Here is a 50,561-nt window from a genome sequence, read left to right as displayed (position 1 = left end):
ACCGCGACGTCGGCGGTGCTCCAGCGTCTGACGGTGGCGCAACAGGAACGCAGTTACGTCCTCACGATCGGGTTTCGGTCGCGCGACGCGAGCAAGGCGGCGCGGATCTCCAATGCGCTGGCGCTGGCTTATATAGACAGCACCGCCGACGTTCAGGCGAGCAGCGCGACCCGCCAAACCGAGACCGGCCGGGCCGCGCTGCTTCGGCTGAGTCAGGAAGCCGAAGCGGCCGCTGCGAGTGTCGCGCGCTATCGGGCGGACAGCGGGATCGTTCAGGGCGGCGGGGTCGGCACGATCAACGATCAGCAGGTCGGGCCGATCGCGCAGCAGCTTGCGTCGGCGAAGGCGGAGGCTGCTGCGTTGCGCTCCAACGTCGCCGCGGCCGAGCGCCAGATCGCGACCGGCGGATCGGACGCGGTGTCCGCGGTGCTGTCCGCGCCCGTCATCACCGACTTGCGGCGTCAGCGGACCGAGGCCGAGCGCCAGCGCGCGCAACTCGCCGCGCGGTATGGCGAGAAGTTTCCCGCGCTGATCCAGAGCAAGCAACAGATCGAGGCGCTCGACCAGCAAATCCGTCTCGAGCAGACGCGGATCATCGAAGGATTGCGCAGCGAAGCGCGGTCCGCCACGGCCAAGGCGTCCGATCTTGCGCAGCAACTTGCGGTGCTCAAGCAGGAAATCGCGGTCAACGGGCAGGCGGCGGTGCGCGCCGAGGGACTCCAGCGCAAGGCGGATGCCGCAACCACCGCGTACAATCGGATGGCCGGAACGGTGCAGCAGGCGGCGCAGGCGCAACGCAGCACCGAGCCGCAAGCGCGGATCCTGGAAAGCGCCGTGGTGCTGGCGCGGCCGACCTATCCCAATCGTCCCGCGATCGGGGTTGCCGGGTTGCTGGTCGGCTTCGTGCTCGGGATCGGCGCAGCGGCGGCGGCGGAGGCGTTGCAAACCGCGATCCGGAGCCCGGAAGATGTGGAGACGATGCTGGGGGTGACCTTCGTCGCCGCGATCCCGCAATTGCGCGCGCGGCGGCTGCGCGATTCCGAAGGCCGACGGTGTACCCCGGCCGACACATTGCGGGATCACCCGATCTCCGCCTATTCGGAAGCGTTCCGGACGATCCGTGCGTTCATCCGGCCCGGGGGCGCGAAGATCATCGCGATCGGATCGACGCTGCCGTCCGAAGGCAAGACGACCTGCGCGCTGTCGCTGGCGCGCGTCATGGCGTTGTCGGGGGACCGTGTCCTGCTGATCGACTGCGACGTCCGTCGCGCCGGACTGGCTGACGGCTTGGGGCAGCGGCCGATCGCGGGTACGCTCGACGTGCTGCGCGGCGACATCGACCTCGCGCACGCGACGCTCCGCGACGAGATCGGCGGGTTGGAGCTGCTGTGCGTGCGGGCGCCGACCTTTACCCCGATCGACCTGTTCGACACCGGTGCGATGGCGATGCTGCTCGACCAGGCGCGGACGCGGTACGATTACATCCTGCTCGATACGCCGCCGCTGCTCGGCGTCGCGGATGCGCGCACGCTGGCGAAGCTGGCGGATGGCGTGGTGTTGCTGGTCAAATGGAATGCGACTCCGGTCTCGGCGATCGACAGCGCTTTGGCCGGGCTGGAACAGGATGGCGCGCACGTGCTGGGGGCGGTGCTCACCATGGTCGATCCGCATTCGGAGGCGTTGGGCGGGCAATATTATTCGGCGCGCTACAATCGCTATTACCAGCAATGACGCCGGGCCCCGCCCGTGACGCTATGGGGCACGCGCGACGGCGACGGGTCTCGCCGGTCGCGATCCTTGGCAGTCTTGCGTGTCTTGCCGGATGCGTGCTCGCGGCGCGCGTAACGCGGGACGAGTGGCTCGCCGCGGACCTGGTGCAAGCGGTGGCCGATCGGTCCGCGACGGTGCGCGATGCCACGCTGGAGGCGTATGGCGATCGTTCGCCCGCAGGATTGCCGATCCGCGGTGCGGCCCCCTTGGCACAGCTCGCGTTGAATGGCGCGCGGTCCGGGGCCAGTCCCGGCTTGCGCGTGATCAACGCGGCGCGCGCGAATCGCCTGATCCGCCATCTCGCGCAAACGCGCCCGGACTGGGATGCGACGCTGCTGCTGGTGACGCAGCGCGAACTGCTGGTTCACGGCGCGGCCACGCCCACGGCGCTCGCGGCGTTCGAGGCAAGCTACCGCGTGCGTCCGTTCCATAATCGCGCCGCGATCTGGCGGATCGCGTTCACGCGACTGTATTGGCGCGACCTCGATCCGGCGACCCGCCGCGCCGGGATCGCCGAGGCGGTCTGGCAGACGCGCTATGACGACGGCCAGCGTAGCGCGATCGAACGGTTGCTGGGCGATACCCCCGCCGGGGTGGCCTATCAGCTGCGGATGGCGGCGATCGGCCACGGCGCGGGGTGAGGTGCGCGGGGCGGGCGGGGTCTAGGATCGTCCCGAAGCGTGCGGCCCCAGACGATCCCCAGCAGCGCCGTGCTCAGTGCCGCAATCGCCGGGACGTTGAGCGCGATGTCGACCATGGACCCCACGACCGCGACCGCGACCGCGAACAGCATCGCGCGCGCGATCGCGTTCGATCGATCGCTGCCGATCATCGGGGTTCGCGCGACCCGCACGACCAGCGCGGCCAGGGTCGCAAGGAGCAGGACCACGCCAGGCCATCCCGCTTCGATCGCAAGCTGCAGGATTACATTATGGGCTGCCCCGAAATCGCCGACCAGGAGCACGGTTTCGGACGTTAGGTCGCGCTGGTTCACCGCATCGAACCCGCCGAGTCCGTAGCCGGACAGCGGCGCGGTGCGGGCAAGGTCGGCATAATGGCGCAAGACGGACAGGCGCCCGGACCCGTCGTCGCCAAGCGCGCCGTACCGGCTCAGCGCGCTGCCGGACGACAGCCCCAGCACGACGGCCAGGCCCAGCAGCACGATCGCCGGGAGCCAGCCGCGGCCAGCGCGCGGGATCGCGGGGAAGCCAGCGGCGTAGGCGAGTTGCGCGACCGCCACCGCTGCAAGTGCGGTCCGCGATTGCGACAGCGCCACCAGGCTGAGTGCGATCACGCTGCCTAGCGCCGCGATCGTCGCGGCGATCGGGATGTGCCCGTGGGGTTGCGTGCGCCAGGCGCGCCACCGGTCCCGCGCGATGCCGTGCAGCAGCAAGCTCATCATGCCGTAGCCGATCCCGGCGGCGTTGGCGTTTCCCATCAAACCGGCGAAGCGATGATAGCGGTGATCCACGATGACGCGTTGCATCATCTCCGGATCCCCGAACGCGCGCAACCCGAGCGTCACGGCGATCAGCACGCCGGCGAACAGGCACAGCCACGTCGCGGTTGCGTACGCGAAGCCGGGAACGCGCCCCGCGGTGGCGCATCCGACCAGCAAAGCGACAAGCGAGAAAGCGTGGCACCAGCCGAGCGCGAGCAGGTCCGGGGCCGCCGGACGCGCGATCAGATCCGGCGCGATGCCCGGGAAGAAGGGGAGCGCGGTCCAGCCGAGCAGCAGGCAGGCCGGCAGCGCGACCGGCGCCATCCGCGCGACCAGCCGGCGGTCGCTCGGCAGCGTGGCGAGCGCGAACGCGACCCAGCCAAGGTCGAGGACCGCCGTTGCGGCGTTCAGCACGGCGTTGTTGGCGCCCCCCACGGCAAACGGCAGCATGAGGATCAGCGCCAGGCTTCGCGCGCGCCACAGGAGTCCCGATGTCGGTCGGACCGGCGCGCGCGGTCGACGTGCGCGCGACGTCGGGCGACGCCGGCGGGCAACCGTCCTAACGGGCGCCACGCTGGAGGAGGACCGCGGGCACCGTCAGCATCATGATGCGTCCGTACAGGCCAAGGCTGCGGTGTCGGGCGAACACGACGTCGAGCGCGATCCGGCGGCGATAGGTCGTGTTGTTGCGGCCGCTGACTTGCCACAAGCCGGTGATCCCGGGCCGCATCGCCGTGTAATGCACGAAGCGCCGACCATATCGGGGGATTTCCGCCGCAACGATCGGACGTGGGCCGACGAGACTCATCGACCCTTGCAGGACGTTGATGAGTTGGGGAATCTCGTCGATGCTCGACCGCCTCAGGAACTTGCCGAGCGGCGTGATGCGCGGGTCTTGCTGCAGCTTGTGGTCGTACGACCATTGCATTCGGGCGAGCAGATCGTGTTGCAGCAGGAACGCCAGACGCTCGTCGGCATCGCGGCGCATCGTCCGGAACTTCAGGCAATAAAATTCGCGGCCCTGATAGCCGACGCGCCGTTGGCGATAAATGACCGGACCGTCGCTGGTCATTTTGACGAGCAGGGCGACCAGGAGCGACAGCGGTCCGAAAAAGGTCAGCAGGACAAAGCTGATCGAAATATCGAGGATGCGCGTGATATCGCGCGGAATGGTTGGCAAACCCATCGCGGTCGGGGCGACCTCTGCGAGATGAACCATAGTCTCCTCGATGTCCTCAAAGCCTGCACGGGTCCGCGGTACAGTCTTCGAAGAGTGGGGCGCGCAATACGATGCGGTACAACGTCGAAGAAGGCCATCAGGGTATCGCAACACCGGGTCAGGCACAAACAAAACATAGGGTCTATCCATCAGAAAACACAGGAATAAACCATTCGAAGTAGGTCGATTACGCCATGCTGAGTATTGGATCGAGGGAGGAGGACTTTGACCAGACGACGGGCGTCGACGCTGTCGGTCTATTGCGCCGGAATCGCCAGCGATGGCTTCGTTCGGCGGGTCGTCGGGAAGTAGACGGTCGGCGGCGTGCGCGCAGGCTGTGGGGATGGCGGTACGTTTGCCGCGCTCCCGGGGGGACCGATCGCCAAAGTCAGTGATGTCGGCACCGGTGCGGGGACAGGGCTCGCGATGGGGGTGCTGGCAGCCGGATCGCGGTCCGCGCTTGCCCCGACAGGGATTGGGGGAAGGGGCGGGGCGTCCGGTAAGGCCGTCGCCGTGCTCGGACTGGGTAGCGGCTGTTCCGACGGGGTCGATGCCACGTCATAGCCGCCATAGGGTCTGGGCGGACGGTAGAAGACGTGGTGGCCGACGATCGCGACCTTCAAAAGTTCGCCCGCCCAGCGCGGTACGATCCAAACCGTGTGGTAATGCGTGGCTTGGCCCGCCGTGGGAGAAACTCCGCCGTTCAACGCCGCATCGGCAATCGCGCGGGCGCGCGCCATGCCTGCTGCGGCCGGACGGCGGACCAGCGATCCGTCGCAGGCGAAGGTGAACTGGCATCCGGTCGGGCGGTCCGCTCCCTGATACACCACGCCGCACACCGTCTTGGGATAATGCGGGTTGCGCAAGCGGTTCAGGACGACTTGCGCGACCGCGCGCTGGCCCGATGGCGGTTCGCCGTCCGCTTCGTAATAGAGCGCGGTCGCCAGACAGGTCGACGCAGCGGCGCGATCGGGTTTGGACAGCCAGCGCGCGTCGAAGGGCGGGGGCAGCGGATTGATCCGGGTCAACGGTCGTGCGTAATTCTCCGCAAACGCCTGCATCGTGTCGAGCGCGCGCTTTTGCTGGGGGAGATAGGTTTCGAGCGGAAGATCGTCCGGAGATGCGGGCGCATCGGCCGGACCGCTGCTGCGGGTTTGCACCGGAAGATCGCCGATCGCCAGCACATCGGGACGGTCGGCGATCGCGAGATACACCAGCGCGAGGGTGACGCCGAGCAGGCACGTGATGCCGGCGCCAACGAACACGATCGACAGGCGGGCCGGGGCCATCATTGCTCCTGAATCATACCAGAGGCGTAACAATGTCAATCCGCGTGAAGCGACGGTGGGATTGGGCGCGATACCGCGCCGATCCCACCGCCCGCCGTTGCGTTACCAGTTCAAGCCGACTCGCCCATAAACGTACCGCCCGTTGAACCCGAACGGCGAGTAATAGGGGAAGCCCACCAGGCCGGTGCTGTTGAGCGCGGTCCCGCGCGACGACGCGACACGGACGTAATCCGGGTAGGTGTCGAACACATTGTTCGCCCCCACCGCGAGGTTGAGGGTGCGCATCACCTTGTAGCGTAACTCCAGGTCGAAGATCGTATGGCGCCCGGTGTGGATGTCGTCTGCGGCGAAGCCCGTGCTGCTCGGCTGGTTGACGTCGCCGTAATATGACGCGCGCGCGGTCGCGCCGAGCTGGTCGAGCGACCAGTCAATCGTGCCCACGACCTTCTCGCGCGGGGTCCCCTGTTCGAACGACACGATCCGCTGGCGGCTGAAGATCGGGAGCGTGGTGGTGCCCGTGGAGGACGTGATCGTCGCGGGCGCCGGCGCGCGGGTGACCTTGATGTCGTTGATGTTGGTGGCGGCGGTCAGGTCGAACGTGCCCGCGCCCCCGGTCGCCTTGCGGTAATGCGCGACCACGTCGATCCCCTTGGTGGTCGAACGGATGCCGTTGAGGAAATAGCGCCCCGCGGTGACCGCGGTGATCCCCTCGTCGCGCAACCGCCCAATCACGACCGCGCCGCTGAGGTTTTCGGACAGCGCGATCTGGTCGCGGATCTTGATGTGATACGCATCGACCGACAGATCGAACCCGCCCGAGCGGATCACGAACCCGGCGGACAGGTTGCGCGCGCGTTCGGGCTGTAGGGCTTGCCCGCCCAGCGCACGGCCGACCAGGCTGGTCGAGGGGAACAGGCCGGTCTCGACGATATTGCCGTTCGTCAGCACCGATGACGTGGAGGTGAAGAACTGCTGCTGGAGCGACGGCGCGCGGAAGCCGGTCGAGGCCGTGCCGCGCAGCGCGAACCAGCGCGTGAAATCATAGCGCGCGGTCAGCTTGCCCGTCGCGGTCTCGCCGAAGTCGGAATAGCTTTCCCCACGTACCGCCGCGCCGAGCGTCAGCCCGTCGATCGGCTTGGCTTCCAGATCGACATAGCCCGAGACGTTGTCGCGATGTTCGTTGACGGCGTTCGACGGCTGGAACCCGGGGAACCCCTGCGCCCCCGAGCCTAGTGCACTGCTCGCGCCGGGGGCGCGGTTGTACGAGGTCGGCTCGCCCGCGCCGATTTTGAAGCCTTCGCGGCGATATTCGAGACCCCAGGCGATGTTGATCGTGCCTTCCCCGAGCGGCTGTTCGCGCGACACGTCGATCCCGCCGACCAGCTGGTCGTAGGTCAGCTTGCCGTCGTAGAAGCGCGTCTGCGATGCCGCGCCGTACGTCGAATTGCCCGAGTTGCGCGTGTCGAAGTTCAACTGGTTGCGCCCGTAGGACACGTTGAAGTCGACCTTCCAGCCGGACAGTTCGCCGCGGATTCCGCCGGTTGCGGTCAGGTCGTTCGAGACGACGTTGATCAGCGGGGTGAACCCGTCGGGATAGAGGCTGGCGAGCGCGGCCGCGTTGGCGTTGTTGTCGGTCCCGCCGTTGATGCGCGGGGTCGCGGCGCTGGTGCTGTCGCGATACTGGTATCCGCCGAAGCCGTAGAGCGTCCAGCCGGTGTCGCCGAGCGGCTTCCCGGCGTTGATGTATCCGCTATACTGCTGGACGTCCGGATCGCCGAAGCGCGAGCGGACTCGGATCGGGGTCTTGCGCGGGTCGAAGTCGCCACGGCTGGTCGGGTTGCGGTCGAGATACTCGCCCGACACGGTCAAGAATCCGTCCGTCCCGAGCCCGATGCCCTGCCAGCCCGCGACCGTCACGGTCTCGCCGTCGCGCTCGCTGCGGTTGCCGCGCGCGGTGGTCACGTCGGTGATGTACTGGCCGTAGGTCACGGTCGCGCCGCCGCCGCTACGCGCTTCCCGCAACCGCAGGTTGACGACGCCGGCGATCGCGTCGGAGCCATATTGCGCCGCCGCGCCGTCGCGCAGCACTTCGATCCGGTCGAGCGCGACCGAGGGTATCGTGTTGAGATCGACCGCCGCCGCGCCGCGCCCGACCGACCCGTTGGTGTTGATCAGCGCCGAGGTATGCGCGCGGACGCCGTTGATGAGAACCAGCGTCTGGTCCGGCGACAGGCCGCGCAGCGTCGCGGGGCGGACCGAATCGGTGCCGTCGACGGCGGACGAGCGCGGGAAATCGATCGACGGGACCACTGCGGCGAGCGCGCTGGCGAGTTCGGTCGTGCCCTGCCGCTGGAGCGTGGCGGCGCTGAGCACGTCGACCGGCGCGGCACTGTCGAGCCGCGAGCGACCGGTCGTGCGCGTGCCGGTGACGACGATGTCGGTCGGCTCGGCGGGGGCTTCGGCGGGGCTGGCGGATGCCGCCTCGGGCGCGGCAGCGGGCGCGACTTGTGCATGCGCGCTGGTCGAGACCGCGAGCGCAAGCGTCGAAACGGCAACGGCGAACAATGGCCGAGGGGTGATCATGACAGCGGTCCCTTTTGAAGTTGCGTGCAGACGCTGTGCGTTCTGGCGCGTTTATGACGATCCCGTGACAGATCGCTGCCGACGGCGACGCAAAGAAATCCGTTATGGGTGCGGGGAAAAATTGGCCCGGCACGCGAAGTGCCAGGCCAAGGTGGACGCGGGAGCTTACCCAGCGTGTCCGTCATCGACCCATCGGATCGAAAGGCTATTGCGCGTTGCCGGCAGCATCGGCGGCATTGAGCGGGGCGGCATCGTTCGCCGCCGCAATGTCGTTGTCGAACGCGTCCGGCGCCGTGGTGTTGGCATCCGCTGCGGCCGGATCGTTCGGCACGGTTTCGTTGATGATCACCGCATTTGCCGCATCGTCATGCTTGGCGCAGGCGGAGACCGTCATCAATGTGGTGGCGAGTGTCGCCGCCGTCAGAAAAGTGCGTAGCATCCTTACCCTTTCAGAGTGGTGAACCGTCATCGCGCGGCCGCTGCGGTGCGCAGCGACTGCCCGATCAAACCAAAGAACGCGCGGCTTTCGGCGGAGCGGTCGGCATCCCATTCGGGGTGCCACTGAACCCCGAGTACGTCCGCACCGCACGGACGGGCGCGGACTGCCTCGATCAGCCCGTCGTCCGCGGCGGTGGCTTCGATTATGAGCCCCGTGCCGAGCCGGTCGATGCCCTGTTCGTGGACCGAATTGACGCGCATCCGCCGCCGCCCGGTGGTCTCGGCGAGCACGCCGCCCGCGCCGAGTTCGACATCGTGGCCATGGCCGAACAGCGCCTGGTAACAGCCGTCCCACGATCCGCGGTGATGGCGTTCCGCACAGGTCGCGGCGGACAGCGTTCCGCCGAACAGCACGTTGATCTCCTGCAAACCGCGACAGATGCCGAACACCGGCTTGCCCGCTTCGATCATGCTGCCCGCCAGCGCGAGCGCCACCGCGTCGCGGTCGGGGTCGCAGCGCTGTCCCGCGGGCAAGGGCGCGCCGCCATAGCATTCGGGCGCGACGTTCGAGCGCGAGCCCGTCAGCATCAGTCCGTCGAGCAGCAGTGTGAGCGCGGCGATGTTCGCGTCGTCGCGCACTGCGGGGACGAGCACCACCGCCGCGTCCGAGAAGCGCGTCAGCGGCGTGATGAAGCGCGTGGCGACCGCTTGCACCGGGCGATCGCGCGTTTCGTTGCAGCACAGCACGCCGATCACCGGGCGCGCCGGACCGGACGCGAGCGCAGAGCGCTGGAAGCGGGCGTGGATCATTGCGCTGCCGCCCGCTGGAGTACGTCGCGCAGGTCGAGCCCGGCGGCGTCGTCCAGGCGGATCGCCTCGGGCTGGACCACCACGCTGTCCGCCGGAACGTCCGACAACAGCCAGACATTCCCGCCGATCGTGGCGCGCGCGCCAATCGTCACGCGACCGAGGATCGTCGTTCCGGCATAGATCACGACGTCGTCGCCGATGATCGGGTGGCGCGCATGGCGTTCGCGCACGTCGTCGCGGGTCAGCCCGACCGGGCTGCGCGCGCCGAGCGTGACGTGCTGGTATAGGCGGACGCGCGCGCCGACGATCGCGGTTTCGCCGATCACCACACCGGTGCCGTGATCGATGAAGAAGCTCTCGCCGATCGTCGCGCCGGGGTGGATGTCGATCCCGGTGTGCTCGTTGGCGATCTCCGAGATGACGCGGGCGACGATCGGCGCGCCGAGATTATGGAGTTCATGCGCGATGCGGTGGTGCAGGCTGGCGATCGCGCCGGGATAGCAGACGAGGATTTCGTCGACGCTGCGCGCGGCGGGATCGCCGAGAAACGCGGCTTCGACGTCGCTGTCGACCAGGCGGCGGATGTCGCCCAGCGTCGCGGTGAACAGCCGGACGATCGTCGCGGCATGATCGGGGTCGAACGGGCCGGCCTCCTGTTGCCAATAGCCGAGTTCCGCGCCGATTTCGCGCTCCAGTTCGGTCAGCGCGGCGAGCAGCCGCGCGACGACGAACTGGTCTTCTTCAAGCGGGGATCCGCGGAAATGCCCGAGACGGCGCGGATACAGCGTGGCGGAGAGCAACCCCACGACCTGCTCCAACGCACTGCGGGACGGAAAGCTCGCGACGTCGCGCGCCTCGTCCTGACGGTTCCGCCAGGCATCGCGCGCGTTCCGCAGATCCGCGACCGCCGCGTGAACCGGGGACGGCGGGGTCGCGGGGTATGACCGCTCGGCGAATGCAGTGTGGGTCGTCATGAGAACCTCCGGCACCGATCATATCCCACCAGGTCAGTATGATATAAAAGAATTGCTTCGGTCGGTGCAAGCATGGCTTTGCGGACGTGGCGGATCGATTGGGCCAATAGCGTGCTGTCCTGCGCGCGCTCGCGCAAACGCCTGCGCAGACGGGCGACTCACGATATCGGAGCTTCTTCATGTCTTCACTCGCGCCGACTTCGCGCTCGGCCTTGCGTCTGCCGTTTGGCGCGCAAGTGTTGCTCGGCATGGCAATTGGGCTCGCGCTGGGTTTTGCCGGGCGCAGCTTCGATGGCCCTGCGGCTGCGGTGCTGGCCGAGGCGCTGCATACGCTCGGCCAGATTTTCGTGCAGTTGTTGAAGGCGCTGGTCCCGCCGTTGGTGTTCACCGCGATCGTCGCGTCGATCGCGGCGCTGCGCGATCTTGAGAATGCCGCGAAGCTGGTGGTGCAGACGCTGCTGTGGTTCGCGCTGACCGCGCTGATCGCGGTGACGATCGGGATCGTGCTGGGGCTGGTGATCGAACCGGGCCTGCACGCCGGGATCGACCGCGCAGCCGCCAAGCTGCCGTCGAGCAGCGGGTCGTGGCTCGATTTCCTCAAGGGGCTGGTTCCCGCCAACGTGTTCGGGATCGGCGCGTCGACCACGATCGAGGATGGCGTCGCCAAGACCGCGGTGTCGTTCAACGTGCTGCAGATCATCGTCGCGGCGATCGCGATCGGCGCGGCGGCGGTGCGGACCGGGGAGGGCGGGGCCGGGTTCCTCGCGTTCAACGCGTCCGCATTGATCGTCTTCCGGCGGCTGTTGCGCTGGGTCATCGCGCTCACGCCGATCGGCACCGCCGCGCTGATCGGCGATGCGGTGATCCGCTACGGCTGGAGTTCGTTGTCCGCGCTCGGTGCGTTTGCGGGCGCGGTGTATCTCGGGCTCGCGCTGGTGCTGTTCGTGGTTTACCCGCTGCTGCTGCTCGCCAACGGGCTGAGCCCGCTGCGCTTTTTCGCACGCGCCTGGCCGGCGATCCAGCTGGGGTTCGTGTCGCGCTCCTCGGTGGGCACGCTGCCGATGACCGAGCAAGTCACCGAACACGGTCTGGGCGTTCCGCGGGCCTATGCGGCGTTTGCGGTACCGCTCGGCGCGACGACCAAGATGGATGGGTGCGCGGCGATCTATCCGGCGCTGTCGGCGATCTTCGTCGCGCAATTCTTTGGCTTGCAGCTGCATGCGTCGGATTACGGGCTGATCGCCTTCGTGTCGGTGATCGGGTCCGCCGCGACCGCGGGGCTCACCGGCGCGACCGTGATGCTGACGTTGACGCTGTCGACGCTTGGCTTGCCGCTGGAGGGCGCGGGGTTGTTGCTCGCGATCGACCCGATCCTCGACATGGGGCGGACCGCCGTCAACGTCGCGGGGCAGGCGCTTGTCCCGACGGTCGTCGCGAAGCGTGCCGGGATCCTCGACATGGCGGTGTTCGGGCAGGATTCCGGTAACCGCTCGGTGCCGCGCGGTGCGGAACGCTCGGCGATCTAGCGCATCCGGTTGTTCCAAGGCATTGGTGCGCGGTGCAATTTTGGCGCTCGCTACGGTCTAAGCGAGCCTGGCGGTACGATGCTGGATCCTATGTGGCGATCGCGAGCGCGTCCGACAGGCGGACCAGTTCGGGCAAGGAGGTAGCGCCCATCTTTACCATCACCTGACGGCGGCGGACCTTGACGGTGATCTCGCTGACGCCGAGTTCGCCCGCGATCTGTTTGTTGAGCAGGCCCCGCACGACGCGCGCCATGACCGCTTTTTCGCCGTCAGAAAGCGCATCGTAGCGCCGTTTCAACGCATCTTGCCGTCGATTTTGTGCACGGTGCGTCTCGTTTACCGCGATTCCGCGATGGATTGCGTCGAGCAGCGCCTGATTGTCGAACGGCTTCGCCAAAAACTCGATCGCACCCGCTTTCATCGCGCGCACCGACATCGCTATATCGCCATGCCCGGTGATGAAAACAACCGGCAAGGGGTTCCCGCGTTCCACCAGCAGGCGATGGAACTCCATGCCGCTCTGGCCGGGCATCCGCACATCCAGCACGAGGCAGGCGGGTGCATCGGCCAAAGGGGAATCGAGAAACGCCCGGGTCGAGCCGAACAGCGTCGCCGCGAGGCCGACCGAGGCGAGCAGATCCTCCAGCGCCGCGCGAACCGAGGGATCATCGTCGATGACATAGACCATGGGAGCAGGCTGCGTATCCGCGGTCATGCGGCGGCGCTCCCATTCGCCGGGAGCCGCACATGGAAGCGCGCGCCGTGCGGCTTCATCCGGTCGACCCAGATCGCGCCGCCATGCGCCTCGACGATCGTCCGGATGATCGTCAGGCCGATCCCCGTCCCGCCGTGCTTGGTGGTCCAGAACGCATCGAACAGGCGGGGCAGATGCTCCTCGCGGATGCCCGGCCCGGTGTCGCTCACCGAAAGCTCGATATCGCCGTTCGCGTCGGACACGGCGGCGATCGCCAGCGATCGGCGGTGTGGCGGGACGGTCGCCATCGCTTCGATCGCATTCAGGATCAGGTTGCACAGCACTTGCTGCAACTGGACGCGGTCGCCCTGCACCAGCGGGAGCTGGTCGGCCATCGCCAGATCAAGCGCGATGTCCTGCCGGTCGAGCTCGGCGTGCGACAAGGCGATGGCCTCCTCGATGACGCTGTCGATCCGGATCGCCTGCCGCTGCGGCGGTGCGCTGCGCGCATGTTCGCGTACCCGTGCGATGATGGTGCTGGCGCGGTTGGCATCGGCGATCACCCGGTCGATCGCGTCACGCGCACGCCCCACGCCGGGCGGCTCCGTGCTCAGCCAGCGGAGCGCGGTGTCGCCGCTGCTGGCGATCGCCGCGAGCGGTTGGTTCACCTCATGCGCGATCGATGCGGCCAGTTCACCGAGGCTCGTCACCCGCGCCACTCGGATCAATTGCGCGCGTGCTTCATAGGCGGCGCCTTCCGCCGCAACCATCTTCAACGCGAGATAGGTGGTGATGCAGATCGTGGACAGGCTGATCGCGAGATTGACCACGCCTGCCTCACGCGAGCCCGATTTGGTCAGCAGGAAACTGACCAGCGTGAGCAGGAGGCAGATCCCGGCAAGACCGACGACATAGCGGCGCGGGAAGCGACCGACCGCGAGCAGGATGACCGCGATGTAGAAGACGGCGGTCGCGATCTCCAGATCGGTCAGCGTGTCGGAAATGAAGATGGCGGCCATCATCAGCGCCATCACGGGCGCCCGCACCGCAGGCGACTGGAATGCGCGGTGTAACCAGCGGCCCGCCGCAGACATCGGCCCTGGTTTTGCGCGCAGTGCGTCGCTCATCATGTTCTGGCCTTGATGTGTGCGATCGGCACCGGGAAGTGGCCCTGACGGGTGTGCGAGGTCCCCCTGCATAGAGCGCGGCGCGCGCGGTTCCAATCGGAAGCGCGGGCGCGCTATACCTTCGTATAGCGCGCCTTTCCGAATGGACTGTCGCACCGTCAGGCTGCGCGACCTATCAGCCCGGGGTCGGCCGATGCCCGGACGTCCGCGACGGTTCGTCGATCGGATGTTCGCCCGGCCCGATGGCGGGGACTGACCAAGGGGATTGCGATGCCGAACGGTTTCAAGGCGACGCCGTTCGCACGCGGCGGGCGCAGACTATTGCCGCGCACGATCCTCGGATCGACCGCGCTCGTGCTTACCGCCCTGATGCTGGCGGCGTGCGCGGCAAAGCCGACGCTGCCGCCCGTGGAGGCACCTTCGTTCATCGTGCACGGGAACCGGGTGGTGGTTCCGGCTGGATCCCCGCTGCGCACGCGGCTTGGCATCGCTGCGGTGACCGATGCGAACATCGCGCAGCAGATCGCCGCGCCCGCCGTGGTCGAGGCCGATCCCGCCGCGCAGAGCCGCATCCTGACGCCGCTTGCAGGGCGGATCGTCCGGCTCGGGGTACGGCTCGGCGATCGTGTGCGCGGCGGACAGATGCTCGCGGAACTCGCGTCCCCCGACTTGTCGTCGGCGCTTGCGGACGATGCGCGGGCACGGAGCCAGCTGCGGTTGACGAGCGCGGCGCGCGACCGTGCGGTGGGGGTGAAGGCGATCGGCGGGGCGGCCGACAAGGACGTGCAGCAGGCGCAAGCCGATGCTGCCGCGGCGCAGGCGGAAGCCGCCCGGACGCGCGCGCGGTTGCGCCAGCTCGGCGCGTCCGGAGCGCGGCGCGGGAATGGCCTTACGCTGACCGCGCCGTCCTCCGGGGTCGTCACCGAGCTTGCCGCCGCACCCGGCGCGTTCTGGACCGACCTGACCGCGCCACTGATGACGGTCGCCAACATCGGCACGGTCTGGGTGACCGCCAACGTCGCCGAGGGGGATCTCGCCGCGATCCGCGCGGGTCAGCCGGTCGGGATCAGTTTTGCGGCCTATCCCGGCGAGACCATTGCCGGGCGCGTACAGTCGATCGCGCCGTTGCTCGATCCCGACACCCGCCGCGCCAAGGTGCGGATCGCCATCGCCAACCCGGACGGGCGCTTCAAGCCGGGGATGTTCGCGAGCGTCCGCTTCACCGCGCCGACGACAGCGGCGCCGAGCGTGCCGACGACCGCGCTGCTGCTCAAGGACGATGCGACCACGGTCTATGTCGAGGTCGCACCGTGGACGTTCGAGCGGCGCACCGTCGACACCGGCGCGGAGCAGGGCACGCGTACCGCGATCCCGCACGGGCTCGCGGCGGGGCAGCGCGTGATCGCCACGGGCGGCGTATTGCTCGATGATTGAGCGTTTCATCCGGCTCGCCATCACGCGGCGCCAGATCGTGTTGCTGATCGCGGTCTTCATCGCTGCCTATGGCTGGTATTCGTGGCGGCAGTTGTCGATCGAAGCCTATCCCGACATCGCCGACGTCAGCTCGCAAGTGATCACCCAGGCGCCGGGGCTTGCCGCCGAGGAGGTCGAGCAACAGATCACCGTCCCGCTCGAACGCGCGCTCAACGGCACGCCGGGGCTGGCGATCATGCGCTCCAAGAGCACGTTCGGCCTGTCGCTGATCACGCTCGTGTTCCGCGACGGGTCGGAGGATTACTGGTCGCGGCAACGCATCCAGGAACGCATCACCGGGGTCACGCTGCCCGCGGGCATCACGCCGGGGCTCGATGCGCTGACCTCGCCGATCGGCGAAATCTACCGCTACACGCTCGAATCCGACACGCTCGGCCAACGCGAATTGTCCGAGCTCCAGCAATGGGAGGTCATCCCCGCGCTGTCGCAGATCCAGGGCGTGGCGGGTGTCAACAATTTCGGCGGCATCACCACGCAATATCAGGTCGAACTCGACCCCGCCCAGCTCGAGCGTTTCGGGCTTTCGCTGAAAGCGGTCGAGGGGGCGATCACCGCCAACAACCACAGCACCGGCGGCAGCGTGATCACGCGCGGCGAGCAGGGCTATGTCGTGCGCGGCGTCGGGGCATTGCATGACCTGACCGACCTCGGCAGCGTCGTCGTGACGCAGAAGGGTGGATCGCCGGTGCTGATGCGCGATCTCGGCACGGTGCGGCTGAGCCAGGTCGAGCGGCACGGGATCGTCGGCAAGGACCGGCATGGCGACACGATCGAGGGGATCGTCACGCTGTTGCGCGGCGAGAACCCGTCGCGCGTGATGGACGATGTCCATGCCAAGGTGGCCGAGCTGAATGCCGCGCTGGCGCGCAAGGGGGCGCGGATCGTGCCCTATCTCGATCGCTCCGATCTCGTCCACACGACGGTCGACAAGGTGTCGCACACGGTGTTCGAGGGCGTCGGGCTCGTGCTGATCGTGCTGATCCTGTTCCTGGGCAGCGCGCGCAGTGCGCTGATCGTGGCGATCGTGATCCCGCTCGCGATGCTGATCGCGTTCATCCTGATGAACCTGACGCATGTGCCGGCCAATTTGCTGTCGCTCGGCGCGATCGATTTCGGGATCATCGTCGACGGCGCGATCGTGATGATGGAGTCGTTGCTCCGCCGCCGCGAGGCGCGGCCCGACAAGCCGCTGACGCGCGCCGAGGCGACCGATGCCGCGGTCCAGGTCGGCCGCCCGATCTTCTTCGCGACGATCATCATCATCACCGCCTATATGCCGTTGTTCGCGTTCCAGCGGATCGAGGCCAAGCTGTTCACGCCGATGGCGTTCACCGTTGGCTATGCGCTGCTGGGCGCGCTGCTGGTGTCGCTCGCGCTGGTGCCGGGGCTTGCCTATATCGCGCTGCGCAAGCCCGCCAAGACCTTCCACAACCCGGTGCTGGCGTGGATCGATCGTGGCTATGCGGTGGTGCTGCGCCGCTGCCTCGACGTGCCGATGCTTATCTACGGTATCGCGGGCGCCGCGGCGCTGGCGGTGGTGCTGCTCGGCGCGTCGGTGGGGCGGGAGTTCCTCCCCGCGCTCGACGAGGGGTCGATCTGGCTGCAGGTCCAGCTTCCGAGCGGGATTTCGCTGGAGAAGGGCAAGGAAATGGCGAGCGAGCTGCGCCGCGTCGTGCGCAGCTTCCCCGAGACGTCGCATATCGTCACCCAGCTCGGTCGCAACGACGACGGCACCGATCCGTTCACGCCGTCGCACATCGAGGCGAGCGTGGGGCTGAACCCTTATGGCAGCTGGCCCGCCGGGGACAGCAAGGCCGATCTGATCCGCCGGATGGATGCCAGGTTCAAGACGATGCCGGGCTTCCACGTCGGGTTCAGCCAGCCGATGATCGACGGGGTGTACGACAAGATGGCCGGCGCCCACAGCGAGCTGGTCATCAAGATCTATGGCGACGATTTCCGCGAGTTGCGCCGGATCGGCGCCGCGATCGTCGATGTGCTGAACGCGACGCCCGGCGCCGCCGATGTCGCGCTCGACCAGGAGCCGCCGCTGCCGCAGCTGGTGGTGCGGGTCGATCGCGCCGCCGCAGCGCGGCTCGGGGTGAGTGCGGGGGACATCACCGATCTCATCCAGACCGGGATCGGCGGTGAGGGGATCGACCAGATGTACGTCGGGGACCGGCGTTACGATATCGCGGTGCGGTTCCCCGCTGCGGTCCGCAGCACCGTCGCCGAGATCCGCACCCTGCCGATCACGACGTCGAGCGGCGCACAGGTCCCGCTGTCGGCGGTGGCGGCGGTTTCGCTCAAGTCCGGCGAGAGCACGATCACGCGCGAGATGGGGCATCGCCATCTGACCGTGAAGCTCGGCTATCGCGATCGCGACCTGACCTCGTTCCTGCGCGACGCCAAGGCCAACATCGCCGCCAAGGTGCGGTTCGACACGGCCGCCTATCGTCTCGAATGGGGTGGGCAGTTCGAGAATCAGGCGCGCGCCGAAAGCCGGTTGGGGATGATCCTGGCGATCATGTTCGGGGCGATGGCGTTGCTGCTCTACATCCAGTTCGCGCTGTTCCGGCAAGTGTTGCTGATCCTCGGCGCGGTGCCGCTGGCGACGCTGGGGGGGCTGGTGGCGCTGCATCTGACCGGCGCGACGCTCAACGTCGCGTCTGCGGTCGGGTTCATCGCGCTGTTCGGCGTGGCGATCCAGAACGCGATCATCATGGTGTCGAACCTCAACACCCACCGCGTCGATGGCGAGGGGCTGCTGGAGGCGGTGCTGCACGGCGCGGGCGAGCGGTTGCGCCCGGTGCTGATGACCGCGACCGTCGCCACCATCGGCATGCTGCCCGCCGCGCTCAACACCGGGGTCGGCAGCGACGTCCAGCGCGGGCTGGCGACCGTGGTCGTCGGCGGGCTGATCGTCGCGACCGCGCTGACGCTGTTCGTCATCCCGACGCTCTATTTCGTGATCGAACGCGCGGTGTCGCGCAGGTCGGGACGCCGGGCACCGCAGCCAGAGACGGGAGCCTGATTTGATGCGCCTGAGTCCCGCCCTTCGCGCCACAACGTCGCTGGCGTTCCTGCTCGTCGGCGGGTGCGCGGTCGGCCCCGCGTTCCAGCGGCCGTCCGCGCCGGTGGATGCGGGCTATGCGAATGTGCCGAAGACGCAGCCTGCCCAACCCGACAGCCAGGTGGTGGTTGCCGGGGCGGACATTCCCGCCGACTGGTGGACGCTGTTCCATTCGCCGGCGCTCGACACGCTGGTGCGCCGGGCGATCGCCGCCAACCCCGATCTCGCCGCCGCCCGCGCCGCGCTCCGCCAGTCGCAGGAACTGGCGAAGGCCGATCGTGGGGCGTTGCTGCCCGGCGTCGGTCTCGGCGCTTCGACGGCGCGCGCGCGCAATCCCGGCGTGCTGGCGTCGCCGCTTCAGTCGAACAGCAACCTCTACACGCTCAGCACCGCCCAACTGAACGTCGGCTACACGGTCGATCTGTTCGGCGGGGTGCGTCGTCAGGCGGAAAGCAGCGCCGCCGCTGCCGAGGCGCAACGCTTCCAGGCCGAGGCGGCGTATGTGACGCTGACCTCGACCGTCGTCGTCGCGGCGATCACCGAGGCATCGTTGCGCGCGCAAATCGCTGCCGTCGAAAAGAGCATCGCCGCGCAGGGCCGTATTCTCGAAATCCTGCGCGCGCGCCTGCGCCTGGGCGATGTCGCGCGCGCCGACGTCGCCGCGCAACAGACGTTGCTTGCCCAGACCCAACAAGCGTTGCCGGCGCTTACCCAGCAAGTCGCGCAACAGCGCGATCTCATCGCCGTGCTGGCGGGACAAATGCCCGATCGCGCGCAGCCGCGCGTCGAGCTTGCGGAAATTGCGCTGCCGCGGGATCTGCCGTTGAGCCTTCCAGCCGCACTGGTCGATCAACGCCCCGACGTGCGCGCGGCAGAGGCGACGCTCCATGCCGCCGGTGCGCAGGTCGGGGTGGCGATCGCCGCGCGGCTCCCCGCGATCACGCTTGGTGGCAGCGCGGGCGGGTCATCGACGCGCTTCGCGACGTTGCTCGCGCCCGACAATATCCTGTGGAGCGTGGTCGGCGGGCTGACCGCGCCGCTGTTCGACGGGGGCACGCTGCGCCATCGCCAGCGCGCGGCCGAGGCGGGGTATGACCAGGCCAAGGCGCAATATCGCGGCGCGGTGCTGCGGGCGTTCCAGAACGTCTCCGACACGCTCGCCGCGATCGGTGCGGATACCGACGCGCTCCACACCGCCGAGCGGGCCGAGGCGGCGGCGGCCGACAGCCTTGCCATCGCGCGCGGACAGGCCCGGCTCGGCGCCGTTGCCCCGCTGCAGGTGCTGAGCGCGGAGCAGGCCTATTGGCAGGCCTCCGTAACGCTTCAGCAAGCGCGGGCGGCGCGCTATGTCGATACCGCCGCCTTGTTCCAGGCGCTGGGGGGCGGGTGGTGGAACCGGCGCGGTCCTTGACCGCTGCCGACTAAAGCCACTTGGTGCGTTTGAACCAGACGAACAGCGCGGTGCAGATCACGACGATCACCCCGAGCACGACGAAATAGCCGTATTGGGTCTTCAGCTCCGGCATGTGTTCGAAATTCATGCCGTAGATCCCGGCGATCGCCGTCGGCACCGCCAGGATTGCGGCCCATGCCGCAAGCTGGCGCGTGATCGCGCCGGTGCGCTGTTGTTCGAGCAGGTTGCTGAACTCGAAGACCGAGGTCAGGACCTCGCGCAGGTCGTCGACCATCGCCTGGACGCGTCGGACGTGGTCGAGGACGTCGCTGAAATAGGGTTTCGCCTCGCGGTCGATGCACGGCAGGTCGAGCCGCACGAACTTGCCCGCGACTTCGCCCATCGGCACCAGGATGCGCTGGAAGCGGATCAATTCCCGGCGGAGCGCGAAAATGCGCGTGATCTCGTCGCGGCCGAGGAAATTGTCGATGGTGTGCCGCTCCATCTCCACCACCTCTTCCTCGATTGCCTCGACCATCGGCAGATAGCCGTCGACGACGAAGTCGAGGATCGCGTGGAGGACATAGTCGACGCCGTGCATCAGCAGCGTCGGTGCAGCCTCCAGGTCGGCGCGCAATTCGGTATGCGCGCGCGCCGAACCGTGGCGGACGCTGATGATGTGGCTGTGCCCGACGAAGATCGCGGTCTCGCCATAGGCGATTTCCGCATGCTCGAGATGCGCGGTCCGGGCGACGACGAACAACTGATCGCCATAGATGTCGACCTTGGGCAGCTGGTCCGCCTTCAAGGCGTCCTCGACCGCGAGCGGGTGGAGGCCGTAGGTCGCCTGGAGCGTCCGCAATTCGGCCTCCAGCGGATCTGCGATCCCGATCCAGACGAATTCGGACTTGTCGCGCGCGCAATCGACCTTCTCGTCGATCGCGATCTCCCGAATGCGGGCGCCGTTCCGATACAGATACGCTGCGACGACCGTCATGAAGATGCCTGCCAAACCATGATCATCGCGAGCGCGCTAGCAGAGATTACGGCGCGGAACAGGGGTTTCGTGTCTTTGATTTCCGGGGAAAAGGCAGTTTGTGAAGGCCCTCAGGCAGGACCTTACCGACGGAAACTGGCGACCGCGCCGCAGCGAGGAGGGGGTTCCTTCATTCGCGCAGCCAATCGGTCGTGATCTCGCCCTTATGCCCCTCTGGCGCGAGCACGGCGCGCAAGGTTTCCAGCAGCGGCGGCAGCGCTTGCGTGAAGGCGTAGGGCGGATTGACGATATAAAGGCCCGCGCCATTATAGATGCCGGGCTGATCGTCATCGTACAACCAATGCTCCACCCGCAGCATTTTCGGGATGCCGAGTTTGCGCAACTGTTCCGTCCACTGCCAATGCGTGGCGCGGTCTTTCAGCGGATACCAGATTACCGTCACGCCATGCGCCCACTTGCGGTGCGCGGCGGCCAGGGTGGCGGTGATACGGGCGCGTTCATCGAGCTGCTCGTACGGCGGATCGACCACCACCACGCCGCGCGCGGTTCGGGGCGGCAGCAACGCCAGCCAAAGCTCGTAGGCGTCGCGCTCGTGCACGGCAGCGGATGTATCGCGCATCGCACCGCGCAGGGTATAGGCGTCCTCAGGGTGTTTTTCGTTCAGGATCAGGAAATCCTGCGGGCGCAGAAGCTGCGCCAGGATTCGCGGCGAACCGGGGTAGAAGCGTGTCTCGGCTCCGCCATTCACTGCCTTTACGGCGGCGTGGTAGTCGCTCAGCAAGGGGTTCGGGTCGGCCAGGGCCCGCAGCACGCCTTGGGTGGATTCGCCGGTGCGCCCGGCCTCCTCGCCCTCCAGGTCATACACCCCGCAGCCGGCATGGGTGTCGATCAGGGTCAATGCGCCCGGTTTTTGCTGCAAGGCCCGCACGAGGGCAATCAGTAGGCTGTGCTTCACGACATCGGCACTGTTGCCGGCGTGGAAGGAATGGCGATAATTCATTGCGGCCTAGAATCCTGAATATTCGAGTTCATGCATGCTTCCGTGCGCGGTTGGCGGACGGGAAGCGAGACAAGGAACCAACACGGTCCTGGTAGAAAGCTGGGCGAAAGGCTTCAACGCCTTATCCGACAGGCGTCAATCCGCCTTGACGATCGTAACCAGAGGCCGAGACGCCGGGCGCCGGGAGCGGTCAGGCGGGTGTGCGAGCAGCGGCCTCGGCCTCCTGCCGATCTGCGGTGTCGAACACGCCGCGGTCGCGCTGGAGCGGGGCATAGACCTGCTCCGTGCGACGCCGGATCATGCCCGGCGTGAGGTTATGGTCGTGTGCGGTCACTGCGCGACAGTGGCTCGCGTCCAGCCCGATCGTGCCGCCAGCGATGCGGCCGCGTTGCCGACACAGCAGGACGAACCGCCGACAGACCCGCCGGATCGCCGTCGCGTGACCGAAGTCGCTGCCGGCGCGCCGTGAGCGCGATCCGCCAGAAGTAGGCGAATCCCCGCGCCTTATGGCGCAGCCGGAACCAGTAGAACCGGCGGATCCCCGCATGCGTCCGCACAGGCTGTGTCCAGTCGAACCGGACCGCAAGAATATCCGCGACGATCGCACGACGCGCGCGCTGGTCGCGGAACAGATATTTGGCGTACAGGGCGCCGTCCCCGAAGCTGTAGCCCGCGAGCAACCGGGTTTCATCGCTCGTATCGCGGCGCCCGTGATGATGATCGACCACCATCAGCGGGTCATAGCGAATGGCGACACCGAGACCTGCTGCGCGAAACAGGAAATCCGTGTCCTCTGCGGAAACGAACGGCGCACCGGCACCGAAGCGTTCATCGAAGCATCCCGTCGACCGCAGGATATCGGCGCTGAACGCCAGGTTCGCGCCCATGACGAAACCGCCCGGGAATCCACCCGGAGGCGCGATCATCGGGTGGTCCTCGAGCTTGATCGTGACGGGGAGATCGGCCGGGTTCCCCAGCAGGATACGGCCACCGATGATTGCCGGTCCGCTGACCCGGTCAAACGCGGCGCCGACGGCGGCGAAATACGCTTCGTGCAGGACACAATCGTCATCGGTCATTGCCACGATCCGCCCGTTGCAGACCGCGAGCCCGGCGTTGCGCGCGCGGGCGAGCCCTGCGTGCGGTTCGTCGACGAGACGGACCGGAAAAGCCTGCCGGCCTTGCCATTCCGCCAATCGCTCCGGGGTGTCGTCGACCGAGCCATTGTCGACCAATATGATCTCGACGGACGTACCGCCGGCAAAGGCCGCCGCGCGCTCCACGGACTCGAGGGTTGCTGCCAACGAAGCCGCGCGATTGCGCGTACAGATGAGCAGGCTGACGTCGATGGCGGCCGTCATCTTGCGCCGGCAAGCCGTTTGGCAAGAACCAGGGCCCGTTCGATCGTCATGGCCGGTGCGACGGTTACATCGCGGTCGGGCCAGGCATCCATGTACGCGGCAATCTTGCCGTAGTCGTTGTCCAGCACGACGTGAGGAATACCGAGCAAGTCCGCGAGGATGTGACCGTGCAACCGGTCCGTCACGATGATCCGGCCCCGTGCGAGCAACCGCAGCCCTCGATCGACGCGTGCGACGGCTTGAGCCTCGCGCGCTTTGGCATCGACTCCGACCGGAAGATCGGCATCGTCATCGAGCCAATCGACGACGACCGCTGAATCCGTCGGCGGTATCGCATAGCCCTGGCGTTCGTCGTCGGTGCGCATCAGCATCAGCACGTCACACTGCGGTGCGGCGCGCGCTTGCGGGCCGAGCGCATAGGCCGAGTCCGGCGCGAGGTGCGTCGGGCAGGCCAGATGCTCGCGCGCGAAGTCCAGGCTGCGGGTGTCGCGGACGTACAGGACGAAATCCGGGTGGTCGGCGACGAGCGCGGCGAACCGGGCAACTTGCGGCTGCACGCGGAAGTGGATCGACTGCGGTAGCTGCACGACCGTCCGATCGCGAACCCGTGTCAGGATGTCTTCGCGGAACCGCTGGTGATGCGGCCAGATGTCGCCGAGGTTTCCGCCACCATGCAGGAACAGGATCCCGTCGGGGCAAGCGTCCTGGAAGGCAGCAAGGTCGAAATCGTGCCAGGTCGAAACGTAGCACGGATCGCGCCCCGTGATCTGTCGCAACAGTGCGAGTTCGCCAAGCCAGATCGCGCTGTCGCCGACATTCGCATGGTCCGGAAAATCGACCAGCGCGTAGCGTGAACCATGCGTGACATGTGTTCGATAGGCCGCTGCGAGCAGCGCGTGCCGGTCTGCCAGATGATCCCTCGCCGTCATGCCGACGGCCCCTGGTCGCGGCCGACCACGTCCCGGTAAAGGTCCTCGCAGCGATCGAGCCACCGATCACGGGTAAAGGCTTTCGCGACGCGATCGCGTTGCGGCGCGCGGGGGCGTTGGATCGCGGTCGTGATGGCACGAGCGAGGGCGGAAACGTCGCCAGGTGGCGCGAAGCACCCGGTCTCACCGATGACTTCCCGCAAGGCGCCGCGGTCGAACGCCGCGACCGGCAGGCCGCAGGCCATCGCCTCGATCGCGACCAGGCCAAACGGTTCGTCCCAGCACGGGGTGAACACGAACGCCGACGCACGGCCGATCTCGAACGCCACTGCCGCCGCGTCCAGATGCCCGCCATATCGGATGCTGCCGCCCAGCAACGGCACGACGTCGGCGTCCCAATAGTCCCGATCCTCGATCGGTCCGAACAGCGTGAGCGGGACGCCCGCGATCCGCGCCGCCTGCACTGCCAGATGGGGGGCCTTGTCCGGCGTCATCCTGCCGAACCAGACCGCGCTGCCATCGCCCTCGGGGACGAACGGCCAGGCCTGGAGGTCGATGCCATTGTGCAGCACCGAGGCCTCGCGTGGTGGGCCGTCCGGCCACCAGGCGGCAAGATGGTGGGCCGAGGTCGCGGTGAGGCGGTGAGTCGGTGCGATGCTGGCGTGCACGAACCAGCGGAGCGCGTCATAGGGCGGGACGTGCAGCGACGTGACGGTCGGCACGCGCGCGGTCCGCGCCGGCTCGAGCGGAAAGCGATGCAGGCTGTTGTTGTGCAGCACGTCGAAGCCACCCGCGGCGATCCGGTCGCAGGCGGCGGCATAGCCCTCGTCGAGATGCGCGATCAGCGGTGCGAAGCCGCGATGCTCGGCACCGGGGAAGGTCCGGTCGTAATGTGTCGGGATCACGGCATCGATCGTGAAGCGCGGATCGCTGTCCCCCGACGCGAACAGCACGACGTCGTGCCCGCGCGCCTGGAGCCCTGCCGCCAGATGCCAGCATTGCGATTCCATCCCGCCGGCAAAAGGCTGGGCGATGGGCTGGCGGACATGGCAGAGGACAGCGATTCTCATCGGGCGGTCATTCGGCCGCAACGGCGCGCTCGGTCGCTGCCAGCCGGTCTTCGAGCAGGCGGATGACGGTCGCCGTATTGGCATAGGGCTGGTGACTTTGCTGCCCGGTCAACGCGAAATCGGCGGCGTCGGGGCGACGCAGGATCCGGATCGACCGACCCGGGGTCAGGTCGATCAGGCCCATCAGGCGGAATGCCTGGAGCCAGTGGCCCATCGTCCGATAGCCCCATTTGGTTTCGAACAGCTCGGCATTGCGGATCACGCTGTCGAGATGGTGCACCGGCGGCATGTGGTGGGGATGATATTGATGATAGGCGAGACCGCCCTTGATCCACGCGATCGCGACGCCGGCTTCGTCGAGGACCTTGCCGAAATCGGTATCCTCGCCGCCATAGCCGACATAGCGCTCGTCGAAGCCGCCGAGGCCGAGGAACGTCGTCCGCCGCATCGCGAAGTTGAGCGACCAGAAACAGCGATAGTCGGTGCAGATCTCGATGCCCTCCGGCGGAGGGCCGCGGCGGTCCGAATGCTTCACCGCAATCTCGGCGAACCGGTCATACTGCCAATCGCCGTCGGTTGCGCCGCCCGGCAGGTACAGGACCTCGCCCATCAGCAACCCGTCGAAACTTTCGAGGAACCCGGCATAGTCGGCGAGCAGCGTCGGTGTCGGGATGCAATCCATGTCGAGAAACACGATCAGGTCGCCGGTGGCTGCGCGTGCGGCGGTATTGCGTGCCGAAGCGAGCGGCAGGGCATCCGCGACGACCTGTACCTGCCGGATCGGAAACGGCGCTTCGGGCAAATCGTACAGATCGTCCTGCATGACCGCGACGATCAGTTCGCGCGGCATCAGCGTCTGGCGGATCAACCCGCGGACGACGTTGACGAGATGGTCTGGACGCCCCTTTGCCAGGGTGACGACGGAAACTTCGGTCATGATGATAGCTCTGCCTGGAAAAAGGGGACGCGGTGTGGCGGCGGTTGCCGGATCAGAACGCGTCGAGCGGGTAAAAGCGTTCCTCGGTGATTTTTTCGGTCCGCTCGGTCATCGCCGTGACCCCGCCGAACTGAAAGCCGAGTTGCGACCCATACGCCGCGCAGGCGGCGATCCGCCGCGCGCGCGTTTCGCGCGTAAGCTGTTCGATCACCGCCGGCATGGCGGCAACGCGGTCTTCGCGGTCGGCATAAGGCCAGTCTTCCCATAGCAATACGGTATGACCGGCACAGGATCGCCGTATCGCCTCCAGAACGACGTGATGGTCGACATGGTTGCCAAGGCATAACGGCCCAAGGACGAGCGTGGGCCGTTCGGTCGCGAGGAGGCGGGCCAACGCCGCCGCGACATCGTCGACGATCCGGTCTTCGGGGAGACGTTCGGCGAACAGCATCCTTGCCGAAGTATAACCGCGGTGCGGTGCCTCCAAGAACGGCAAATGGATCGCGCGTGCGCCAAGGGCTTCGCACGCGGCCTGATCCTCGCCACGGCGCAGCGCCATATAGTCGACGTCGGGACCCAGCCCCTTGTCGAGCTGGCACGCGAGCGCGAACCCGGTCGGGTGCGCGACGTTGCCGGTGAAGCAAGTTGCCACCGTGACGGCCCACCCCTGATCGACACACGACGCAAGCAGCCCGCCAGCGGAAAAGGCGGCATCGTCCAGATGGGGCGATATCGCGAGCAGCTTCATCGGTCGGTCACAGCAGATGCGGCTCGCTGCGGAAGCGGCAAGGCGTCATCGGCAGCGCCGTGTCGAACGCGGTTTGCGGACGATGGCGCAGGTCGTGGTAAATTCCTCGGATCTGCCGCCCGACCGCGTCCCAGCTGTACACCCGGCGGCATTCTTCCAGCGCGGCCGTCGACAGACGCGTGCGCCGGCCCGGATCGGTAACGACACTGGTCAGCGAGGCCGTCAGCGCCGGTACATCGCCAGGATCGGTCAGAATGCCATTCTCGTCATCACGGATGCAGTCGACCACACCCACGGCATGGCACGAGACGACCGCGAGACCGCACGCCATCGCCTCCAGGATGGTGTTCGAAAACCCCTCGGCATAGGTCGGCGACACGAAGACGTCGTGTGCGCGGTAGAGTTCGGGGACCGCGTCATAGTCCGCATAGCCGCTGAACGTCACGCGATCGGTGAGCCCAAGGTCGGTGGCAAGCGCCTGTGCAGGCTCGACGTCGGGGCCGATGCCGGAGATGGTCGCGCGCCAGTCGCCGCCGACTTTCGGTAGCGCTTGGAGGAAGTCGAGCACGCCTTTGCGGCGGTCGACGCGGCCGTGGTAGAGCAGGCGGACCGGCCCTTCGGGCGCGTCCTCGCGTGCCGGGGTGAAATGGGCGGTATCAACGGCCCCCGGAACGATCGTGAACCGGTCGAGCGCGGTGCCGAGCCGGTCGTGGACTTCGCCCGCGAAACTCTTGCCGCCGATCAGCAGCGCCCCGGCATGATCCAGCACGCGCACCATCGCGAGCCGGTGCGTCTCGCAGCATGAGCCGACCCAGTGGCCATCGCCGCCCTGAATCGACACGACGCAGGGCAGGCCAAGGCGGCGGGCAGCGATCATCGTCGCCCAGCCGGTCGGATAGCCATATTGCGCGTGGAGCACGTCGAACGGCGCGCGCGCATGTTCGCGTGCGATGGCTTCGACCAGGGCGTCGATATCGCGCTCGAAATCGCCGTTATCCTGTTCGCCCAGCGCTTCGAGTCCGATCACGCGCACCCCCGGCACCGCGGGCGGCGGGCCGCCGCCGTAAACAGCCGCACGCGCCGGATCGCCGTAATATTGGCTCACCATCGTCACGTCGTCTCCGCCCGCGACGAGTTGGCGCAGAAGGTTGATCGCGTAGATCGACATGCCGGAGATCGCCGGGAAGAACCGGCGCGAGACAAAGCACACTCTCATGCCGCGATGCTCCGGAGATAGGCGATCGATTCGGGAATGGCGGCGTGTGCACGCGGGCTTTCGCGCGATAATTCTACACAAACCAGCCGGGTGAAGCCGATCCCTTCAAGCGCAGCGAGCACCGCGGGCATGTCCATATCGCCTTCACCGAAAGGCAGGTGGGTATGGTCGCCGCGCCGCATGTCCTCGACCGCGACGGTGCCGATCCGGTCGGCATAGCGCCGGATCGCATCCGCTGGGTCGATGTCCTGCGTGACGAGGCAATGGCCGGTGTCGAGCGCGAGCCTGAGCCGCGGATGGCGTTCGACGAGTAAGTCGTAATCGCCGACCGTTTCGATCAGCATCCCCGGTTCCGGCTCGAAACTCGCGTCGACGCCGACTCGCTCGGCATGATCGAGCACCTGTTCCAGCCCCGCATCGAGCCACGATCGTGCCTCGGCGGGATCGACGCCTGTTTTCGGAACGCCCGCCCAGAACGACACGGTCTCGCTGCCGAGCCGCGCCGCCACGTCGAGCGCGCGGCACAGGAACGCAACGCGCCGCGCGCGCCCGTCCGCGTCGGGGGTGATCAGCGTCGGTTCGTGCTTCTGGCGCGGATCGAGCAGATAGCGCGCGCCGGTCTCGATCACGCTGCCGAGCGACACTGTGGCGAGCAGCGCGGCGACGCGGTCCGCTTCCTGCTCCCAGCGCGATGCGAACGGATCGAGGTGATGATGATCGAGCGTGAGCGCGACCCCGGCATAGCCTGAATCCGCGATCAGCCGCAGGGCATCGTCGAGCCGGTGATTGGCCGCGCCGTTGGTGTTGTAGGCGTAGCGCAGGGTCATGCGGTCCCCCGTTCGCGTGCGAAGGCGACGTGATGCGCCTCGGGCTCGCGGTAGAGCGGGTAGAGTGGGCCGACGAGCGCGTCGGCGGCGGCGGTGTCGAACAGGGGGTGGCCAAGCCGTTCGGCATCCGCCGGAGTCAGGCGAATGCGGCGCAGCGTCTGGCTTTCGTCCGCCCCGAACCGGATCAGCGGCGATTCGAGCGCGAGCAGCTTCTCGGTGTTGCGCGCGCCGATCCGGTAATAGCTCATCGTCTCGACTTCCATGCCGGGGACGATGACCTTCACGACCGAGATCGCGCGGTCGGCGGGCGACATGTCGACATAGAGCACGTCGAACCCCGCCGCCTCGACCGCGGCACGCGCCGCCGCGGCGCGCGCATGGCCATCAGGTGCGGGGAGCGTGGGCAAGGCGTCGAAGCGGTGCGATCCGCGTTCGGACAGGACCGACTCGGCGAGCCACCCCCGCAAGGTAGCCGCATCGCGCCCGGTCCAGTCGCGCATCGCGTCGAACGCGCGGCTGTCGCTCGATTTGGCGGCACCCCCGGCCTGCGCCATGAAGCGCGCGACATAGCCCGCGGGGGCAACCTGCGCGACGAGATCGGCGGGGCCATGCGCGAAGGCCTTGCGCGCGCGGCTGGCAGCAAATTCGGTCAGGCATTTGTCGAGCGCAGCGGTTCGGTCCGAATGGCACGCCTCGCCGCACGCGGTCACCATGATCGGCGCGGCGGGGGGCATGCGTTCGTCCACCCCGACGCAATAGAGGTTGGGCATCCCGAACTGGTCGGTCGCGAACTTGGGCATCGCGCGGATCCCCGCCGCGTCGAACCGGTCGAGGATCGCGCGTGTCGACGGCGCGAGGCTGGTGTCGAGATCGAGCATCACCCCGCGGTCGAGCGCGCGGAACAGCAGCCCGTTGCCGTCGCGCTGGAGGATCTCGCACAGCCCGTGCCCGATCGCCCAGTCGAGGTCGGGGCCGGCGCCCATCCCGTTCGAAATGATCGTCGTGAACGGGCGGTAGCCCGGGGTGAGTTCCTTGGACGAATAGGCCGCGAGGTCGATCGGCACGAGCACGCTAGAGCCATCCGCCCAGCGCCTGGCCTCGACCCATTCGAGCACCGTGGCATGATCGACCGGCGACCCCGCGGGCAGGCACAAGGTCAGCGGGTCGGCGACCGCGCGCGCACCGAGGCTGCGGACCAGCTCGGCATAGCTCCCGCGCGTCTTGGCGCGCGCGCCGAGCGTCAGCGTCGGCCACACCATCTCGGCGATCTCGCCAAGCCCGCCAAGCACCGCCGCCTCGTCGGTCGCGCCATAGCCGACGCCGTACGGCATGATCCCGCCAAGCGCGGGATCCTCCGGGAACAGCGCGACGACCCAGACGGGAAGCCCGAGCCGGTCGAGCGGGTGAATCGGGAAGGCGACGACATCGCCCTTGGGGAACGCATCGAGATACGCATGCGCGGCGGGGCCGAGATCGGCGGGGAGCCCGGTCCTCACAGCGCGAGCCTCCGCACGCCGGGGGCGCGCGCGAGCCCATCGTCGAGCGCGGCGAGCGTCACTGCGCGATCGACCTCGGGAGCATATTCGAACGGTGTCAGCACCGCGTCGTAATCGAGCGGGGCGATGGCGTCGCGGTAGCGGCGGAGTTCGGCGTGAGTCAGCGGGATATCCTTGTGAAACGCCTTGTGGCTCGAAATCGCGTGCGACCGGCCGGCGGGGTCCTGGTCGATCTTGAACATGTCGCCGCAGAACAATCGACGTCCCGGCGCATCGTGGAGCGCAGCCTGCCCCTCATAATGCCCGCCGACATGATGCAGCGTGTAGCCCGGCGCGAGTTCGAGCGTGTCGTCGAACGGCATGGTGACGCGGAACGCCTTGGTCAGCTGCAAATCGTCGCGCTGGATCGCGACCACGTCGGGGTCGAACCGCCGCTGAAGCTGGAACAGCGCGCCGTATCCGTGCGCATGGCTCGCCGCGAGAAACGCGATCCCGCCGAGCGCTTCGATCTGGTCGAGCATCGCGTCCGAATAATAGGGTGCTGCCTCGAACGCGATGTTGCCGCCGTCGCGGACGATCAACCAGCCGGTCCCGGCGAGCCCAAGCGCAGGCGTGGTGGTGAACGCCCACAGGCCGGGTGCGACCTCACGCGCGGCACCGTCATGCGTCGTGGCGACGTCGGACTCGGGGAGGAAGCGCCAGCCCTCCTCGGGCAGGTCGTTGCGGACATCGGTGCAGACCGGGCAATCGGGCGGCGCGAAATGGCGCTGCCAGAACCCGCAATTGGCGCAGGCGAACCAGCTCAAAGGCATGATCGTGCTTCCTGATAGGCCCGGTCGAACAGCCGCATCAGCGCCAGATCGCGGGGCATCGAAAAATCATGCGGTCCGCCGCGTGCCGCCGCCATGAACGCAGCGGCCTGCGCGGCGAAGGGCGATGTCGCGGTGTCGAAGGCGAGCGGGGTCTCCGCACCGGTGTCGCCGCATTGGTGGACGAGCGTGCCGCCAGCGGTCTGCCCCATGGTGTCGGTCGCGATCAGCAACCCGCGCTCGCCCAGCACCTCGAGCCGCCGCCGGGGGAGGTTCTCGGCGCAATTATAGGCGACGTGGCTCTGGAACAGCACTCCAGAGGCCGAGCGGGCGCTCAGCATCCCGCCGTCGTCGACCGCATAGGCGTGGATCCGGCGTTGCAGCGCGATCGACAGGTCGACCAGCGGTTCGCCCAACAGTCGCTCGGCGAGATCGAGACCGTGGAGCGCGAGATCGATCACCGCGCCGCCACCTGCACGGACCGGATCGGCGCGCCAATTGTCGTGCGCGCCGCCGTCGGGGGTCCAGTCGGGATCGACCCAGCAGGCGTAGAGGATACGGATCGCCACTGGGCGACCGATCGCATCGTCCGCGACCGCTTCGGCGATCCGGCGATGTGCGGGGTGATGGCGCTGGTCGAATGCGGTGCCGTAGAGCGGGCCGTCTGCGACCGCCGCCGCCATCGCCTCGCCCTGTTCGAGTGACGCAGCGATCGGTTTCTCGCACAGCATCGGAATCCCCGCCGCCGCGCAGGCACGGACGGGGGCGAGATGCGCATCGTTAGGCGTCGCGATATAGACGAGGTCGCACAGGCCCGATGCCAGCATCGCCTCGGTCGTCTCGAACGCGGCGATCCCTGCCGCCGCGGCGCGGGTGCGGGATGCGGGGGAGGGGTCGGCGATTGCGGTCACGACCCCGCCCGCCGCGGCGATCCCCGGCGCCATATAGTCGCGCGCGACCCAGCCGTAGCCGACAATGCCCCACCGCATCACCAACGCTCCGGCAAATCGACCAGGCGGCGCAGGCGGACGTCATTCGCCGCGAACGGACGCGCGTCCGTGGCCATCGCCCAGTAGCATCCTCCGCCATATTCGGCGTGATAGCGCGGGGACGGCCAGTGCACCGCGCCATCCGCATCGATCAGCGGGTTGCGGCGCAGCGTCGCCTCCGCCGGGGGCAGGGCAAGGCCCTTCACGACGGGGCGGGGGGCACCGGCTCCCTCCACCAGCGACCATGCCTCGACCGATGGATCCTCCGTCCAGCCGCTCGGAGTCGGCGTTGCGCAGGTCATCAGTGCGTCGAGTAGCACGCGTTCGTCATAGACACGCGCATCCAGAAACAGCGCCGCCCACCCTGCAGCGGACAGCGCGGGGCCCATCGCCCCCGCCGCGTGGCCGGCATTGTGGAGATGGCTGATCGCGAGCGTCCCGCCCGCCGTCCGTGCGGCGCGCAGGCGTGCGGCGACTCGTGGCTGATCGGGGAGGAAGTAAAAGGCGTCGTGACACATCACCAGATCGAACCGCGCGTCCGCGATCGGCCACGGCGCGGCGGCATCGAACACGACGTACCGAGCATCGGGCGCGACCCATTTCTTGGCCAGCCAGCACTTGGCGAACACCACGTCCGCGCCGAGGCACTCGGTCCCGCGCCGCGTCAGCTCGCGCAGGTAATGGCCAATCCCGCACGCCAGTTCGAATGCGCTCCCCGGGGCGGAGCCGTGCGTTTCAAGCAAAGCCAGCCCGGCGAGATAGGTCGGGTCGCTCCAGCGATAGGCGAAATAATCCGCGACCGGGCCAAGCCGCAGCAGCGCCATCGCCTCGCGCAGCGACAGCGTGTCGCGTTCGCGGACGAGCCGTTTGAGCTCGGTCAGGTCGGTCGCGGGGCCGGTCCACCACGCATCCTGATCGGTCAGCAACGCAACCAGCGCGTCATCGGGGCAGCCCGCATCGAGATGATCGAGCGCGACCGCCGCCAGCCCTTCGCTGTCGACCCGGAGATAAGGGATGCCGTCGACCACCGGCCAACGCTCGCCCGGTGCGGCGAGCGAATGCGGCGTGTCATGCGCAAGCGCGCGCCCCGTAACGGGCGACACCAGCGGCATATCGGGAAACACCAATGCGGGCATCAGGCGAGCCCGGCGTCGGCGAGAATGCGGTCGTGGAACGCCTTGACCGGGCCGTCATGGACCAGCCCGTAATCGTCGAGCACGATTTCCATGGTCAGCCGTGCGGCGCGCAGATGCTGTTCGATCTCGAGGACGCGGTCGAGCACGTCGGCGACGTGGAACGCGCGTGCCTCTGGCGTAACGTCTCCCCCGATCGGTATGAGCGCCGCCGTCACCACCGTCGCCAGGTCAGGCGCGGTCGCCGTGAGTTCATCGAGGCACGCCTGACGCGCGGTCGCGATCGCGGTGTCGAGCCGGTCGCCGAGCAGCATCTCGCCCGAATAGCCGCTGTCGGGCATGTCGGCATTGTGGAAGTGGTGCGCCATGCCCGCGAGGAACACCGCGACCGGGTCCGCGCCGTGCCACGGGCTCGCGAGCACGCCGTACACCGCGACCATCAGGCAGTGTTCGGCGTGGTTCTCCGCCGGCTGCAACAGAATGCGAGGTTGCCCCGGGCAAGTGACGCCCGCCCGCGGTTGGCGCGCGAGCTTGCCGACGAAGCTTGGTACCGTGCCCGGGGCGGGTCGCCCTTGCGCGAGCGCCGCGCGCAGCCGCTGCGCGAGCGCTGGATCGAGGTTGCCGGTCACTTCGTCGAACGCGCGTTCGAGCACGGTCACCGCATCGTCGCCGAGCCCGAGCGCGGTCAGCGTCGCGAGATCGAGATCCCCCAACCGCGCCGATACCAACGCCGCGCCGACGACCTGCGCCATCACCGCGGCGGGGGGATCGCCGCGCAGCAGCGCCGCCCAGCCGAGCCCGAACAGCCGCTCCGCGATCGAGCCAGGCGCCTGCGCCGAGAAGACGCGCTTGAGATCGCCCAGCTCGCGCAGGAACGGCAGCGCGGCGGGGGTCAGCCCGGCGGAGGGCACCAGAGCCTCCGCCGCGCCGGACAGGGGCGTTTGGCTCACGCGGTCTTGCCGTCGAGCCAGTGATCGAGGATCGCCTGTTGCTCGGGGACCGCATGGACCGGCTTGCGACCGCCGCTCGTCTGCGGCAGCTTGAAGAACAGCCCCATCTGGTCCTGCACGCCGCCTTCGCCGCGCTGTTGCGCGAGGTCGAGGCACCGCGCGATTTCGATCGCGAGCGGCGCGGCGAGGATCGAGTCCTTGCACAGGAAGTTGAGCTTTAGCTGCATCTTCTGGCCCATGAAGCCGGTCAGATCGATGTTGTCCCACGCTTCCTTGTCATCGCCGCGCGGGCGATAATAATGGATCATGATGATGTGATCCTCGACCGGATAGCCGAGGATGTCGTTGAGCACGCTGCCCTTGGTGCCGAGCTTCGACGCCAGCGACTTGGGATCGTCGAGCGCCAAGCCGTCCGAGTTACCGAGGATGTTGGTCGAGAACCAGCCGTCGACGTGGAGCGCCCGGTCGCGTAGCGCGGGCGCGATCACCGTCTTCATGAAGGTCTGGCCGGTCTTGCCGTCCTTGCCTGCGACAGGGACGTTGCGCTCCGCTGCGAACTCAGCGAGCGGCGCGATGTCGGCGGCGACCGAAGGCGTGAAATTGGCGTAGGGCGTGCCCGAGTCGATTGCGGCATAGGCATAGAGCATTGCCGGGCTGATCGCGGCGTCATCCTCGTCGAGCCCGCGCTCGAACGCCTCGCGCGATTGCAGCGCGGCGTCGTCCGCATGCGGGACGCGCTCGGTCGAGGCGAGATTGACGACGACGACTCGGTCGAGCCCCTTTTCCGCGCAGAAGCGCCGCAAATCGGACTGGATCTGCTGGATGGCGGCGCGGTGACCGCTCTCGAGCTTGTTGGTACCGTCGATATTGGCGCAATAGCCGGTGCTGCCCGCCGCCTTCCACGGGCGCATGGTGTTGAGCGCGGCGGCGCCGTCAGCCAGTTCCTTGTCGCCGATCACGCCGTGCCGCAGGGCGCACGCGCCGAGCGAGTCCTCGGTCAGATCCCATCCGCCGAATTCCAGATCGCGGTAGGCGACCATGCCGGCCACGTCGCGGTCGGCGAGGGGAAGCCCGTTGAGGCTGTTCGACCCTGCCTTGATCATTTCGATACCCGCGATCGCGGTGGTGGCGACCGCGCCACCCACGCCTACGATCGCCACGCCAAGCCGTTCTGCCATGTCTCAATCCCTACTGCGGCCCGCTATGGGCCAAGGGGATCGTTAACCAGCCGGTAGGGATGGACTTCGTAGAATCGGGCGCGCGGCGCGAAAAAGCGTTTCGGCCGTTACATATGTTCCTGCACGCGGGTTTCGGAGTGATCCATGTCACCGCGCGCACCGACCGGGGGCAACCAGTCGGTCGCGACTTCGCCGTGGCGATCATGGAAGTCGACGAGTTCGGCGAGCCGGTCGACATCGTTGATGCGAATGACGCGCGCGTTGCGTTCGACCAGCCCGGTTTCCTCGAGCGCCTTGAGCGAGCGGCTGACATGCGTCTTGGTCAGCCCGACCGCGTCGCCGAGATCCTGCTGGGTCAACGGGAGTTCGAACGTCGATCCCGCATGGCCATCGACGATGCGCAACCGCGAACGGATGTCGAGCAGCAGCGTGGCGATGCGCGTGAATCCGTCGGTTCGCCCGACCGACGTCAGCCGGTCCGCCATCGCGACTTGCTCCGACGCCGCCACCGCGAACAGCAATGCCCCGAGCCGCGGATGATCCCGGAACAGCCGCCCGAATGCGGCCTTGGGCATTTCGTAGAGCGTGGTGTCGCTGACCGCGCGGAGCGTCGCGGCGCTATATCCCCAGGCGATCGAGAAGGTCGCGGTTATGTCGCCGACGAAGTAGAACCGAAGGATCTGTCGCCCGCCGTCCTTGAGCTTGACCGATCCGTGCAGCCAGCCGCTTGCCACGATATACAGGCTGTCGCAGCTCTCGCCTTCGTGGACGACGACGTCGCCAGACCGAAAGGAGCGTTCGCGACGTTCGAGCCAGCGCAGCGCGTCACGCTCCGAAAAGGTCAGCGCCAGGTGCTTCGACAGGCGCGCTTCGAGAGGACTTTCAAGCATCGGGCGTTTTCTTACGGGCTGGTAAGCGACGTCCGTATCTTGCATTTGCAATCAGCGAAAGGGCCCAAGGCTCTTGGGTGTCCGCTAAGACCCTGCGTTAGCGCCCTCGTTTTCAAAGGTATCATCCTGCAATCCGCTCGACGATGATCGTGATCGCTTCGCGATCGAGAGGCGCAGGGTCGATCGAATTGTGGATGCCGATCCCCTCGATCAGCGCATCGAGCGCACGCGCGGTGAGCGGGTCGAAGAAGCGGCCCAGAGCGGCACGGCTGCTGTCCATCCAACGTTGCATGACCGCGCCGACCGGTGGGTGCCGGGCTGCAAAGGCGTATAATTCGTAGCTCAACAGCAGCGTGCGCGGTTCCGCCCAAATCTGGTTCGCGATGATGTCGATGACGGCCGTACACGCCGTGGCGCGGTCCGTCGCCGCCGCGATGCGCGCGCGGAAGGCCGCGGAGGACTCCTCGGCCAATTGCAGGAAGGCCGCGGTGAGCAGATCCTCCAACGTCGCGAAATAATAAGTGACCGAACCGAGCGGCACCTGCGCCGCCTCCGCGATGCGGCGATGGGTCGTCGCCGCGGTCCCGAGATCGGCGATGACCGCAAGTGTAGCGTCGATGATGCGCTGCCGGCGTGCCGGATCGTTGGACCGGGTCTGCTGGTTCATCGCCTCTTTACCCCGTTTTCGACATGTGTACATATGTACATAACATCGAGGGTGATTGGAAGGGAGCGGCTATGACCGAGGATCGGGTGAGCAGGCGAGCGGTAATCGGGGGTGCTGCTGCACTTGCGGTCGCGGGCAATGCCGGCGGTGCGGCGGCGCAGGATTCGGCAACCTCGGCGCTCGGACGCCGTGATGGCCATTGGCTGAATGCCCCCAAGTCGTGGAAGGTGGCAGCCGGTGGCGACCTGACGCTCGTTACCGACAAGGGCAGCGATTTCTGGCGCGAGACGCATTACGGCTTCACCCGGGACAGCGGTCATTTTCTCGGTTTCGCCGCGCCTGCCGCCTTCACCGCCCAACTGCGCATTCGCGGGCAGTATCAAAAGCTCTATGATCAGGCCGGCATCATGGTTCGGGTCGACGAGCGACGCTGGGTCAAGGCGGGGATCGAACTGTCCGACGGGCGCGCGATGTTGAGCAGCGTGCTGACCGATGGAAAGTCCGACTGGGCAACCGGCCCCTACGAGCATGACGCACAGGATTTCTGGATGCGTGCGACGGTTGCCAAGGGTGTCCTGCGGTTGCAGGTTTCGGCGGACGGCAAGACCTGGCCGCTGGTCAGACTAGCGCCCTTTCCGATCGCCTCCGCCTATCAGGTCGGACCGATGGCGTGCACGCCCGAACGGGCCGGACTGGAGGTGCGCTTTTCCGACCTGAGCATCACCGCGCCGTTGGGCAAAGACCTCCACGACTTGAGTTGACCGCGATGACGCAAAAGGAACGGATGTTGGCGGGTGAGCTTTACGTCGCCGACGACCCGGAACTCGTCGCGGACGCAGCGCGCGCCGCTGAATGGCTCGACCGCTACAACCGGTCATCGACAGCGACGCCGGCTGACCGCCATGCGTTGTTGACAGAACGGCTTGGTCACGCGGGTCGCGGTGCGACGATCCGACCGCCGTTCCACTGCGACTATGGCTATAACCTTCATCTGGGGGAGGGCGTGTTCCTGAATTTCGGGTGCACGGTGCTTGACGTGGTGGCAGTGCGGATCGGTGCAGGCACGCAGATCGGTCCGGGGGTGCAGATCCTCACCGCCGATCATCCGCGCGATCCGGATCAGCGTGGCCAGATGCTCGAGTTCGGTCGGCCGGTCGTCATCGGCCGGAACGTCTGGATCGGCGGTGCGGCACTGATCCTGCCTGGCATCACCGTTGGTGATAATGCGATCATCGGCGCAGGCAGTGTCGTGACGCGGGATGTTCCCGCTGGCGCGACCGTCGCGGGCAACCCGGCGCGCGTCCTGAAATAGGGGCCGATCACGCATACACGTCCGTTCGCGCGCCGAGATGGTGGCCATACGGGTCTAGGAATGTCCGCAAATCGGCCCGTGCCGGCGTAGGCGAACATCGGCTTATCTCAGAAGTGTTTGCGTTCCAGCGTCAGCCGCGGATCGGTGCAGAGGCCGCATGCGGGGCCAGTAAACCGCGCTTCGGCGGCCTTTGTCCCTTTCAGCTTCCAGTCGAGCCATGCCGTAACGACTTCGGCGCCGACGCCGCCATGCGGTTGCATATAGGTGCCGCCATGACCGACCGGGATGTTCACCATTGCCGCGGGAATGGTCTCCAGTCGCCGGTAGTCGTCGGTGCCGTTGGGATAGGCAATATCGGTGGGGCCGCCGAGGATATAGAGGACCGAGCCGTGCAGCGTCTTGAGCAGCGCCTTGTCGGATACCACCCCGCTTAAAGGGTTCGTCCCCGCGGCGAAAAAGCCGCTGTTCATGATGACCGACGTCGTGACGCGCGGGTCCTGCGCGGCGTTCAGCGCCTGCAGGCCGCCGCAGCTCCAGCCCGACACGGCGATCCTGTCGGTCGCGATCCGGCCCTCGAACGGGCTGCCGGCGCGGCGGTTCTCGCGCTGCGCCCAGTCGATCGCGTCGGTGAGCAGGCGCGTTTCGGTCGCGGTCGTCAGCTTCGCACCGGGCTTCGGCGGGGCAGGGGCCGCCGATGGGGCGGCGCGCGGGATCGTACCAGAGGCGATGACCAGATATCCGTGCGACGCGATCTCGAGCAGATGGTTGCGCGAACTGGTGCCGTCGGCGCTGCATCCGCCATTGCCGAACACATAGATAGGCAGCTTGTCCGAACGCGCCGGTGCAAGATCGCTGGGGCGATAGACGACGTGGTTCGGAAGATCGGCCCGCGCTTCGAAGATCGCGGGATAGGGACCGCTGCCGTGTTCTGCTTCCTGGCTATGGACGATCGAACCGATCGTTACGGCTGCAAGCGCAAGCAAAAGAGGCACGACACGCATACGATATTCTCCCCCATCTTTCGCACATCTTGTATGACTATTGACGCGGTGGATAGCGGCTTTTACGCTTTGCTCGATACATGCCCGAAACGAGGCGGCGATAGGGGAACAGGATATGGCCGGACCGCTCATCGACCGTAGGCGTGCATTGATTGCCTCGATGGCGGCAGGCGCCGGCCTGGCCTTGCCTGCGGCGCAGGCGCAAAGCATCGGCACCGCGTCGCGCAAACCCGGGCGGGACGGCACAACGCCGCGCAGCGCGATGGCCAAAACGCGATATGGCCCCGTGCGCGGCTATGTCGCTGGCGACGTTTTCACCTTCAAGGGCATTCCTTACGGGCAGGACACCGGCGGCGAAAACCGCTGGTTGCCCGCCAAGCCGCCGCAGCCGTGGACCGAGCCGTACAACGCGCTCGCCTATGGCGCGAACAGCCCGCAGACGACGCATAATTTCCGCGCGGTCGAGCATACGTTCCTGCAGCAATGGGACGACGGTTTCCAGGGCGAGGACATGCTCAAGCTCAACGTCTGGACGCCATCGCTGAGCGGCCATCGCCCGGTGATGGTATATTTCCATGGCGGCGGCTTCGCCTTCGGATCGTCGTATGAGTTGGCCTCGCACGACGGTGCGCGGATGGCGCGGCATCACGACGTGGTGCAGGTGTCGATCAACCACCGGCTCAACGTGCTGGGGTTCCTTGACCTTACCGAGGTGGGTGGGTCGGCCTATGAAGAATCGGTCAATGTCAGCATGACCGATTGCATCGCGGCGTTGCGCTGGGTGCAGGAAAACATCGCCGCATTCGGCGGGGACCCGAACACGGTGATGATCTACGGCCAGTCGGGCGGCGGGTCGAAGGTCACCACGCTGCTCGGCATGCCATCGGGCAAGGGGCTGATCCACCGGGCCGCGGCGCAGTCGGGTGGCGGCGGCGCGTTGCCGACGGCGGAGCAGTCGCGCGACTATGCACGGCGGCTGGTCAAGCATCTCGGGATCGCGCGAAACGACATTGCTGCGCTCCAGAAAATGGCATGGGCCGACCTTTCTGCCGCGAGCAGCACCGTGGCCGGTGAAATCAACGGGCCGATGGTGCGTGGCCTGGGCGGGCCGCCGGCAACGCCGCGCGTGGGCGGCGGGCCGACGCTCGACGGCAAGGTGATCGACGTCCGATCGTTCGCCGATGTCGCGCCCGAGGTATCGCGCACCGTGCCGATGCTGATCGGCAATACCAGTGAAGAGGGGATGCGCTGGGGATCGAACCCGAGCGAGGCCGAGTGGCGCAAGGACCTGACCGGGCAGCTCGGCGCAGGCAAGGCCGATGCGCTGATCGCCTCGATGCGGAAGGCGCACCCGGAAAAGGCGGTTCGCACATTGTCCTACGGGGTGCAAAGCATCGCCTATCGCAATCGGGTGCAGGATATGGTGCGGCTCAAACACGCGCAGGGCGGCGCACCGGTCTATCAATATCTGTTCCAGTGGCAGTCGCCGCAGCTCGATGGGGTGGCGGGCGCGTGGCATACTGCCGACCTCGCCTTTTGCTTCGACAATACCGCGCGGTGTGAACAGGGCACGGGCAATACCCCCGAGGCGCAGCGACTGGCGCGCACCATGGCCGGGGCGTGGGCGACCTTCGCGCGAACGGGCAACCCCAGCCAGCCGGGGCTGACCTGGAGCCCTAGCGATCCGGTCCGTTGCCAGACGATGGTGTTCGACAACCATTGCCGAATGGTCGACGATCCCGAAGGCGAGTCACGTCGGATCTTGCTGCGCGCTTGAAGACCAGGCCCCGGTTTTCCGGGAGCCTGAAACGCTCGTTCGATTGATCATCCTAACCGCACAGATGCTGGCAGGCACCAAGCAGGTGTAGCGCGCGGCCGCTTCTGTATCGATCGAGACAGGCCGGTTGCGTGCGCGCTTGGGCGGACTTTCCGTCCGCTACGCCGCCGCTGCGCACAGCTTCACCTATTGCGTCAGGTGTATTGAGGCGTTCGGCGGCTTTGGCTGTCGCAGACAAAGGACAACATGGACACCGCGCTGACCGGCAATTCTGGTTCGGTCAGATCGCCACTTTAAATGGGTCGGCGTAATATCGTGGCGCCGATTGACCATTTTACGAACATTAACATTCACAAAACAAAATCGCAGAATACCAAAAAAATAATTGCACTTAAAAATCCTATACGATACGATAAGAGTAATAAAAAAAGGGGAGTAGGATGGCTAGATCGCGTTTGCGCAGCATTGCTGCGTCAGGTACCGCTTTGTCTATTGCGCTGTTGCTTACGGAAACTGCCTTTGCGCAGTCCGTTCCGCCAGTACCCACCGCCTCCCCGGGGAGCGCCGAACCCGCTGACCAGGCCGAAGAGGACCGCCCTGCGGTACCCACGCCGGTTGCCGGCGATCCCGACATCATCGTGACCGGGACGGCCATTCGCGGCGTTGCGCCGATCGGGTCCAATCTCGTTTCGGTGGGTGCCCAGACGATCGAGAAGACCGCTCCGGTCAACCTGTCGCAACTGGTCAACACCGTTCCGTCGATCAGCACCGCGGGTTCGCTTGCCCAAGGCGAGAACGGGTTCTCTTATTATTCTCCGCAGATCCACAGCCTCGCCGGCTCGTCGTCGAACACGACGCTCGTCATCGTCGATGGCTTGCGACTGCCGGGCGGCGGGACACAGTTCAGTCAGACCGATCCCAACATCATCCCGGTCAGCGCGATCCAGCGCGTCGAGGTTCTCGCCGACGGCGCATCGTCCGTATACGGGTCGGACGCGGTTGCAGGCGTGGTCAACTTCATCACGCGGCGAACGTTCGACGGTTTCGAGTCCAACGTTCAATACGGCTTCGCCAAAGACTATCACAACGCTACGGGCAACTTCATCTGGGGCAAGACCTGGACTACCGGCGGCGTGTACGTCGCGGGGTCGATCGTAGAGCAGAACACGCTGTACAATCGTGACCGACCTTTCACCAGTCTCGGTGACTATCGCCCCATCGGCGGGACCAACACGAACAGCTTCCAGTGCAACCCGGCGACGATTCAGGTCACGGGTGTTTCCTCGGGTGCGGTGCCTTCGGGTGTCTATCTGTCGCCCGACGGCACATCGACCGTCGCGAACACGCAGGCGAATTCGCCCTGCAACAATTCGGTCTATGGCGTTCTGGTCCCCGGCCAAGGGCGCGGCAACGTCCTCGTCAAAGTCGTCAACGACTTTTCGGACAAGCTGAGCGTGCAGTACATGCTCAACTACAACCGGCAGAAGACGCATTCACCGTTCGGCCCCGGCGGGATCACCGCCGCCACGGCGTTTGGCCCGGGCGGAACCACGATCCCCGGGCAGGTCAACCCGTTCTTCCGCGCGCCGGCCGGATCGCCCAATGCCACGCGCGAGGTCATCAACTACCTCGCCGTCACGCCCGACGGTCAATATGGCGAGAGCGAGTCGCAGAGCGACGTCATCTATTCGACCGCGGTGTTCGACTATAAAATCACCGACAACTGGACGGTGACGCTCAGCGATGCGTTCGGGTGGAACCGCTCGGCGCTCAATACGGTCAACGGCTTCTGCGGCGCCTGCGCGTTGCTAGCGCTCAATGGCACGGCGCAGTCGTCGGGCAGCACGACCGCGACGAATATCGCTGGGCAGAACGTCATCGCGCTCAACCTGCCGCTGACGACGGCCAACGCGCTCGACGTATGGAACCCGGTCGGGACGAACCGCACGTCTGCGACGGTCCTGCGCAACCTGTACCGCGCGAACAGCGAAAATACGAATTACAATACGTTCAACCAGATCCGGCTCGGCGTACAAGGGGGATTGTTCGATCTGCCCGCCGGCCAGCTCAAGGTCGCGCTTGGCGGCGAATATCTGTGGCAGGAGCAAACGCAGAAGATTTCGGGGTCGAACAACACCGGCCCGACCACGACCGGGTCCAACTTCCGCGTCTACAACTACGGACGGAAGATCAAGTCGGTCTATACCGAAGTCTACATCCCGGTGATTTCGCCGGAGATGGAAATCCCGCTGCTCTACAAAGTCGATCTGAGCGCGGCGGTGCGGTACGATAGCTTCAGCGACGTCGGCGACACGACCAATCCCAAATTTGCGGCGAATTGGGAAATCGTCAAAGGCCTCAAGATCCGTGGCAATTGGTCGAAGGCGTTCGTCGCCCCGCCGATCGGCGTGATCGGCGATCCCAGCCAGGGCTATCTGTACGCCTCTGGCAGCATCGGGACCAACGGCGTGATCAGCGTGCCGACCGCAAGCTACCCGACCGTCGTCAACATCCCCGGCGCGGTTGCGGCCAATACCAGCAACGCCTGCACGACTGCGGTTGCCGTTTGCCAGATCGGACAAGGCAATTCGGGGCTGCGGCGTCAGCTCGGCGGCGGGTTCACCAACGAAGTGCCGCAGCGCGGCCGGAGCTGGTCGGTCGGGGTCGATTTCGCGCCGCAATTCTTGCCCGGGTTTGTTGCGGCGGGGACCTATTTCCACAACACGTTCATCGGCGGCGTATCCTCGCCAAGCCCGACCGCGATCGTGAATTCGGCGGGCTTGCGCAACTTGCTGACGCTGTGCCCGGCAAGCTGCACCCAGGCGCAGATCGACACCTTTGCCAATATCGCCAACGGCGCGACGATCTCGGGCGCAGTGCCGCCTGCGGTCTATTATCTGATCGACCAGAGTTCGCGCAACGCGCTCAACCTGACGGTCGAGGGGATCGATGCGCAGTTCAGCTACCACACGCCGAAGTCCGGGCTGGGGCAGTTCACGATCGGAACCGCCTTAACCTATTTCACGCTGTTCAAGCAGAACTTCGGGGGCGGCAGCGAGTTCAGCATTCTCAACACCTCGGGCTACAACACGACTTTCCCGTCGGTGCAGTTCAAGAACCGCGCGCAATTGGGCTGGACGTTGAGCGGGTTCTCGACCGACCTGTTCTGGAACCACATCGGGGGGTATCGCAACTTCAGCTCGACCTCGGTGCTGCCGATTACGGTGGATGCGGCTGGCAACCCGAATGGTGGCGGCGATCCGGTCAAGGACGGGAATACGTTCGACCTCCACGTGCAATATGAGTTCGGCGGCGAAAGCTTCGCGCGCGGATGGCAGGTGTTCGTCGACGTGCAGAACCTGTTCGACACCAACCCGCCTTTCTACAACGGCAACACGGGCGGCATCCTCGGCGGGGCGGCGGGCTATAACGGCTTCGTTTCCAACCCGCTCGGACGGCTGACGCAGCTCGGATTGCGCGTGAAGTTCTAATCTTCGCGCTACCGTGCGCCGCCCCGGATATCCAAGTCCGGGGCGGCGCTTTTGTTTGACCAGACCGTTCCGCCGCCGGTCACGCGGACGTCACCGAGGGTGCTGCCATGCGCACGCTGACGGTCGGCGGCGGCTAGCCCGGCTCCGGCGCGCTGACGGTCGCGGCGGGCTTCACCATCGCGGGAAGCCAGCCGCTCCCCGAATAGCCGCTACTGCCGCCCGCCAGATTCGACGGTGTAGCCGTGCATCCCCGACGCATAGGGGTTGACCGCGACGCGCGTACCCATCTGGCCGACGGGGCCGCCAAAGCTCGCGCGGTGCCAGCGGCCCTGTGCCGCACTGACCACATCGCCAGCGGAGGCGGTGAAGACGGGGATGCCCTCGACCTGCAGATCGACATTGCCTTCCATCACGAACCAGAATTCGTCGTAGCCGACATGATAATGGCCGAGGTTGGACGCGGGCGGCGTCACCGTCGCACGGCCGCGGATGTTGTTCACGAACAGATGCTGCGCCGCGATGAACGCGCCCGGACGGGTGCCGCCGCCGACCACGTCGGTGTAATAATCGAGGTACGGCTTGTTCGCCGCGTCATACCCGCCGGGGCCACCCGTCGCGAGGCGCTGCTCATAGACGAAGCCATCGACCGCCTTTGGTTTGGTGGTGGTCGTCTCGACCGGATAGAGCGGCATGTCGCTGGCGGCATGGATCTCGAAATACAGCAGCGGCTCGCTGCCGGTCGCCGCGAGCGTGAAGGGGACGCGGAACGGGACGTCGATCTCGAACCCCTTGCGCGCGGTGAACGGCGCCTGCCCGTCGATGCTGACCGTCGCGGTGCCGCTCCACACGATGATCGCGGTGCGATTGTCGGAATAGGCGACCGCCTGCGTCGTCTCGCCCGCGGCGATCTGGTGCCAGTCGGCGACGATGTCCTTGTTGCGGATGATCGGCTGTGACCAGCGCTTCTCATTCTTGTGGAGCGCGAGCACGTCGGCGAGTTTCCACCACGGTTTGTTGGGTGCGACATAGGCGGAGTAGGGCGTCTTCTTGGGCGCCCAGACGCGCATCGGCGGCGGCGGGGTGAAGCGCGCGCGCGGGGTGGCTTCGGACGGCGCGGGCGCGGATGCGGGGGCAGCAGCGGGTGGGGGCGCGGCCTGCATCGCAGCCGCCGTCGCCGGAAGCAGCGCAGCGAACAGCAGTGGACACGCGACTTGCCTCGGATGGATCTTCATGGCTCACTCTCCCCGTCGCGCCGAAGTCATCGGTCGCTTATCATATATGATATGATGCTATTCTGCTCTACAAAGCAACCGGCAACACTCGTCGTTGTTGCGACCTTAAGCCTTATTCCGGGGAAGTCGGTATGATCGTGTCCGTCCTGTTGGGTTTCCTTGCGACCACCGCGCAAAGTTCTGCGCCACCGCCGCAGGCATGCCGGACGATTGCCGACTCGGCTGCGCGGCTCGCCTGTTATGACGGGCAGGAACGCGCCGAACCGGCCGCGCGTCCGGCAGCGCCGCTGGCGTCCGCGCCCGCCGCCGTGCCCGACGCAGCGCCGCTTGCAGCGATCCCACCCGCACCAGTTCCTGTCGCCGCGCTTCCCGCCAGCACGTCGAGCGCAGACATCATCCGCGATACACCGACCGGCCGGATCGCGACCGTCACGCGCCAGCGCTATGGGCTGTACCGGCTGACGCTCGACGACGGTCGGACGTTCGACACCGCGACCGACCGCGCCACGCCGCCCGCCGCGGGGACTGCGGTGCGGCTGCGGCGCAGCGTGATCGGCACGACCTTCCTCGACGCGCCCGGTCAGTCGCCGATCACGGTAAGGCTGGTGCGGACACCGCGCTGAGCATCGGTTCGGGCGCGGGTTCGATCAGGCGGCGCGGGTCGACGAAGGCCCAGGCGATCGTGCCGACGAGCACGATCGTCGCGCCGGTCCCGAACGCCGCGACCCAGCCATATTCCGCCGCGATCCACGGGGTCAGCGTCGAGGTGATCGCGCCGCCGACCTGGCAACCGACGTTCATCACCCCCGAGACGACTCCGGTGTGCCGCCCCGCGATATCCGCGGTGACCGACCAGAAGGCGCTTTGCGACAGATAGATCGCCCCGCCCCCGAGCGCGAGCGTCATCACCGCGAGCGGGACGTTGTCGACGCGCGATCCGATCAGCAGGAATACGCCGGTCAGCACGAACGACACCATCGCGAGACCCGACCGCCCCCAGTACAGCCCGAACCGCCGCGAGATCATGTCATTGAGCACGCCGCCGATCAGGCACCCCGCGGTCATCGCGAGGAACGGCGCCATCCCGAGCAACGCGCTCGACTTGAGATCGAGCCCGCGCGCTTCCGCCAGATAGATGAAGAACCACGAGAAGAAGATCCAGATGACATAGCCGAACGCGAAATAGCTGAGGAACAGCCCCCACATGTTGCGGCTCGACAGGATCGCGCGCCATGGGATCGCGACGGTGTCCTCGGGCGGTCGCGTAAGGCCCGCCTCGATATGCGCGAGCTCGGCGGCGTTGACCGAGGCGTGATCCTGCGGCCGGTCGCGCGCGATCGTGTACCAGATGAGTGCGGCGACGATGCCGATCGCGGCGCAGACGTAGAAGGACGCGCGCCAGCCCGATCCGGCGATGATTGCGGTGATCAGCGGCGGGGTCAGCCCCGATCCGGCGCCGACTCCGGCGAAGATCAGCCCGTTCGCCTTGCCGCGCTCCTGCGCCGGAATCCAGCGCGACACGAACTGGTTGCCCGCGGGATAGACCGCCGCCTCGCCGATCCCGAGACCGAAGCGGACGAGCGCTAGGAACAGGATCGCATGTTGCCCTTGCGGCGGGACCAGCGCGGTCAGGACGCTGAACACGCCCCACCACAGCAGCGCGAACGTCAACAGCTTGCGCGGGCCAAGCCGCGCCGCGAGCCATCCGGCGGGCACCTGGAACGCGGCGTAGCCGATCAGGAACGCGCTGAAGACATAGCCCAGCCGAATCTTGTCGATGCCATATTCCGCGCGCATCTGGACGCCCGCGACCGAAATGTTGGTCCGGTCGAGAAACGCGATCGCGCTGATTACGAACAGCATGAAAACGAGCTGGATTCGAATCGTCGAGCGAACGGTGCTGCCCATCAAACGCCTCCCCTGCTTGCGGTAAGCCCGCATAATATCCTATAGGATTTATGGTGTAGGCATACTATAGCGCTGCGTAAAGACCGGTCAGACACCGGCGGGCAGGATTGGGGAGGGTTGGCGATGCGAATCTCACGCTGGGGCTGGACGATCGCGACGGTGCTCGTCGGCACGATCGGGACTGCCGCGTTTGCGGGTCCGGTGGCGGACAAGGTCGGTCACACCGATCCCGCCAAGTTCCGCAAGTTGACCGCAGTCCATTCCGGCGCGGGAGGCATGGCGTTCGCGCCGCTGCTCGGCACCGATGCGCTGAGCACCAACCTGATCTTTATCCACCGCGGTGAGATCGCGCCCAGGAGCGGGATCGGGCAGCATTTCCACAACCAGTGCGAGGAAATGTTCGTCATCCTCGACGGCGACGCGCAGTTCACGATCGACGGGCGCACGTCGACGCTCGCCGGTCCGGCGGCGGTGCCAGATCGGATGGGGCATGCGCACGCCATCTACAATGCGGGCGACCGTCCGTTGCAATGGCTCAACGTCAACGTCGGGATGACCAAGCGCTACGACACGTTCGACCTCGGCGATTCGCGCGTCGGCGCGGCGATCGATCCGGTGCCGCAGTTCATCAGCATGCGGCTCGACCGCACGCTGTTGCGCCCGATGCAGGCGATGGACGGCGGGCAGGGGGCGGTGCTCTATCGCCGCGCACTGCAGCCGAGCGTGTTCGCGACGCCGTGGAGCTTCGTCGATCACCTGCTGGTCCCGCCCGGCGCGTCGGTCGGCAGCGCGACCAAGCCCGGGATGAGCGAAGTCTATTATGTCGTCGGCGGCGAGGGCGAGATGACGATCGCCGGGGAAACCGTTCCCGTCCGTACCGGCGACGCGGTCCCGGTCGACGTCGACCAGCCGCGTGCAATCCGCCAGCGTGGCGCCGCGCCGCTTGAATTCATGGTGATCGGCATCGCGCGCGATCAGGCCGCCAAGGCCGCCTACGCCGCCGCGACCGCGCCGCGCCGCTAACCCCCCAGATTCACGAAGGGAAGAGACATGCACCGCAGGACTTTGCTCAAACTGCTCGGCGCGACCGGCGCTGGCGCGACGATCCCGCCAATCGCCGCCGCCGCCGCCACCGCGCAATCGCCCCGCACCCCCGCCGGCGGAAAGGCGATCGTGCTCTATTGCGACCTTGCGATCGATCCGGCGCGGGAGAAGGAAATGCTCGCCGCCTTCCACACCCGCTTCCGCCCGGCGGCGGAAAGCTTCCGCGGGCGCGGTTTCCTCGATCTCAAGATGCTCAAGCTGCGCACCGTCATCCAGGGCGGTCCGGCGCCGGCGGCGGGAATCAACTACCGCTTCCAGCTCACCTATCAGAGCGAGGAGCAGCGCCAGGTCTGGGTCAAGTCCGCGATCCACCAGCAGGTCTGGCCGCTGATCGAGGATACGGTGCTCAACAAGGACTATCTCGTCCTGTTGACCGACGCGGTATAACTCGGGTGTCGACTTTCGCGCAGGCCACCGCAGCCGTGCTGGCGCTGACCGTCGCGTTCGCCGCGACCGCGCAGACCAATGCGCCGCAGGTCGAGCGGGTAGATCCCGCGCTCGACGCGCTGATCGCGCCGACTGCTGAGGTCGAACGCGTCGCGACTGGCTTCACCTTCACCGAAGGCCCGCTCTGGCATAAGGGGCGGCTGTGGTTCTCGGATGTCGCGGGGGACCGGATGCGCGCGGTCGACGCGGCGGGCAAGGTCGAGCAGTTGATCGCCAATGCCGGCGGCCTGCCCAATCCGCCGCCGGGCAAGAACATCGGGCCGAACGGCATGACGCCCGACAAGGACGGCAGCGTGCTGATGGCGCAGATGGGCGCACGGCGGATCGCGCGGGTCGATTCGGCGCTGCGCGTGACCAGCGTGGTCGATCGTTATCGCGGCAAGCGGCTCAACAGCCCCAACGATCTGGTGTTCGCGCGCGACGGGGCTTTGTGGTTCACCGATCCGCCGTTCGGGTTGTTCAACGGCATGAACAAGGATCCCGCGAAGGAACTGCCGTATAACGCAGTGTGGCGCTACGCGGGCGGGACGCTGACGCCCGTCATTACCGATCTTGCGCTGCCCAACGGGATCGCCTTTTCGCCTAATGGGGCGACGCTCTACGTCAGCGATTATGCGGTCAACACGATCTACGCCTATCCCGTCGCGGCGGGCGGCAAGCTTGGCGCGCGGCGCACCGTGATCGCGATGCCCGACGGCGGAGAGGGTGGCGCGGACGGCATGAAGGTTGATACGCGCGGCAATCTTTGGGCGACCGGGCCGGGCGGGATCCGGATCATTACCCCGCAGGGCAAGGTGCTCGGCCAGATCCGGCTGCCTGAAGTCGCGGCGAACCTTGCGTTCGCCGGGGATGGACGCACGCTGTACATTACCGCCTCGACCAGCGTTTACCGGCTGCGCACCAAGGTCGCGGGCGTGCTGCCGCGCTATGCGCGGTAGCGGTTGATACGCGCGCTCTGACCTGGTCGTGTCAGGGTCGATCTGTTTGAGAGTTGCCGTGAACCCCGGGCTCGTACCGAGGTTCACGGTGGTTCGTCTCTCTATGCATGGCGCATGGAAGGTGCACCCACGTAGAAACACCCGGTGCGAAGCCGTCAGGGCGTGCCGATCCCCGCTGGCGCCGCGCCGGCGGTTCCAACCGGCGCGTTGTTGGTTGCCAGATAATCGGTCACCACCGCCTGCTCCTCTGGCGTCAGCTCGGCGCCGCGGTCGACCATCGATTGCATGACCGCCTCCCAGTTCGCGCGCGTCTTGCGCACCCC

Annotated in this window: 44 protein-coding genes; 14 read left to right on the top strand and 30 right to left on the bottom strand. The window is 67.0% G+C overall.

Annotated features, from left to right (window positions below; translation table 11 throughout):
• Together QBJ92_RS16500 and QBJ92_RS16495 are read left to right on the top strand one after the other, a co-directional pair.
• Positions 1-1,731 (top strand): GumC family protein (locus tag QBJ92_RS16500; protein ID WP_277970799.1); only part of this gene is annotated, 1,731 nt, incomplete at its 5' end.
• Positions 1,728-2,411: a hypothetical protein gene (locus tag QBJ92_RS16495; protein ID WP_277970798.1), complete on the top strand. Its 684-nt coding sequence runs from the start codon at positions 1,728-1,730 to the stop codon at positions 2,409-2,411. The genes QBJ92_RS16500 and QBJ92_RS16495, both read left to right, overlap by 4 nt.
• On the opposite strand, the gene QBJ92_RS16490 is transcribed toward QBJ92_RS16495, so the two are convergent.
• From QBJ92_RS16490 to epsC, 7 genes are all read right to left on the bottom strand, one after another.
• Positions 2,372-3,661, bottom strand: a complete 1,290-nt coding sequence (locus QBJ92_RS16490; RefSeq protein ID WP_277970797.1) for an O-antigen ligase family protein — start codon at positions 3,659-3,661, stop codon at positions 2,372-2,374. The genes QBJ92_RS16495 and QBJ92_RS16490 overlap by 40 nt on opposite strands.
• Positions 3,662-3,770: 109 nt before the next feature.
• The gene (locus QBJ92_RS16485) at positions 3,771-4,430 is read right to left on the bottom strand and encodes a sugar transferase (protein ID WP_277970796.1); all 660 of its coding nucleotides are present in this window, start codon (positions 4,428-4,430) and stop codon (positions 3,771-3,773) included.
• Between the two features lie 257 nt (positions 4,431-4,687).
• Entirely contained in the window at positions 4,688-5,719 is a 1,032-nt protein-coding gene (locus QBJ92_RS16480) for a cell wall hydrolase (RefSeq protein ID WP_277970795.1), read from the bottom strand.
• A gap of 102 nt (positions 5,720-5,821) precedes the next feature.
• Entirely contained in the window at positions 5,822-8,302 is a 2,481-nt protein-coding gene (locus tag QBJ92_RS16475) for a TonB-dependent receptor plug domain-containing protein (protein ID WP_277970794.1), read from the bottom strand.
• A gap of 205 nt (positions 8,303-8,507) precedes the next feature.
• Positions 8,508-8,741, bottom strand: coding sequence for a hypothetical protein (locus QBJ92_RS16470; RefSeq protein ID WP_277970793.1), 234 nt, complete (start codon positions 8,739-8,741; stop codon positions 8,508-8,510).
• A 26-nt stretch (positions 8,742-8,767) separates the two neighbouring features.
• Positions 8,768-9,550 (bottom strand): gamma-glutamyl-gamma-aminobutyrate hydrolase family protein, encoded by a 783-nt coding sequence (locus QBJ92_RS16465; RefSeq protein WP_277970792.1) that lies wholly within the window; start codon positions 9,548-9,550, stop codon positions 8,768-8,770.
• Entirely contained in the window at positions 9,547-10,524 is a 978-nt protein-coding gene (gene epsC / locus QBJ92_RS16460) for a serine O-acetyltransferase EpsC (RefSeq protein WP_277970791.1), read from the bottom strand. Before epsC ends, QBJ92_RS16465 begins: the two co-directional genes overlap by 4 nt.
• Positions 10,525-10,703: 179 nt before the next feature.
• Between epsC and QBJ92_RS16455 the strand changes: the two genes are divergently transcribed.
• Entirely contained in the window at positions 10,704-12,050 is a 1,347-nt protein-coding gene (locus QBJ92_RS16455; protein WP_277970790.1) for a dicarboxylate/amino acid:cation symporter, read from the top strand.
• Between the two features lie 88 nt (positions 12,051-12,138).
• On the opposite strand, the gene QBJ92_RS16450 is transcribed toward QBJ92_RS16455, so the two are convergent.
• Together QBJ92_RS16450 and QBJ92_RS16445 are read right to left on the bottom strand one after the other, a co-directional pair.
• The gene (locus QBJ92_RS16450; RefSeq protein ID WP_277970789.1) at positions 12,139-12,765 is read right to left on the bottom strand and encodes a response regulator transcription factor; all 627 of its coding nucleotides are present in this window, start codon (positions 12,763-12,765) and stop codon (positions 12,139-12,141) included.
• Entirely contained in the window at positions 12,762-13,871 is a 1,110-nt protein-coding gene (locus QBJ92_RS16445) for a sensor histidine kinase (protein WP_277970788.1), read from the bottom strand. The genes QBJ92_RS16450 and QBJ92_RS16445 overlap by 4 nt, the downstream gene beginning before the upstream one ends.
• Before the next feature lie 270 nt (positions 13,872-14,141).
• Between QBJ92_RS16445 and QBJ92_RS16440 the strand changes: the two genes are divergently transcribed.
• From QBJ92_RS16440 to QBJ92_RS16430, 3 genes are read left to right on the top strand one after another with little or no spacing between them, the layout of a single operon-like run.
• Complete coding sequence (locus QBJ92_RS16440; RefSeq protein WP_277970787.1) at positions 14,142-15,305, top strand: efflux RND transporter periplasmic adaptor subunit; 1,164 nt, start codon at positions 14,142-14,144, stop codon at positions 15,303-15,305.
• Positions 15,298-18,399 carry an efflux RND transporter permease subunit gene (locus QBJ92_RS16435; protein ID WP_277970786.1) on the top strand — a complete coding sequence of 1,034 codons (3,102 nt, stop codon included), beginning with the start codon at positions 15,298-15,300 and terminating at the stop codon, positions 18,397-18,399. The genes QBJ92_RS16440 and QBJ92_RS16435 overlap by 8 nt, the downstream gene beginning before the upstream one ends.
• A 4-nt stretch (positions 18,400-18,403) precedes the next feature.
• Entirely contained in the window at positions 18,404-19,849 is a 1,446-nt protein-coding gene (locus QBJ92_RS16430) for an efflux transporter outer membrane subunit (protein WP_277970785.1), read from the top strand.
• A 10-nt stretch (positions 19,850-19,859) separates the two neighbouring features.
• Here QBJ92_RS16430 and corA read toward each other — a convergent pair whose 3' ends face one another.
• The 18 genes from corA to QBJ92_RS16340 all read right to left on the bottom strand — a co-directional run bounded on the left by corA (position 19,860) and on the right by QBJ92_RS16340 (position 37,028).
• Complete coding sequence (gene corA, locus QBJ92_RS16425; RefSeq protein ID WP_277970784.1) at positions 19,860-20,828, bottom strand: magnesium/cobalt transporter CorA; 969 nt, start codon at positions 20,826-20,828, stop codon at positions 19,860-19,862.
• Positions 20,829-20,997: 169 nt separating this feature from the next.
• Entirely contained in the window at positions 20,998-21,828 is an 831-nt protein-coding gene (locus tag QBJ92_RS16420) for a 23S rRNA (adenine(2030)-N(6))-methyltransferase RlmJ (protein WP_277970783.1), read from the bottom strand.
• Positions 21,829-22,018: 190 nt separating this feature from the next.
• Positions 22,019-22,162 (bottom strand): hypothetical protein, encoded by a 144-nt coding sequence (locus tag QBJ92_RS16415; protein ID WP_277970782.1) that lies wholly within the window; start codon positions 22,160-22,162, stop codon positions 22,019-22,021.
• A complete protein-coding gene (locus tag QBJ92_RS16410) occupies positions 22,143-23,189 on the bottom strand; it encodes a glycosyltransferase family 2 protein (RefSeq protein ID WP_277970781.1) in 1,047 nt (348 codons plus the stop codon). The genes QBJ92_RS16415 and QBJ92_RS16410 overlap by 20 nt, the downstream gene beginning before the upstream one ends.
• The gene (locus tag QBJ92_RS16405) at positions 23,186-24,118 is read right to left on the bottom strand and encodes a polysaccharide pyruvyl transferase family protein (protein WP_277970780.1); all 933 of its coding nucleotides are present in this window, start codon (positions 24,116-24,118) and stop codon (positions 23,186-23,188) included. Before QBJ92_RS16405 ends, QBJ92_RS16410 begins: the two co-directional genes overlap by 4 nt.
• Complete coding sequence (locus tag QBJ92_RS16400; protein WP_277970779.1) at positions 24,115-25,188, bottom strand: glycosyltransferase; 1,074 nt, start codon at positions 25,186-25,188, stop codon at positions 24,115-24,117. The genes QBJ92_RS16405 and QBJ92_RS16400 overlap by 4 nt, the downstream gene beginning before the upstream one ends.
• A 7-nt stretch (positions 25,189-25,195) precedes the next feature.
• Positions 25,196-26,125, bottom strand: coding sequence for a galactosyltransferase-related protein (locus QBJ92_RS16395; RefSeq protein WP_277970778.1), 930 nt, complete (start codon positions 26,123-26,125; stop codon positions 25,196-25,198).
• 52 nt (positions 26,126-26,177) lie between these two features.
• The gene (locus QBJ92_RS16390) at positions 26,178-26,873 is read right to left on the bottom strand and encodes a PIG-L deacetylase family protein (RefSeq protein WP_277970777.1); all 696 of its coding nucleotides are present in this window, start codon (positions 26,871-26,873) and stop codon (positions 26,178-26,180) included.
• Positions 26,874-26,880: 7 nt separating this feature from the next.
• The gene (locus QBJ92_RS16385; RefSeq protein ID WP_277970776.1) at positions 26,881-28,089 is read right to left on the bottom strand and encodes a glycosyltransferase family 4 protein; all 1,209 of its coding nucleotides are present in this window, start codon (positions 28,087-28,089) and stop codon (positions 26,881-26,883) included.
• Complete coding sequence (locus QBJ92_RS16380) at positions 28,086-28,916, bottom strand: sugar phosphate isomerase/epimerase family protein (RefSeq protein WP_277970775.1); 831 nt, start codon at positions 28,914-28,916, stop codon at positions 28,086-28,088. Before QBJ92_RS16380 ends, QBJ92_RS16385 begins: the two co-directional genes overlap by 4 nt.
• A complete protein-coding gene (locus tag QBJ92_RS16375) occupies positions 28,913-30,412 on the bottom strand; it encodes a YcaO-like family protein (RefSeq protein WP_277970774.1) in 1,500 nt (499 codons plus the stop codon). Before QBJ92_RS16375 ends, QBJ92_RS16380 begins: the two co-directional genes overlap by 4 nt.
• Positions 30,409-31,224 (bottom strand): hypothetical protein, encoded by an 816-nt coding sequence (locus tag QBJ92_RS16370; protein WP_277970773.1) that lies wholly within the window; start codon positions 31,222-31,224, stop codon positions 30,409-30,411. The genes QBJ92_RS16375 and QBJ92_RS16370 overlap by 4 nt, the downstream gene beginning before the upstream one ends.
• Entirely contained in the window at positions 31,215-32,210 is a 996-nt protein-coding gene (locus QBJ92_RS16365) for a Gfo/Idh/MocA family protein (RefSeq protein ID WP_277970772.1), read from the bottom strand. Before QBJ92_RS16365 ends, QBJ92_RS16370 begins: the two co-directional genes overlap by 10 nt.
• Positions 32,210-33,346, bottom strand: coding sequence for a class I SAM-dependent methyltransferase (locus tag QBJ92_RS16360; RefSeq protein WP_277970771.1), 1,137 nt, complete (start codon positions 33,344-33,346; stop codon positions 32,210-32,212). The genes QBJ92_RS16365 and QBJ92_RS16360 overlap by 1 nt, the downstream gene beginning before the upstream one ends.
• Positions 33,346-34,293, bottom strand: a complete 948-nt coding sequence (locus QBJ92_RS16355; RefSeq protein ID WP_277970770.1) for a hypothetical protein — start codon at positions 34,291-34,293, stop codon at positions 33,346-33,348. The genes QBJ92_RS16360 and QBJ92_RS16355 overlap by 1 nt, the downstream gene beginning before the upstream one ends.
• On the bottom strand, positions 34,290-35,471 hold the full coding sequence (locus QBJ92_RS16350; protein ID WP_277970769.1) for an inositol-3-phosphate synthase: 1,182 nt from the start codon (positions 35,469-35,471) through the stop codon (positions 34,290-34,292). The genes QBJ92_RS16355 and QBJ92_RS16350 overlap by 4 nt, the downstream gene beginning before the upstream one ends.
• 107 nt (positions 35,472-35,578) lie before the next feature.
• Positions 35,579-36,361 carry a Crp/Fnr family transcriptional regulator gene (locus QBJ92_RS16345; RefSeq protein ID WP_277970768.1) on the bottom strand — a complete coding sequence of 261 codons (783 nt, stop codon included), beginning with the start codon at positions 36,359-36,361 and terminating at the stop codon, positions 35,579-35,581.
• A gap of 121 nt (positions 36,362-36,482) precedes the next feature.
• The gene (locus QBJ92_RS16340; protein WP_277970767.1) at positions 36,483-37,028 is read right to left on the bottom strand and encodes a TetR/AcrR family transcriptional regulator; all 546 of its coding nucleotides are present in this window, start codon (positions 37,026-37,028) and stop codon (positions 36,483-36,485) included.
• 71 nt (positions 37,029-37,099) lie between these two features.
• Between QBJ92_RS16340 and QBJ92_RS16335 the strand changes: the two genes are divergently transcribed.
• A complete protein-coding gene (locus QBJ92_RS16335; protein ID WP_277970766.1) occupies positions 37,100-37,789 on the top strand; it encodes a DUF1349 domain-containing protein in 690 nt (229 codons plus the stop codon).
• A 5-nt stretch (positions 37,790-37,794) separates the two neighbouring features.
• The gene (locus QBJ92_RS16330) at positions 37,795-38,340 is read left to right on the top strand and encodes a sugar O-acetyltransferase (RefSeq protein WP_277970765.1); all 546 of its coding nucleotides are present in this window, start codon (positions 37,795-37,797) and stop codon (positions 38,338-38,340) included.
• A gap of 107 nt (positions 38,341-38,447) precedes the next feature.
• Here QBJ92_RS16330 and QBJ92_RS16325 read toward each other — a convergent pair whose 3' ends face one another.
• Complete coding sequence (locus tag QBJ92_RS16325) at positions 38,448-39,341, bottom strand: hypothetical protein (protein ID WP_277970764.1); 894 nt, start codon at positions 39,339-39,341, stop codon at positions 38,448-38,450.
• 115 nt (positions 39,342-39,456) lie between these two features.
• Between QBJ92_RS16325 and QBJ92_RS16320 the strand changes: the two genes are divergently transcribed.
• Positions 39,457-41,118 (top strand): carboxylesterase/lipase family protein, encoded by a 1,662-nt coding sequence (locus QBJ92_RS16320; protein ID WP_277970763.1) that lies wholly within the window; start codon positions 39,457-39,459, stop codon positions 41,116-41,118.
• Positions 41,119-41,558: 440 nt separating this feature from the next.
• Positions 41,559-44,609, top strand: coding sequence for a TonB-dependent receptor domain-containing protein (locus QBJ92_RS16315; RefSeq protein ID WP_277970762.1), 3,051 nt, complete (start codon positions 41,559-41,561; stop codon positions 44,607-44,609).
• Between the two features lie 209 nt (positions 44,610-44,818).
• Here the strand turns inward: QBJ92_RS16315 and QBJ92_RS16310 are convergent, their stop codons facing one another.
• Entirely contained in the window at positions 44,819-45,841 is a 1,023-nt protein-coding gene (locus tag QBJ92_RS16310; protein WP_277970761.1) for a cupin domain-containing protein, read from the bottom strand.
• A gap of 131 nt (positions 45,842-45,972) precedes the next feature.
• On the opposite strand from QBJ92_RS16310, the gene QBJ92_RS16305 reads away from it, so the two are divergent.
• Positions 45,973-46,464 carry a hypothetical protein gene (locus QBJ92_RS16305; RefSeq protein ID WP_277970760.1) on the top strand — a complete coding sequence of 164 codons (492 nt, stop codon included), beginning with the start codon at positions 45,973-45,975 and terminating at the stop codon, positions 46,462-46,464.
• Here the strand turns inward: QBJ92_RS16305 and QBJ92_RS16300 are convergent.
• Positions 46,433-47,749, bottom strand: a complete 1,317-nt coding sequence (locus tag QBJ92_RS16300; RefSeq protein WP_277970759.1) for an MFS transporter — start codon at positions 47,747-47,749, stop codon at positions 46,433-46,435. The genes QBJ92_RS16305 and QBJ92_RS16300 overlap by 32 nt on opposite strands.
• A 123-nt stretch (positions 47,750-47,872) precedes the next feature.
• Between QBJ92_RS16300 and QBJ92_RS16295 the strand changes: the two genes are divergently transcribed.
• Genes QBJ92_RS16295 through QBJ92_RS16285 form a run of 3 tightly spaced genes read left to right on the top strand, consistent with a single transcriptional unit; the run spans position 47,873 to position 50,238 of the window.
• Positions 47,873-48,772 (top strand): cupin domain-containing protein, encoded by a 900-nt coding sequence (locus QBJ92_RS16295; RefSeq protein ID WP_277970758.1) that lies wholly within the window; start codon positions 47,873-47,875, stop codon positions 48,770-48,772.
• Positions 48,773-48,799: 27 nt separating this feature from the next.
• Positions 48,800-49,240, top strand: a complete 441-nt coding sequence (locus QBJ92_RS16290; RefSeq protein WP_277970757.1) for a hypothetical protein — start codon at positions 48,800-48,802, stop codon at positions 49,238-49,240.
• A 5-nt stretch (positions 49,241-49,245) separates the two neighbouring features.
• Positions 49,246-50,238 (top strand): SMP-30/gluconolactonase/LRE family protein, encoded by a 993-nt coding sequence (locus tag QBJ92_RS16285; RefSeq protein WP_277970756.1) that lies wholly within the window; start codon positions 49,246-49,248, stop codon positions 50,236-50,238.
• Positions 50,239-50,561: the final 323 nt, after the last annotated feature.

The sequence above is a fragment of the Sphingomonas echinoides genome (assembly GCF_029623395.1).
Taxonomy (GTDB): domain Bacteria; phylum Pseudomonadota; class Alphaproteobacteria; order Sphingomonadales; family Sphingomonadaceae; genus Sphingomonas; species Sphingomonas echinoides_A.
The sequence above is the reverse complement of the archived record's forward strand: the minus strand, read 5'-3'. Positions and strand labels throughout refer to the sequence as shown.

Bases quoted from the DNA above. Each gene is read 5' to 3' on its own strand.
- QBJ92_RS16395 (WP_277970778.1), bottom strand. From the start codon at position 26,125: ATGACCGAAGTTTCCGTCGTCACCCTGGCAAAGGGGCGTCCAGACCAT.
- QBJ92_RS16290 (WP_277970757.1), top strand. From the start codon at position 48,800: ATGCACCGCAGGACTTTGCTCAAACTGCTCGGCGCGACCGGCGCTGGC.
- QBJ92_RS16420 (WP_277970783.1), bottom strand. From the start codon at position 21,828: ATGAATTATCGCCATTCCTTCCACGCCGGCAACAGTGCCGATGTCGTG.
- QBJ92_RS16455 (WP_277970790.1), top strand. From the start codon at position 10,704: ATGTCTTCACTCGCGCCGACTTCGCGCTCGGCCTTGCGTCTGCCGTTT.
- QBJ92_RS16400 (WP_277970779.1), bottom strand. From the start codon at position 25,188: ATGAGAATCGCTGTCCTCTGCCATGTCCGCCAGCCCATCGCCCAGCCT.
- QBJ92_RS16315 (WP_277970762.1), top strand. From the start codon at position 41,559: ATGGCTAGATCGCGTTTGCGCAGCATTGCTGCGTCAGGTACCGCTTTG.
- QBJ92_RS16335 (WP_277970766.1), top strand. From the start codon at position 37,100: ATGACCGAGGATCGGGTGAGCAGGCGAGCGGTAATCGGGGGTGCTGCT.
- QBJ92_RS16370 (WP_277970773.1), bottom strand. From the start codon at position 31,224: ATGCCTTTGAGCTGGTTCGCCTGCGCCAATTGCGGGTTCTGGCAGCGC.
- QBJ92_RS16295 (WP_277970758.1), top strand. From the start codon at position 47,873: ATGCGAATCTCACGCTGGGGCTGGACGATCGCGACGGTGCTCGTCGGC.
- QBJ92_RS16325 (WP_277970764.1), bottom strand. From the start codon at position 39,341: ATGCGTGTCGTGCCTCTTTTGCTTGCGCTTGCAGCCGTAACGATCGGT.
- QBJ92_RS16330 (WP_277970765.1), top strand. From the start codon at position 37,795: ATGACGCAAAAGGAACGGATGTTGGCGGGTGAGCTTTACGTCGCCGAC.
- QBJ92_RS16480 (WP_277970795.1), bottom strand. From the start codon at position 5,719: ATGGCCCCGGCCCGCCTGTCGATCGTGTTCGTTGGCGCCGGCATCACG.
- corA (WP_277970784.1), bottom strand. From the start codon at position 20,828: ATGACGGTCGTCGCAGCGTATCTGTATCGGAACGGCGCCCGCATTCGG.
- QBJ92_RS16345 (WP_277970768.1), bottom strand. From the start codon at position 36,361: ATGCTTGAAAGTCCTCTCGAAGCGCGCCTGTCGAAGCACCTGGCGCTG.
- QBJ92_RS16410 (WP_277970781.1), bottom strand. From the start codon at position 23,189: ATGACGGCCGCCATCGACGTCAGCCTGCTCATCTGTACGCGCAATCGC.
- QBJ92_RS16405 (WP_277970780.1), bottom strand. From the start codon at position 24,118: ATGACGGCGAGGGATCATCTGGCAGACCGGCACGCGCTGCTCGCAGCG.
- QBJ92_RS16440 (WP_277970787.1), top strand. From the start codon at position 14,142: ATGCCGAACGGTTTCAAGGCGACGCCGTTCGCACGCGGCGGGCGCAGA.
- QBJ92_RS16350 (WP_277970769.1), bottom strand. From the start codon at position 35,471: ATGGCAGAACGGCTTGGCGTGGCGATCGTAGGCGTGGGTGGCGCGGTC.
- QBJ92_RS16365 (WP_277970772.1), bottom strand. From the start codon at position 32,210: ATGCGGTGGGGCATTGTCGGCTACGGCTGGGTCGCGCGCGACTATATG.
- QBJ92_RS16320 (WP_277970763.1), top strand. From the start codon at position 39,457: ATGGCCGGACCGCTCATCGACCGTAGGCGTGCATTGATTGCCTCGATG.
- QBJ92_RS16380 (WP_277970775.1), bottom strand. From the start codon at position 28,916: ATGACCCTGCGCTACGCCTACAACACCAACGGCGCGGCCAATCACCGG.
- QBJ92_RS16310 (WP_277970761.1), bottom strand. From the start codon at position 45,841: ATGAAGATCCATCCGAGGCAAGTCGCGTGTCCACTGCTGTTCGCTGCG.
- QBJ92_RS16360 (WP_277970771.1), bottom strand. From the start codon at position 33,346: ATGCCCGCATTGGTGTTTCCCGATATGCCGCTGGTGTCGCCCGTTACG.
- QBJ92_RS16485 (WP_277970796.1), bottom strand. From the start codon at position 4,430: ATGGTTCATCTCGCAGAGGTCGCCCCGACCGCGATGGGTTTGCCAACC.
- QBJ92_RS16385 (WP_277970776.1), bottom strand. From the start codon at position 28,089: ATGAGAGTGTGCTTTGTCTCGCGCCGGTTCTTCCCGGCGATCTCCGGC.
- QBJ92_RS16490 (WP_277970797.1), bottom strand. From the start codon at position 3,661: ATGCTGCCGTTTGCCGTGGGGGGCGCCAACAACGCCGTGCTGAACGCC.
- QBJ92_RS16430 (WP_277970785.1), top strand. From the start codon at position 18,404: ATGCGCCTGAGTCCCGCCCTTCGCGCCACAACGTCGCTGGCGTTCCTG.
- QBJ92_RS16465 (WP_277970792.1), bottom strand. From the start codon at position 9,550: ATGATCCACGCCCGCTTCCAGCGCTCTGCGCTCGCGTCCGGTCCGGCG.
- QBJ92_RS16475 (WP_277970794.1), bottom strand. From the start codon at position 8,302: ATGATCACCCCTCGGCCATTGTTCGCCGTTGCCGTTTCGACGCTTGCG.
- QBJ92_RS16495 (WP_277970798.1), top strand. From the start codon at position 1,728: ATGACGCCGGGCCCCGCCCGTGACGCTATGGGGCACGCGCGACGGCGA.
- QBJ92_RS16435 (WP_277970786.1), top strand. From the start codon at position 15,298: ATGATTGAGCGTTTCATCCGGCTCGCCATCACGCGGCGCCAGATCGTG.
- QBJ92_RS16300 (WP_277970759.1), bottom strand. From the start codon at position 47,749: ATGGGCAGCACCGTTCGCTCGACGATTCGAATCCAGCTCGTTTTCATG.
- QBJ92_RS16450 (WP_277970789.1), bottom strand. From the start codon at position 12,765: ATGACCGCGGATACGCAGCCTGCTCCCATGGTCTATGTCATCGACGAT.
- QBJ92_RS16340 (WP_277970767.1), bottom strand. From the start codon at position 37,028: ATGAACCAGCAGACCCGGTCCAACGATCCGGCACGCCGGCAGCGCATC.
- QBJ92_RS16305 (WP_277970760.1), top strand. From the start codon at position 45,973: ATGATCGTGTCCGTCCTGTTGGGTTTCCTTGCGACCACCGCGCAAAGT.
- epsC (WP_277970791.1), bottom strand. From the start codon at position 10,524: ATGACGACCCACACTGCATTCGCCGAGCGGTCATACCCCGCGACCCCG.
- QBJ92_RS16470 (WP_277970793.1), bottom strand. From the start codon at position 8,741: ATGCTACGCACTTTTCTGACGGCGGCGACACTCGCCACCACATTGATG.
- QBJ92_RS16390 (WP_277970777.1), bottom strand. From the start codon at position 26,873: ATGAAGCTGCTCGCGATATCGCCCCATCTGGACGATGCCGCCTTTTCC.
- QBJ92_RS16445 (WP_277970788.1), bottom strand. From the start codon at position 13,871: ATGAGCGACGCACTGCGCGCAAAACCAGGGCCGATGTCTGCGGCGGGC.